Genomic DNA, 57,384 nt, shown 5'->3' on the forward strand with positions numbered 1-57,384 from the left:
GGGATCTCAAGCAGACCGGGGGTGCCATAGGTGGACACCGACTGCGCCTGTGCAAGGCCCGTCGCCAAAACGCAAACCAAAGCCAAAAGGCCCGTTCGCAGGTGTGTAACTGCTCGAATCTTCACGTGCTTTATCGCTTTTTTGGACGACGCCCTAATCGCTTCCCCGCAGAGCGTCTTGCCTCAGTACTACGGAGGGCGCATTTCTTTTGTGTTTGTGGTGAAAATGCAATTTTTTTGCGCCGTGAAAAAAGGCCACGGTTGCGGTCAAAACAACCAAAAGGCGACCCATCACGCCACGGGCCGCATCATCCCAGACCAAATGCCGCTACGCCATCCATACCAAAACGCTTTGTCGCAAACTTTGACCATTGACGCTCATGAATGCAGAGAGTGAAAAGCCGCTGTTGTATGTCAGCCGAAAGCCCGCCAATGATCTCGTTTTAAGGCAAGCAATACCCGAAGAGGCATTGCCAACTTGCTTGCGCGTTGTGAACAGGTTTCGGCTCCGCATGAAGATACTACCCAAAATGCCTCGTCCGAAAGGCTTTTGTTTTCCGCGCAAGATCATCGCCTATGCAGTCTGCGTCCACCATCGTTTTCTACTCAGTGCTGCGGATGTTGAGGATCTGCTCGCGGAACGCAGTGGAAGGTCAGTCGGTAAACGATCCGGCAGTGGGTCAACCGCTTTGGCGGTCAGTTCGCGAATTGCATCAGACGAGACCGGCCAGCCGCAGCCGACCAATGGCATTTGGACGAAATGGTCACTACGATCAACGGTCGGCAATGCTGGCTTTGGCGAGCCTTGGACGCGAACGGAGATACTCTTGATACTCTCGTCTAACCTCGGCGGAGTGCTAAGGCTGCCCGACGCTTTCAGAAGCGGTTGATTTCGCAGTTCGGCGAACCCTGTGTAGTGATCACGGACAAATTGCAAAGCTATTTCAAGCCGATCCGCGATCTTGCGCCGATTGCAGATCACCGAGCACACAAAGCGTTGAATAGCAGCATCGAAGGATCACACAGACCTGCTCGAAAGCGTGAAAAGCGCATGGGACGCTTCAAGTCCCCAAAGCAGGTGTAAAAGTTTTTTGTCGCTCACGACCAGATCAAAACCGTGTTTCAACCCCGCCGCTATCAACTCTCCACCGTCTCAAACCACTTATTCATGGATCAAGGAGGACACTTCCAATTGGATCCGATGCGGGCTGGTCGTACGCGTTCGCTGGCTTCGTCAACACTGCGGGTAATCTTTCAAGAGTGGAGGTTGGTCGCCCCATTTCTGGGCGTCCACTTACGAATACTCTTTTTTGAAATGCGCAAACCCATGCATCCGCGAACGCTCACCGGAAGTCTGCCAGGCAAGTCAAATTCAACTTCTAACGATTATTGTCCAGATGCTTCCGAAGTTCTGCAAGATCAGCCTTGGTGCGTTGCATGATGGCCAGTTGATCAGGCCCGATAAGATGCCCAAAGACCTCGCTAACACGAACAATGGCTTGGTCCCTGAAAGTGCGACCTGCCTCGGTTAGATAAACAAGCTTTCCACGCCCGTCTTCGGGATCAGGGCTAACAGAAATGTAGCCTCGCTCCTGAAGCACCTTGAGGGAATGTGTCATAGTGTTCTTCGTCACCTGCATCGCGGATGCGATACGCACCGGTGGTTTGCCGTCACCGAGACGAGCAAGATGGTTCAATATTGAGAAGTGTGATGGATGAACCCCATCGGGCAAGGTTTTGGCCAGTATCGTGGTCGACAACTGGTTGATGATCCCAATTTCAGTAAAGTACCCGAACACCTCGGTTGCGTTTTCGTTGTCTTTTTTCACAAATCCCCAATCTTGTCTTCTATCGGCCAACGCGGGCTGAAGGCTACTTTTGGACCGTAGCCGATCCTTGCCAGCATTTGAACCGTTCCGCCATCAGGTGCCAAACGCTCATGAGTTGTTTTGTAGTGTGTCGACATTTCAGGATACTCCTGCAAGGCTTGACTCAGAGGCTGGAAGCCTAACCCTTCTGCAGTGCATGCCAGATTGATCCGAAGCCAATCCGCGCCAGCGCCAATCTGGTCGCGACGCATGTTTCCAGGTGTTACCATCCAAAGATGGCCCATTGCAGTTTTGGTGTTTTCCGTAACCGCTTTAAGACCTTCTTGAAACCCGGTTGATGTGGGATCAAGCAATGCTTCACGCGTCATGACCCCGACAAGCGAAAGAGTTTCAAAAAGTGCGCCGCTAAAGTCAATTCCATCTGGGTTGGCATTTACTTCTGCCTTGCCGATCCGCATGAGGTCCACACTTTCCTTGTATGTGTGAGGTGTCTCGATCTCGATCATCAGAGCTTCGGTTGTCAGTTTTCTCCAGAAGGCAATTTGTTCCGGATCAATCGAGCCACCAATTTGCGAGTGATTTCCGACCGACAAAACACGGGATAAGGCCTGAAACCCGACAGTTCGCTCGGTGTCATAGGGTTCCTTGTTGGAACGCCGGTCCTGCACATGTGCAAAAAGTGGGTCGATCACTGGTGCCACCTCTTTGAATTTGATGAATGCAATCGGGCGGTCATCGAGCCCCGTTTGGTCTTCGCCTTCGGGGAACAGGGTTATGTCAAGATCGTATCCGTCTGCTTTGGCAGCCATCCGCATAAGTTCGAGGAAACAACCCAAGCCAATGGTCAGTTGGCGATCATACGGATCGGTGTACGGTAACTGCTTTTCCGTATCGAAGAACAGAGTCACTGCATCATCACCCCGCAACGAAACAATCCAAGGTTGGCGATTGTGGGGATTGGGGGCGAGGATAGCATGTGACAGAGCGTTCATTCTTGGGTCAGAGTAGGTTCCCGCCATCGACCAAGGTGCAAGTGCAGAAGTCGGCGTTCGTGTCGCCGCGAACGCTGTCACGCCGCCTGCCGCCAAAATGACGCCGCCGCCTGCAAGTTTAAGAAAGCTTCTTCGTTTCATAGCGATCTCCTAATGTTCGGCATCGAACTATATAGTACGATATCGAACTTGTCAAATTGACTTAGCCCAGTGTGACGGAGCGCTTGGAGCAAACCAGTGCAAGCTGAAGCATGCGCAGAACGACCAGCGGCCGGACCAAAGCAGACGTTCAGCACGAAATCGAGAGTCTGCGGGCGCGACCCGCTTTGCTGACATTCGCTGCAAATCCAACAACAGGATACTTGCGAACTCACAACATGCAGGGCTTCGCAGGCATTCCGGTGTGACAACCTGAGGTCAGCTTTGGAAGATCAGTAGTTAGAACTCACCACTTCTTTTGGTACAGCAAATCGACGCAACCTTAAGCACATCCCAGTGCGCCAACTGTGTATTTCCGCTGTTTCATAACGCAATGGGCATAACAAATAACTTGAAAAACAGTTTTGGACTTAGAAATGACATGAATTGGTCCAAAAACTTCGATGACTTGAGCGGTAAAGGCCCATGTAGGCCCGCTAAACTGGCGGCAAACCAGAGAATCTCGAGCAACCATCATATGATCAGAGTCACAGACTTCAGCAAACAATACAAAGGCTTCACGGCCGTGAAGAACCTTAGCTTTTCGGTTGAACCCGGCCAAATCCTAGGGTTGGTTGGTTCGAATGGTGCAGGCAAGACGACGACCCTGCGTGCCTTGTGCGGGATTGTCCCTCCGACCTCAGGGCACCTCTTGGTTGCGGGCCATGACATTGTACGCGAGCCAATAAAAGCCAAACAGAATATCGGCTATATTCCTGATGATCCGCGGCTTTTTGACACCATGACGGTCTGGGAGCACCTGGCCTTCACTGCAGCGGCTTACCAACTCGTAGATTTTGAGGAAACCGCCGAAGCGCTTCTTGTGTCCTTCGAGCTTACTCATAAGCGCGATACGCTCGTCCATAACTTGTCTCGCGGTATGCGCCAGAAGGTGGCGATTGCCTGTGCCTTTTTACACGATCCCAAGGTGATCCTGTTCGATGAGCCGCTGACGGGGCTCGATCCGCAGGGGATTCGAGGCATCCAGCAGGCGATCCGCGAACGTGCGCGGTCCGGTGCCGCCATCATCATCAGCTCGCATCTTCTGAGCCTGTTCGAGAACTTGTGCACGCACATAATGGTGTTGAACCTTGGTGAATGCCGCAGGTTCGGCACAATGAGCGACGTGCTGAGCGAGGTCGGCGAGACCGACAGTAACTCGGCCCTGGAAGAGGCGTATTTCAGCATCACCCAAGACAAAGAAATGGCTGAAGTTTAAAGATATGGATTCCGCGCTTTTTCGTCTTCTTTTGATGCGCCTGCGTGGCGGTATTCGCCTGCGTCTGATCCAATTGACAACTTTGCGCGGCCTGCTCTTTTCCGTTGCTTTTTGCGGGATCATTTGGCTGCTGTTGTCCGCAAACGGCTCATCTCTGGAAACGGGGTTCCTGGCTGACGCCGCCTCGGATCGCCAAGCTTTGAACACGCAGATCAGCACTTACATGCCACTCGGTATGCTTGCGATGTCCCTGCTGACGGTCGCACTATCCGTCGGGCCTACGTTTCATTTTTCGCCGGCAGAGATCAATTTTCTTTTCACCGGGCCATTCCGTCGGCGCGACCTGATCATCTACAAATTCGGCGCCTACGTTGCCGGTGCCACTTTAAGTTGTGCGCTCATCACCATCTTTGCACAGGCGCAAACGGGGTCCGCCCTGACTGCGTTTATCGCCTCGCTCCTGACGCTCGTCTTCGTTCAGTTGAACAGCGCCGTCATCGGCATGGCTGGGCAAGCACTGGAAGGCAGCAGGCTTGCACGGTTTCGATGGCCCGCAATTGCGCTGCTTTCCGCCGCTGCAACCGTCACCGTGGTCTACGCCTGGATGACGCCAGAGCGCAGCCTATTCGACCTTCTGTTCGAATTTCGCCACTCGTGGGTCGGTATCATTATCCTGTCACCCTACATTGTGTTTGCCGAACTCTTCGTAGCCCCATCGCATTTTCCGCACCTATTCGTTTGGGCGTCAATCGCGGTCCTCATCAACGCTGCACTGTTGCATCTTGCAATCAAGCTCGACGCGCGCACGACCGATCGTGCCTTAAAGGAAAACGCCCGACAGAGCGACCGATGGGAACGCATAAAACAAGGCGGATCGTTCTGGGCCACTGAACGGACCGAAACACCTTCGATCCGTCGTGCGCCTATTGTAATTGGTTTGGGGCCGATTGCCTGGCGTCAGGCCCTCAACGTTGCTCGCAGTTCATTCAGGGTCGTCGCCGTGTTTGTTGGAATGGCTGCCTGCGTCGGGCCGATCCTTTCCGCGGCCGGTATATCGGTCACAGACTCTCGGGCCGTGTTGTTTTTCTATATCTTTTTTGTGTTTATCCTGCCTAGAACGCTGGTCTGCGACTTTCGCGGTGACCTGACCCGGATGGAAGTCTACAAAACCCTACCCATCACGCCATGGCGCATCTGCGCAGGTCAGCTTGTGACACAGGTGGTTCTGGCCTGTGTCGTTGCTGTGACAATGATCGTCAGCATCGTCGTCTTTCAAGATGGACTCGACATATCCGATGCACTGGCTCTTGCTGCTTTTGTGGTCCCATTGACTGTGCTTCTCTATACCGTAGAGAACACGATACATCTTTTGTTTCCGACCAAACTCCTCCCGATGGGACGGGCAGACTTCGAATTTCTTGGTCGTTCACTTGTCGAGTTCATCGCGAAGTCGATTGCCCTTCTGGCTGCTGTGGCGGCATCGGCTTCCGTGGGACTATTCACATTCACAACGATAAGACCCTCCTTGGTTCTATCGGGGTTGGCCGGCTGGATCACATTGACCTTTTTCGGGCTTTTGGCATTGGTCGCGATGCAATATGCGTTCCGTCGGTTTGCAGTGGCAGAAAACGTTGACTAAGGCGAATACTGGTGACCTCCTGCGCGCCCATCCGATCGGCCATTTGCAGTAGGATTGCACTGCTGGCCGCGCTGATGATGAAGACGTTCCCAGGCGGCGTGGAAATACCGGCAAGCATCATCAAAATTAGTACATCGATTGATGGCATAAGTTTCAGATACAAATCGACCAGCGGCACGATTGAGAAAAACTGACTGCCAAAAAACCTGATATCGGCTGTGACCAGTGGCTCACTCATATGGTCGCGCTCTTCGCCCATTATGGTCTGCATGAGCAGCCTTATCCGACCGATCCAATTTGATTGTTATTGCAACATCGACTCTGTCCCTAAAGCGGACCTGCGTCCATATCCCAATAAGGCTCGTCGCGCCCGATGCGTTCCCCGACGAAATCCAGAAACGCTCGCACTTTCGCCGGCATGTGTTTTCGCTCGGGGAAAACAGCATAAAGTGCTTGTTCAGGCAGGCGATAGTCGGGCAGCACCCTGACCAGACGCCCGCTGGTCAGGTGGGCTCCGGCAATAAAGGTCGGCAGGCGACCGATGCCAAGCCCGTCAAGCAACGCGGTGCACAGAGCCACACTGTTGTTCACCCGCAGACCACCGGATGTCTGAACGCGCACGTCACCCGCGGGACCGGCTAAGCGCCATTCCGAAGGGTCGCGCGAATAGGCGTAGTGAAGGCAGGAATGCGCCAGAAGATCCTCGGGTGTTTCTGGCGTTCCGGACTGCGCAAGATAGTCCGGCGCAGCGACAATCACGCTGTGGATCGGGGCGAGTCTGCGTGCGATCAGTGCCGAGTCCGGCAACGTGCCGGCTCGCAAGGCCACGTCAATGCCCCCTTCGACCAGATCGACAAATTTGTCATCCATCATCAGATCAATTCTGATCCCCGGATATTGCCTGAGGAATGCAGCAATCAGAGGCGCGACATGCAGTTGGCCAAAGGACATGGGTGTACTGAGCCGTAGTAATCCAACCGGTTGCCCCTGCAACGCCGCAACTGCGTCTTCGGCGTCCTGCGCTGCGCCCAGCGCCTGCTCCGCGTGGGCCAGATAGATTTCGCCCGCCTCAGTAAGGGAAATGGACCGCGTCGACCGATGAAAAAGCTGCGTTCCCAGATGGGCCTCAAGCACACCGATCCGCTTGCTGACCGCCGATTTTGTAAGACCCAGATGCCGGGCGGCGGCTGCGAACCCGCCATGGTCCGCCACGGCAACAAAAACGGGGATTGCGCCAATTTCAGTCATGTTTCACGATCCTTTGGGCGAGTTTTTCTCACCTATAAGTTTCAAAATCACACGATTATCATCAAATAGAAAGCCTAATAGGTATCAGCATGTCCTGTTAACGCCGGAGGCTGACATGCCCAAGATGCTTATCAACGGAATTCTGCGTGAAAGACCGCCCGCCTCGGACGGTCGTTTTCACCGCCTGCAAAGCCCATTCACGAGCCACATCAGCGTGCAACCGGGCGCCCCGTTTCCGAACACGCCCGGCCGGTACCACCTGTACCTGTCAAAAGCCTGCCCCTGGTGTCATGGCGTCGATCTGATTCTAACTTTGAAAGGCCTACGCGATGCGTTCAGCATCACATGGATGGACCCGGTCACGTCGGAAAACGGCTGGGTCATCGATCAGACGCTGTTCGACGACCAAAGCGGTGTAGAACGCACCCGCTTCCTTTACGAAGTCTATCAGCGTGCCAAGCCGGATTACACAGGTCCGATCAGCGTGCCTGTGCTGCTGGACAAGACAACAGGCCAGATCGTCAGCACGGAATCGGCCGATATCATGCGTATGCTTCAGGCCGGATTTCCTGATGCCGTCGGTCCCGATCTGCGACCATCGCATCTTTGCGAAGAAATCGACCGGATCGCCGCACAAATTCAGTCACCGATCCGCGAAGGGGTTTATCGCGCCGGGTTTGCCATCAGCCAGATCGCGTATGACGAGGCCGTAACGGCGCTCTTTACCTATCTCGACGCGATTGAAGAAACGCTTGGCCAACACCGGTTCCTGGCCGGAGACGTGCTGACAGAGGTTGACCTTAAGCTGTTTCCGACACTTCTACGGTTTGACCCGGTCTATGTGACGCACTTCAAGACCGACTACAAACGCATCAGCGACTATGTTGCACTGCCCCGCTATCTGACTGACATCATGGCGTTGCCGGGCGTGGCCGACACCGTCGACCTCGCACACATCCGTCAGCACTACTTTCTGAGCCATCGGCACATTAATCCCAGCGGAATTATCCCGATTGGCCCAGCTTCCCTGCGTTCAGTTAATGCTCCGGAAATGAGGGTCGCGTGATGCCAGATATTGTCAGAAGGTCCCCCGTATCCGCGCTGATCATGGCCATCGGTGTCCTGGTGGGTGTAAGTTTCACTTTGTCCAAATTCGTCTCGATGGCGGGAATATCTGCTCTGACCGCGTTGTTCTGGCAGGTTCTGCTGGCAAGCATCGCGCTGTTGGCGTTGTCTCTTCTGTTGAAGACGCGCGTGGCGCTGAACACGCGGCACATCCCCTACTATATCGGCGCCGGAGTTTTCGGCGTCAGCGGCCCCGCTCTGATCGGGTTGCTGGTGCTGGAGCACGTAAGCCTCGGATTCTATTCCGCTCTGGTCACGCTGTCACCGCTGTTTACCTTTGCGATAACGGCACTGATCACGCGCAAGATGCTGCCGTTGCACCGCCTGGTTGGAATTCTGATCGGCCTTGCCGGGGTCAGCCTTGCCACCATGGGTGGGTTTGACCTGTCGGGTGTTGAGCCGGCGTGGATTGCGCTGTCGCTTTTGGGGCCATTGTTTCTGGCCAGCGGCAACGTCTTTCGCAGCTATGCCTATCCACCTGGTGGCGACCCGTTGGGGCTGGCGACCGGAACGCTTCTGTCACAACTGTTGTTGATTATCGCCCCGTTACTGGGACGCGGCAGCACTATCAGCGACGTCTCGGTACCCCCTGCTCTGCTCGGCGCAATCTTCGGCATCGGTTTCATCACCGCGCTCAGCTATGTGCTGACCTTCGAAGTACAGCGGCGCACGGATGGCGTTGGGTTCGCCCAGGTCGGTTACTTTGCCACGCTTTCCGGCATCGCAATCGGTGCAGTTGTCTTTCGGGAACCTCTTGGCCTCGGACTGCTTGGATCCCTCGCAATTCTGTTTCTTGGGCTAGCCGTCACCAACGGCCACCTGAAACTCCCGCCGGTCCTGCACCGACGGTCACAGGTCAACCAGACTTAGACCCACCGATAACTTCCAAACAGAAAAGGAAATCAAAACATGCAGATCACAGCCCCCACCTCCGCAGCCCACGCGCCCCGGATCGCGTCCCTTTACACTGCGGTTGACGCGCTGGACGAAGCTGGCGTTGTTGAGCATGTCACGGAAGACGTTCAATTCCAGCTTGGCAATTTCGAACAGATTGACGGGCGCGCGGCCGTGAAAGCGGCGAACGCTGGTTTCTTTGCCACGATACAGGGTATGCAACATACCATCACTGGCATCTGGTCCAGCGGCAATACTGCGTTCTGCGACGGCACCGTTCACTACACGCGCAAGGATCAAAGCACGCACGACGTGCGCTTTGCTGCACGGTTCAACTTTCGCGAGGACAGGATCGCGGATTACCGGGTGTATGTGGATATCTCGGGTCTTTGATGCCTGCGGTCAGGGCGGCGCGCGTCGCCTGCAGCTCTGGTCGACATCATTGCTGGCCGAGACAGTTCGGCCAGCGATGTTCTTTGTGTTCAGGCTATGGGCTTTGCGAGTCGCGCGCTAAGCATACAACCGGTTGATAAAGTTCAGTATGCCCTTTGCGCCGTAAGCGGGATACTCGGTCCGCATCATCTCTATCGCTTCGTCGGCCGTTTCGCTCTTCAGAGCCACCAGCAAGACGCTCAGATAGGCCGCGCTGTCATCGAACACGCCAGGATGAGCAGGGAGTCCGTGACCGCACAGTACAAGTTCGACGTCTTCAATCCGGGACATTTCATCGATCACATTGATCCAATTGGCGTTATTGCCCAGTGGGAAAAAGTGCGCGTTTGCGAAGGCCAGATCGCCAACGATCAGCGTTTTGGCCTCGGGGATATGCACCACGGAATGAACCTGCGCCTCGGCATCGTCATATTCCAGTATGTTCACACTGACCCCGCCCCAATCGCTGGCACCCAAGGCAACATTTCCTTCGGGTGTCACGAATGTTTCTGGTGCCTCCGGCCCGATTGCCTTTGCCAGATCTTCTATCCTGCCGGAATCGATCCAGCGTTCTTTCATGACGTCGCGAACCTTGGCGGTCGTCACCACCGGCACGTCAGAGAAATTCTTGGCATACCCCGAAAAGTGATCGGGGTGAGGATGCGAAATATGAACCTGCCGGATCGGTTTGCCCAGCGAGTCGACATAGTTCCGGAATTCAGCCGCATGGGATTGGGTGAACTGACAATCCACCAGATAAAGCGCATCGGCGGTTTCAACGATATGTGAGGTCACGAGCGAGGATTGATCGGAAGCCATATAGGTGTGCAAAGTGACTGGCCCGCGCCGCGTGATTTGCACTGTCCCCAGTTCGGCCCTGAAATCCGTGGCATCGGCTGTTGTAGCAACGGCCCTGTTGGCAGCAAATTGTGGCGTTATCAGCCCGGCTGCTGCCGCAGCCCGGATCAGGGAACGCCGCGAAAACGTTGTTGGGTTTTTTGTCATCACATTCACCTTTGAGCTTTTGGACATGGTCGGCGTGCTCAACGATTGTAGGTGTGACCAATTTTGTGTAAATTACACAAAATGAAAGAATTGATTGCAAATAATGCAAGCATAGAACCGACCTCTTACTTACGCGCATTAGGGTATTTCGTGACCGTTGCGGATCGGGGTGGTGTCAGCGCGGCCGCGGATGCGCTGAACTTGTCACCATCCGTAATATCGCGATCCATGAGCAACCTAGAGAAACGGCTCGGCGTCTGCCTGTTTTACCGAACACGGGGCCCATTCCGATTGACGCCAGAAGGTGCCGCTCTTCTGGACCCGGCGACACGCATGCTATCCGCCGCAAGAGAAGCACTTGAGGTCATCGAGGCAGGACGAACTGAACCGTCAGGCTTGCTACGGGTCGGCGTTCATTCCGAGTTTGGCTATGGCTGGTTCCACGAACGGATCGCGGCCTACCGTGCTGATAACCCCAAAGTTTCGCTGGAACTGGTCCACGATGATGCAGTCACGGATTTGGTGCGCGACAGATTGGACATCGCCTTGCGGTTTCGTGCGCCCACGGATGTGCGGCTCTATCAAAAAAAATTGGGTAAATTCGAAATCATCGCCGTGGCCTCGCCCATGATGATCGACCCAAACGATGCAGATGAACCAGCGCGGTTGGCTTCGTTACCTTACATCGGCCGGATGCGCGGGGGGCATCCGGATACATTGTCCGGGAAACACCGCGTTTCCGGTGAAATGTTTGAATTCACGACCCGAGGTATGATCGCCATGGACAACACTCTGGCCACTTTGCATGCGGTCGAGGCTGGTCTGGGAATAGCATTCGTCCTGCGGGAATGCGTGCGTCATGAAATCGAGAACGGAATGCTGGTCCATCTGTTGCCAAGCTACTTTTTTGGCAGCGTCGATCTTTATGCGGTGTTTGGAACATCACCGCCCGCACTGGCAGTGCGCCGTTTGATCGAAGCGTTGATGCGTTGAGACAGCTGACCGGGACCAGACCACACCTGACACTAGCAAAGCAGTTGCAGGCTTTGGCTTCCGAACGCCAAGTCACGACGATCAGAGATCAGCTTTAGTACCCAACCCTAGTCTACTAGCCCGCTTGAGACCGGTTCTAAATTTTCTGATTTGACTGACGGCTATTTTGAAAAGTTCATTTGGAATAAACCCGAGCGCGGAACGTTGTTGTTTTGGATCATGAAAGTCTGAACTGGGTGCGCAAATGAGAAAGATATCAACTCAGCTTTTTAAGGCCAGCCTTGTGCTCAGCTTGTTGTTGCCTCTGCAGCTCGCCGTTCCGATGGACTGGAAGCTATCATTCGTTTCCGTCGCGTGGGCAGATGAGGACGATGACGACGACGGAGACGATGATCGGGATGATGACGGAGATGGCGGAGGCAACGATGGTGCCGGAGGTGGTCAAAGATCCTCAGGGGAAAACCCGCTCGGCAACCTTATCAGACGGTTGACCAACCGACCGCCTGCACCGCAACCCGCGCAGGCCCCTGCCCCTGTCGTACTGCCAACGCGAGCACCTGCAGAAATAGTTGTCGCCGATGCATCGTCCGAAGATCTGGAACAGCTTCTGTCCGAAGGATTTGCAATTACGGCGACAGTAGTCCTAGAAGCCTCTGATCGGGTCCTGACTCGTCTGATTGCACCCGACGGCCAGGATCTGGAAGCCGCGCGTAATCGGGTGCGCGCTCTTCCAACTGGCAGCGCTGCCGATTTCAATCACTATTATCGCTTTGAACAAAGCGAAGCACGCGTGGCATCATCGAGTCCATGTTTGCACGAAAACTGCCCGGCGTGGGAAATGATCCAATGGCCAAGATCGGACGTCGTTCAAACCACCTGTCCCGTGCAAATTCCCGTAGGAATGATTGATACTGGCATTAATGCTGATCACGAAATCATGGCTGGTGCGCGGCTAGAAGTTGTTCAGCTTGCCGATCAAACGCTTGCGCCTTCCAAAGCCATTCATGGCACCGCGGTAGCGTCCCTCATGATCGGCGATCCGAACAGCCGGGTTCCCGGATTGATTCATGGTGCAGAGGTCATAGCGGTAGACGTGTTTGCGCGTAAAGGCTCGGACGAACGCGCGGACGTAGTCTCGTTACTGCGTGGGTTGGATGTTTTGAAGGCCCGCGGCGTGCGTGTAGTCAATCTGTCTCTGACCGGCCCCAACAACAGCCTCTTGGAGGAAATCGTTAATCAGATGGTGGAAGAAGACGGGATCGTCCTGGTCGCAGCGGCGGGCAATGAAGGCCCTTCCGGCGACCCGAGATATCCAGCCGCATTTGACACAGTGCTGGCCGTAACAGCCGTGGATGCTCGGACACGTATCTACCGGAAAGCGCAGCGCGGGCCGCATATCGATCTAACCGCGCCAGGCGTCAACATGCTGTCCGCCACATCCATTCGCGGAGCACGCCTGAAGTCGGGAACCTCTTTTGCCGTTCCTTTTGTCACGGCGGCAGTCGCAATCATGCTGTCGCAAGATGGCGCGTTGTCACCGGATCAGGTTCGGGAGCGTTTGAGAAGTACCGCTCAGGACCTGGGCGCGCCCGGCGCGGATGAAGTCTTTGGCCATGGGCTGCTAAATGCGGCAACCCTGTGCTAGCCTTTCACCTTAGGGCGTCCAGCCGTTTTCAATCAGATCCGCCTCGGCGGCAGGGGCGAGTGACGCCCCTGCCCCCAGCCGATCCAGAAACGGCATCAATCCCTGCATTTCCGCACCGCTTGCCGTGACGAACCCATCGTCGGTACCTGACGCAGACAGCGGTTCTGACATTGTCACTTCCACAACCCAACTGTCAGACGTGATGCAGGCGATGCCGAGGTTGATGCGTTGCGCCGCGCGGTTGATGACCTCAAACTCCCGGCAATATCCGTCTGAAATCGGCAGCGTGGCGAGGATCATAAACTCCTGATCCGTCCCTGCTACCTCTGGCACGCCGGATGGCAAGCTGTTCAACGCAACGGCAAGGTTCGAGCCAGTGTCGACGGGCCCCAAGGTCAGATTCGGCGCTGAAGCCGGCGCAAACAGGTCGGGACCGGTGAAGACGACAAGTGCCAGCGTCGCCGCTACAGCGGTGCTTATCCACACGGCGGGTCGTTTTCGAAAGGGTATGATATCAGCTGTCTTCGGCTCACCCAGAATGACGTTCTTGATCGCCTGGGGCACGGGTTCCTCCATGGGATCGCTGAACGCCTGCAACAGGGCTTCATTTGCGGCCATGAGATTGTCGACATAGACTTGATCCTCGGGGTGATCCGCCAGATGCATGACAACGGCAGCGGCTTCTTCGGGTGAAAGTTCCCCGTCCGCAAAAGCTGCGAGGCGGGAGCGGTCCATTGTAGGTTTTGCACTCATTGCATCGGCCCTTTCGCCATCCCCAACTGCGGCAACAGAGCATCTCTGGCCCGTGACAAACGGCTCATAACCGTGCCAACGGGCACCTCCAGAACATCTGCAGCCTCTTTGTAGCTCAGCCCCTCGACGGCTACGAGGGACAGCACAATGCGCTGTTTCTCAGGCAAGGCCCCCATGGCGCTTCGAGCCATGTCGAGCATCATCCGATCCTCGGGGAGACGCGCGGAACGCCCCTCATCACTCAGACCTGCCAATTCGGGGTCTACAGGCGCTCCGCGCGTCTTGGCGCGCCGACGATCATCGATCCAGAGGGTTTGAATAATTCGGTACATCCAACTGTCCATATGCGTCCCTTCTCGGAACTGATCTGCGTTCTTCAATGCCTTCACACAAGCAGACTGCACCAGATCATCGGCGTCCGGCTGGTTGCCTGCCAGAGACAGCGCAAATCGGCGCAGTTTTGGCACCAGCGCCACCAGATCTTTACGGAACCGGTCCGTCATGCCGTCTCTCCTGTTTCGGGTCATGTCCAATAACAACGGATGGTAGAGACAACTATTCCACGGGACAGAAAAAATCTAAAACGCGCGTCGTTTAAACATGACCCAGCGTGTTCTGAGCGGCCCAAAACAGACTTCTCAAAAAAGTTGGAATAGATCGCAATCAGCTTCGTTGTCCCAACAAGACCACAATCAATCAGGAGCTGAAATCATGTTCGATACCGCAATGGATGTTCCCCCTGTCAACGGACCAATGACGACCACCCGGTTTTCGGTCCGTGTCGGCGAACGCACACTGTCCGCCGACGTTCACATCCCGAGCATGCCCGCGCCCGATACCCCTCCCTTGTTGGCTTTACACGGAATTTCACGGCGTGCTTCAGTGATGGCCAAGGCTTTCGCAAGCCATTGTGAGGCCAAGGGGCAAGTTTTAATCACGCCCCGGTTCTCAAGAAAGCAATGGCCCCATTTCCAGCGCATTGGCAGCTACCGGCCCGACCGATCTCTTCTCGCAATACTCGCCTTGGTTGAGCAAATGGGCGTCGCGAATACAAACAAGGTCGACCTGTTTGGCTATTCCGGCGGCGCACAGCTCGCGCATCGATTTGCGATGCTTTACCCGCAACGCGTGGCCAGCCTGCATATCGCCGCTGCTGGTTGGTATTGTCTGCCGGATTTTACTCAGCCCTTTCCGATGGGTTTGGCCCCGGCGGAAAAGCCTTTGAAGATGAACGTCCCCGCCCTGGCCCACAATCAGTTGCGGAACTACCTGGAACTTAAGCTTCGGGTCTACATAGGTGCCGAGGATCAACACCGTGACGATGCCCTAAGAAAAGGGCATGCCATCGACAATGTGCAAGGCCGTCACCGGCTGGCCCGCGCACGCCACTATTGCAGGGCCTTTCGCGCCGCCGCCGAAGCGCGGGGGATCACCCCCAATCTGTCGCTGACGGAACTTCCCAACTGTCTACACAGCTTCGCCGATTGCGCCAAAGCGGGCCTGACCAAGCTTGTCTGTGAAGCTTAAAACGCATCAAAAACAGGAGATTACCCATGGAAAATCACCACTTCAAGGGCGCCAAATGGTGTTTTGCAACCAGACGTATTGATCAAAGCTTAGCGCATGGATTGCATCAGGACTTTGCACAGGCGCAACCGGGGGATCTGATCCTTGGCCGCGTCACATCCATCGGCAACCACCAACGTATCCAATTGCCTGCGGGACGGCCCTCAACCCTGTATCCCGGTGATCTTGTTGTGCTGCCCTGCGGCGCGCGATACGCGCCCGACCAGTTCGAAGGACTGGCCGAGATCGACGAAAAGGGCAGCGACATGCTTGCGGGCGGCGGCTGTCTTGGGCGCATGGTGCATCGGAACGAGCGCATCAAACCCCCGACCCGAATTCAGCCGCTGGGGCGCATCACGTCAAAGGACGGCGTTGTTCTGAACACCAGTGATTTCGCCCTGCCCGAACGCACCAGACCGGCGCAAATCCCGGTGATCTGTGTGGTTGGGACCGCAATGAACTCGGGCAAAACAACAGCAACGGCAGCCTTGGCCCATGGTCTGACCAAGGCCGGGTGGCACGTGGCCGTGCTGAAAGGCACCGGGACCGGTGCGTTTGGAGACTACAACTCCTTTGTCGATGCAGGCGCGTCCTTTGTGGCCGATTTTACCGACGCAGGCATGGTCACCACCTATCTCGAACCGATACCGCGCATCGTTGCGGGCATTGATACGCTCCTGGGCGAGTCAGAATCCCTTGGCTGCGACATCGCGGTGATGGAGCTTGCAGACGGCATCTTCCAGCGGGAAACAGCTGCCCTGCTGGCCGACGCCTCCGTCCGTGACCGGTTTTCGAAGTACCTTTTTGCCTGTGCCGATCCGGTCGCAGCCGCAGGGGGTGTAGCCGAGCTGGGCCGAAACGGCATTCGCCCCATCGCACTGACAGGGATGCTGTCATGCTCTCCCATGGCGGTGGAAGAAGCCCAGACTGCCACGGGTGTTCAGGTCCTGACCCGCCGTCAGCTTCTTGATCCGGCCTATGCAAACACATTGGCCGCACGCGCCGGGATCGAGCGGGCCCGGCACGCCGCATGACCCCCCCGGGACTGTTTGAGGGTCAACGACGTCGCCTGTTTATCTGGATTCTGTTTGCGACCCTCACACAGGCCACCGCTTTTGCCGCGGTGGCCATCGCAACGCGCACGGCCTTTGTCGCTTTGCACGCCGGATCGGACCTGCCCGCTCTTCCCATTGCAATTGTCGGAAGCGCCGGGATGTGCGGTGCCCTGATGCAACTGGCCTTCCGGACACTCGCGGAACGTTTGGGACAGAACTATGCCAAAGATGTTCGCCTGAGCTTGTTTGATCACGCAAGCCGCAGCGATCAACGCGATCTGGACCAAAAGCGCATGGGCTATCATGTCTTGCGTTTTACCGGGGACCTGTCGGCCATGAAAGACTGGCCGGGTCTTGGGTTGCCGCGGCTTGTTCAGGCCGCAGTCCTCTTGCCGACGGCAACGGCTGTTTTGATCTATCTCGACCAGCGGTTCGTCTGGGTGGCGTTCTGTGCCGTCTTGCCCACGGCATTTTGGGCCGCACTTACGCAGCGAAAGCTTCTGAACGCACACCAACAGCAGCGAAAACTAAGGGCTCAGCTGGCGGCCGATATTTCTGAACGCTTGCCGATTGCTCCAAGGCTTTCGGCACTGGGACGGCGGAAAATTGAGATGAAGTCGCTCGGACGCCGGGCCGAGCGTGTTGCTGATGCGTCCTGTGCGCGTCGAAGTCTCAGCGAAGTCAGAAAGGCCATACCTGAATTCTCAGCTGCAATCGCTGCTAGCCTGATTTTGGTGATCGGCGGAACTGGCGGCATGTCTGCGGGAACTATTGCTGCTGCTTTGGCAGCTCTGGGGCTGATGATCCGACCCTTGCGCAACGCAGTAAATTCCAGCGATCACGCTGCGAAGTTTCGTGTGGCCCATAACAACCTGTTGCGCGCGCTAAACCGTCCGTTAGCCGAACCACGAAGTTCCAAAATGCACCTGCGCAGGGAACCGCTTTCGCTTGAAGTCACGCTTCAGCACGGTTCAGAAATGAAGGTGCTTCCGGGCGAAAGTGCGGTCATATCGAATACCTTGATGGAGCGGATCGAGTTCGTCCTGTTGGGAAACGCGGCGCTCGGAGATTTGTCGCTTAAACTAAACGGCAAGGAGGCTTCGCAATTAACGCCCGGAAGCCTGCGCAGGTCTGTCGGTGTTCTAACAGATCAGCCACTGATCCTCAAAGGAAGCCTCCGCCGTGCGTTAACGCTTGGTTTGAGGCGACGCCCTTCTGATGAGCAGATCACCATGGCTGCCAAGAACGCCAACCTGCAAAACGTCATCAGCGACATAGGAGGGTTAGGGTTCAGCCTTGCAGAGCGTGGAGCGAATTTATCGGCTAAACAGAGGCTGCATATCTCAAGTCTTCGCCTCATTCTTCAGGAGCCGAGCGTAATTCTGGTTCGCAGCGCTCCTTGCAAATCTTTTAAGTCAACGTTGCTTTGGGAAAAAGCAACCAAACTCGCAACTTGTCGCGAGTTCTATGCCAGCTAAGCCCGGGATCTTGTCAGAAGGCGGCAAACCGTCAGTATGGGCTCACTCTGGGTCTCGGTGTTGTTGCAGCACAAGCCCCTGCCCCGCTGCCAGCTAACTACCCAGACGGCCTATAGCCGACATCCAACGGGTGTTAGCCATGCTGTGGTCGCTCACGCGTTGCCGACATTCGCAGCGCCAGCGAGCTTGACATGATGAAGAGCTCTGAAAATGGGAATTCTCTCTAAGTTTGATTTTTAAGAGGCAAGGCGGCTACGCTTCAAGTTGATAGTCTGAAGGAAATTTTTGCCAGAGGAAATCGTTAGATGCCTGTTACTTTACGACTTGCGACGTTCAACATCGAAAACCTTTTCACACGACATGATTATAATGCGTTCCTCCAAGGCCCAAATAGCCGTGAAGCTCGATACTTAGCCCCAATTGCTCAGTTCCTCGCTGAGTACGGAGACGGAGACCTTAATGACTTCCAGGATTTTCGACGGCTAATCCAAACCGCGTCAATTTCACAGGATGATGACAAGCGCCAACACACGGCACTCGCTCTCGCACAGTTGAACGCTGATGTGGTCGCCTTTCAAGAAGTGGACAGTTTTGGCGCGTTAGAGCGTTTTATGTCGGCATACTATGCCAAGCTCGGCGAAAAGACGTATCGGCACATCGTTTTGCACGAAGGCAATGATATGCGAGGCATAGATGTCGCTATTGCTACTCACGCAGATTGGCCGGTATATACACGATCGCACGCCGACCTGACCCCTGCATGGTTAGACGACACAGAGACTGGTGTGGGTCTTCTCGAGGAATTTCCAGAAGCAAAAAAGAAGGCAAGCAAACTGCGGGGCCGTAGGATATTCAGGCGTGACTGCGTCGAAGCGGTTCTTAGCAAAGCACCTGTCACGGTCTTTAATTGCCACTTTAAATCAATGGGAGGCGGAAGAGATGCAAGTATGGGAATGCGTCAGCTGGAAGCCATCGCAGTGCGTGAAATCATAAATCGAAAGTTTGAGACTCCAAGCGAAGCCCTGTGGTGTATCGTTGGAGATCTGAACGACTACAAGCAAGTGATTAAGGTCAGGAAACGTTTCGACGATGAGGGCAGACAGGTCGAAGACATTGAAACGCCAAATGAATCCGGAGTTGACCCGCTACTAAATGATGGATTTGGCGTCAACCTCGTCAATCTTTTGCCAGAGTTGGATAGGTGGACACACTACTACGCAAGCGAGAAGCACAAGACGCAACTTGACTACATCATTGCTTCCCCGGCCCTCGCCGAGAAGATTGTTGGACTTCCTGAAATTGTACGTTCGGGGATGCCGTTCCGAGTCCCAAATTCGGACGATATTCCACGTTTTCCTCGTATTGGTTGGGATAGGCCAAAGGCCTCTGATCACTGCCCGCTGGTAGTGGAGTTTCGGATCTAGAAATTTGCTAAACTAAGATGATCTGATGCGGTCAGTAACGGCTTTTAGCCGACATTTAGCACGGCATCGAAATTCTGCGCGCGCAGCCCGCTTTGCTGACATTCGCCGTAAATACAAAATCTCGACTTCTGCGAATTCACTAGATGCGGGACAGAGCGGACCATCACTTTAGGCCACAAGGGGTGTAAGCCTTGCCACAATGATCAGGACCAACACCCGGCCGCATTTGCTGCTTCTGCAAACTGTTGGAATGTTCTGGGTTCACGATCCAAAGCCCGTTGTAAGCCATCTGAGGTACTGGCGTTTTTCCCATTGAGGATTTCAGCAACAAGCTCTGCGACAAATTTAGCGTCCGCTTCTGGAAACCCCGCGGCAACGAGCGTTGCTTCAAACTCTTCGGGCGTGATCGTTTTGTACGTGATGTCTCGGCCAGTCACAGCCGCAATTACCGCCATGGCTTCGTCCCAGGTAAGCAAGTCCGCGCCCGTGATTTCATATACCTGTCCGGCGTGACCATCCTCCAGAAGGGCCTCAACGGCCACGTCGGCGACGTCTTCCAAATCGACCCAAGGTTCCTTCGCACCAGAATCTGGGGCCGACACCTCACCAGCAAGAACACTGTCGAGAAACCCGCCTTCGCTGAAATTCTGCATGAACCAACTTGGTTGCAGGATCGTCCATTCAAGGGACGAGTCCTTTACCAATTGCTCGCAAGCCTGAGCGCGAGCCTCGTTGCGCTCCGAAAGCATGACGATACAGCGAAGCCCAGCCTCTTCCGCCGCTGTTACAAAGGCTTCAATCACATCGTGGGCGGAGGGCACAGCGAGATCAGGTGAATAAGCGACGAAGGCCGATTTTATTCCCGCCAAAGATGCCTGCCATGTTTCAGGTTTTTCCCAATCAAACGGAATGGCGCTTCGGCGTGTTCCGTATCGAACGGCCAAGCCGCGTGCGTGCAGTCGCTCGGCGACCCTTTTTCCTGTTTTACCAGTGGCGCCGATGACGAGGATTTCATTACTCATGGATATCTCCAGCTGTTCGAGTTGAGTATGTGTCGATCTTCGACGTCAGGTCTTGGTTAGGCCGAAATGGGTCAAGGCGCGTTCAGCGATCAAAGGCCCTGCCGCTTCCTGCACGAAGTGCCCGCCCTCAGGAATTTCCAGAGGGTCCGGGCGGCCCTTGATGAACGTGCGTAGGTGGTTCATCACGTTTGGGCCGAGCATTTCATCCTTCATGCCGATGGCCATGTAACTGTCGCCGTCCCACTTATTGGACCAGAACTGCACCGCCTTCTGCGACGTATCCACGCCGGGCGCATCCATGGTGCGTGCGATCAGGTGGGGAAACTTGCGAACACCGGCTTTGTAGGTTGCGTCCGGGAAAGGTGCCGCGTAAGCTGCTGCATCGGCTGCCGAGATGCTGGGTTCGTTCTTCTGCATGATGAACTCAATCGGCACGTCAGGATCAGAGTCGATGTCCGCCTGCCACACGTCGAAGGCCGGCATATCAACGGGGCCTGCCATGAGCCCGGTGTTCATGACCAAGAGCCGTTTGAACCGCTCCGGCATTTCCATCGGCAGCGTCAATCCAAGTACGCCACCCCAATCCTGCACAACGAGTGTGACGTTGTGCAGATCGAGACGCTCGATCAAAGCCAACATGCAGTTGCGATGGAAATGAAAGGAGTAGACCTCATCATCCACGGGCTTGTCTGACTTTCCGAAGCCTATCCAGTCCGGTGCAATGACCCGCGCCCCGGTGCCCACGAAGACCGGTATCATCTTGCGATAGATGTAACTCCAGCTGGGTTCACCGTGCAGGCAGAGAAACACTTCATGCGCATCGGTGGCGCCTTCGTCGACGTAGTGACCGCGCAGACCTTCATATCCGGGCAGGTCATCGATGTAGTGCGGCTGGAAAGGATACTCCGACAATCCTTCAAAATGAATGTCCGGTGTGCGCAATGCTTCGATCATGGCGATTCCCCAATTTTGGTCAAGTGACCAAAAAATTAGTTAGGTCGCTTGACCAAATAGATCAATCCCCTATTTTTCCAAACGTGACAAAACTGATAACAACGCAAAGAGATCATAGAGAAATCTGAAGTGGATCAGACAATTACAGCTAGCAATCGATCACAAAAAGAAACGCAGATACTGGAGTGCGCGCTCAAGCTCCTGATCGAGACGGGGGACGCGGGCCTTACGATGCGCCGGATCGCCGACTGCGCCGGCATGCGGTTGAGCAATGTGCAATATTACTTCAAGTCCCGTGACGATGTTTTGGTCGCAATGGTCGCGCAATACTTCGACGCATGCGCGGATAACCTGCTCAGACTGACCGAAGAGAGCAAAGCCCGGACAGAACGCGAACGCGTCAGGTTCCTTGTGAATGCTGGCCTTTCGCACGGTCAGGAGATCAGTGACATGTGCCGCGCATTCCGTGAGATTTGGGCGATCTCAAGCCGAAACAATGTGATTGATCAATGTCTGATGCGCTACTACCGCCGTTTTGCCGATCTCATGGCGAACTATGCACTTAGCGACGAATTGGGCACGGCTGATCGTGAAAAAGTGAAGGCCCTCTTGGTTCCTTACTTTGAGGGATACTCTGTGACTGCGCGATCCTTGAACTTAAAAAACGATGTTGTCGTGGACATGGTAACGGACATTGCACTGAGTTTGATGAGGCGTGCCATGCGTCAGTAGCGCATAGTTTCCGTGAATATCGAACTTAGGCAATCGCCATCAGTTCGAGTTTGGTACGCAAATATGTGACCGCTTCGGGCTCATCGCGGACCTCAGAGGCAGCGTAGCATTCTGTGGTAACGTTTTCCGGTCAACGTCGGGTTGTCGTTGTGGGCGGGTATGGCGGACCGGAGGATCAACCATGGAAACCCCAAATTTACCTGCCATTCGTGTTCTTCGCCCAGCTTGGAACCTAGGACGCATCGTCGGCCAGAAGCCACCGCTGAAACCAAAGCATGTCTGGGCAATCCGAGTTCGCCTCGAGCTTGCCGAAAACCATCGCGATCTTGCGCTCTTCAACATGGCAATCGACAGTAAGCTCCGCGGCTGCGATCTGGTGAAGATGAAGGTCGCCGATGTCATGTCATCGGGTCAGATTAAGGAACGGGCTTCGGTCCTCCAAAGCAAGACGCAGAAACCCGTGCGCTTTGAGATATCAGAAGGCACACGTGCCTCTGTTGAGAAGTGGATGGAAGATGAGCTGATGGTCGGTTCGGAGTACCTTTGGCCCGGCCGATTTCATGAACGCCTGCACATCTCGACACGCCAATATGCACGGATTGTCCGCGATTGGGTCACATCGATCGGCCTCGAAGCAAGCGCTTACGGAACCCATTCAATGAGGAGAACCAAGGTCACTCTCGCGGGCGGCCCATTCCAGCCATTCATCGGGTCACGCCGCGCTGCAATGCAACTTCACCGAACCGGACTTTCGCTGCGGGCGCAAAATCCAAGTGCCGTCGAAATTGCGCTCTCGGGACGAAAGCGGCCACTGGTCCAACGACCGCTTTATGGAGCCTCGTTCAGAACCACGGTTGAAGAGAGCACAGCAATGTCAGCACAAAAGGCCACAGGGCGCATGTCCTTTCAAACGCGTCGACGGTCGCAGTTGCGGTTCAAAGTGAACCTAAGAGCTACCGAGGCGTCGAGTTTCAATTGGCACTGGCGCCCAGCACGTTCTACTTAAGACTTTGTGGCAGCAACGAAAAGATGGGCCTATGCAAAGTCGGTGGAAGCAACCGCTCGGCGTGTTGCCTCGACGATCCTGTCGGCCTCGTTGCGCGTGAGGCATAGGGGAGGGGCGAAGCCCAGTATGTCGCCTTGCGGCATGGCTCGTGCGATGACGCCTTCCCCCAAGAGCGCTCCGGCGACTTTTGCGCCGACACCTTTGCCGGGCTCGAAGAACGACCGGGATGCAGGATCACGCGCGAATTCGACGGCGCAGAGCATACCCTCGCCGCGAATTTCAACGACGTTTGGATGGGAACCCAAGGCTTTTTGCATCTCGGCATTCAGATAGGCGCCGGTGCTTCCTGCGTTGCTCACCAGATCCAGCTTGTCGATCAACTGCAGATTGGCAATTCCAGCGGCCGCCCCAATCGGATGGGCCGAGTACGTCCATCCGTGACCAATGGGGCCGTTTTCGTCTGTTCCCTGTTCCAGCACAGACCATACCTTCTCGGACACAATCGAACCGGATAGCGGCGCATAGGCCGAGGTCAGGCCTTTGGCAATGGTGATAATATCAGGCTGCAGCCCATAATGCGTTGAGCCGAACATGCTGCCGAGTCGCCCGAAGCCGGTGACCACTTCATCCGCGATCAGAAGAATATCGTATTTGTTCAAAACCTCCTGAATGGCAGCCCAATACCCATCGGGAGGCGGGACGATCCCGCCGGTTCCAAGAATGGGTTCTCCGATGAACGCAGCAATCGTGTCGGGCCCTTCGGCGAGGATAAGGTCTTCGAGGCGCGTGGCACACCAGTCGGAGAATTCTTGTTCGCTCATACCAGCCTCGGGGCGGCGCAGGTAATACGGTGCTTCGGTATGAATGACCTGAGCCAGCGGCAGGTCGAATTTCTTGTGGAAGAGCTCAAGCCCGGTGAGTGATCCGGTCATCAGGCCTGATCCGTGATACCCCCGCCACCGGCTGATGATCTTCTTCTTTTCGGGGCGGCCAAGAATGTTGTTGTAGTACCAGACAAGCTTTACGTTGGTCTCATTGGCGTCGGAACCACCCAGTCCGAAATATACCTTGGACATGTGATCCGGCGCGCGATCCAGGATCATTTTGGCAAGTGTGATCGACGCCTCGGTGCCATGGCCGACATAGGCGTGATAGTAAGCCAGCTCTTTGGCTTGTTCGGCAATTGCTTCGGCTATTTCCTGTCGTCCATAGCCGACGTTGACGCAATAAAGCCCGGCAAACGCGTCCAGCATACGCTTGCCATCGCGGTCTTCGATATACACACCTTCCCCGCCTGTGATGACACGAGACGGCGTGTCGCCGCGCGCATGGTTGGCCAGATGTGTTGAGGGGTGAAAGAAATTCTCGCGATCACATGCGGCCAGTTGATCATTTGTCAGCATTGTCTTGTTCCTCGCCTTTGTCACGCCCAGTCGCGGCAGACATATTTGATTTCTGTGAAAGCCTCGAGCCCTTGTCTCGCACCTTCGCGCCCTAGCCCGGACTGTTTGACGCCGCCGAAAGGGATCGGCGCGCCGGTAATTTTGGTCCGGTTCACGGCGACCATGCCGAACTGCAAAGCTCGGCTCGTTCGATAAATCCGACGCGGGTCCTGTGTGTGGACATACGCGACCAGCCCGTATTCCGTCGCATTTGCGATCTCGACGGCCTCGTCTTCGGTATCGAAGAGCGCAATCGCTGCCACCGGGCCAAATGTCTCTTCGTGGAATATCTTTGCGTTTGTCGGCACGTCGCTGAGGACAGTGGCCTCAAAGAACAGAGGGCCTTTGTCAGATACCCGACCTCCGAGCAGGCAGTGTGCGCCTTGCGCGACAGCGTCTTCGACCTGTTCGATTTGCTTCGCGACAGCTGCCGCGTTCATCAGTGGGCCGAGGTCTGGATCGTTGACCCCCGCATCCATTGAAAGCGCCGCTGTGGCTTTGACGAAACGCTCGACAAAGGCATCATAGATGGGACGGGCAACAAGGAACCGATTGGCGCCGAGGCAATCCTGACCGGTCGTTGCGAATTTGGCGTTGATGGCTTCGTGGACCGCGACGTCCAGATCGGCATCTTCGAAAACGATGAAGGGAGCATGCCCGCCAAGTTCCAAGACCAGCCGTTTTACGGTTTCTGCCGACCGGGCATAGAGCATCCGCCCAATTTCCGTGCTGCCGGTAAAGGACAGTGCGCGTACACGCGTGTCGTTTAACCACGGCTCAACCACTGCCGCAGGGTTTCCGGTCACCACATTGAAGACGCCTTCCGGAAATCCCGCACGATCAGCGAGCTCGGCGAGGGCCAGCGCGGAAAAAGGCGTTTCCTTCGAAGGATGGACAAGCACGCTGCAACCCGCAGCTATGGCCGCTGCCGCTTTTCTCGTGATCATCGCACAAGGGAAATTCCACGGTGTGACCAGTGCCGCGACACCAACCGGTTCGCGCCAAAGTTCGACCTCGGCCGTATTCAGATGCGACGTGACACCCTCGATATTGGGTCTGCGGGTTTCCTCTGCGTAGAATTCCACAAAAGATGCAGCATAGTCGATTTCGCCGCGCGCCTCCGAGATTGGCTTGCCCTGCTCGGCAGTCATGATTTGCGCGAGGTCCTCTCGGTTGGCCACAATCAGATCATGCCATTTTCGCAGCACCTCCGCCCGGTCCTGCGGCAGCGACTTTGCCCAGGACGTAAATGCACGATGCGCCACATCGACCGCACCTGCGCTGTCTTCGCCGTCAATCGCGGCGACATGACCCAGCACATGTCCCGTGGCCGGATCGGAGACGCCAAATTCTTCTCGGCGGCGTCCGGCAATCCACTGATTTCCGACATAGGCGAAATGCTTGAGCAGCGAAGCATCTGACAGATTAATCGTTGGAACGTGAGAAAGGTCAGTTTCTGCAAGCATAGGTGCAACTCCTGGACAAAGGCTGCATCCTTGATAGCGCGAGAGGCCGGAGAGGGTGTTTCTGATTGTGGGGCTTTAGGCAGACGAATTCTCTTAAATCAACCTGGGTAAAGCGTCACTTTTTCTGCGCGCCATCGAGGACGGTAAACGGGGGTGCGCTGGCCTTGACTGTTGATGTGACGATGTAGGTGAAGTATCGCGCCAGCCCGAGATCGGCGTGCAGAAGCTCGTCTATGAAGCGTTGATACGTATCCACGTCTCGAGTCACGACTTGCAGGATATAATCAAATCCACCGCCCAATGCCCAGCAGGCGGTGACCTCATCGCGCTGGAAAACCGTGTCTTCGAAGGCGCGAAAATCCTGCGCCCTGTGTCGTTCCAATTCAACAGTAACGAATATTGTGACGCTGGGTCCGAGCGCCGAAAGCTCGATATCTGCGCGGTAGCCCCGGATCAGCCCTGAATTCTCCAATCGTTTCAAACGCTCCCAACAGGGTGTCGGAGAGAGGTTCACGCGCTTGGCGAGCTCGGTTTTAGATATCCGGCCCTCGCGACTTAGGATGCGAAGGATTTCAAGGTCCCGATTATCAAGTTGAATGCTCATATGAAACCAATCCGCAATTGGAATGTGCTTGTCAATTGTATTGATATTATTCAGGATAATATCATGACAAAATGGCCGATACAAAGAGAAGACCTGGTGCGCCCAGCCTACCGCTCGCTTGCGAGAAAGCTGGTTGAGGCGATTGAGAGCGGTGATTTGCCCGCCGGAACGCAACTTCCGACCCATCGGGCGCTGTCCTACGAGCTAGAGCTGAGTGTTCAGACAGTCAGTCGTGCTTATGACGAATTGGGCCGGCTGGGCTTTATCAGCGGAGAGGTCGGACGCGGCAGCTTTGTGCGCGGGCGCGACGGCGATGCTCAGGTGCCATGGAATCGCACGTCGAGTGGTTTTAACATTATTGACCTCTCGATGCTCGCCCCTGTCACCGGTGACATCCACGCACAGTGTATGGCGCAGACACTGAGCGAACTGTCCAGGGACCTGCCGCAAAGCACGCTCGTTTCGTTTCGACCGCGCTCTACTTTGGAGCGGCATGTGACAGAAGCTGCGCGTTGGATCACAGCAGGAGGGGTGCCGGTAGACCCTGAGCGAATTATTCCGACAAACGGCAATACAGCGGCCATGAGCGTCGCGTTGCAAACGGCCGCCTTGCCGGGTGAGTTGGTTGTGACCGAGACGCTGGGGCATCATACCCTAAAATCGCTGACCTCAACGCTGGGTTTGCGCCTGCAGGGTCTGTCCATTGACTCAGAGGGTATTGTGCCCGAGGCATTCGAAGCTGCCTGCAGGAACGATGCTGTCAAAGCGTTGTTTCTAATGCCATCCGGGCTCGGCCCGACATGTGCCTTCGCGGGCACCGAACGCAGGCAGGCCTTGTGTGACATTGCGAAAAAGTACGGTGTTTGGATTATCGAAAGCGATGCCTGGGGTCCGATCAACCCGGCAAGATCCCCGGCATTTGCCGAACTGGCGCCGGATCAAACGTTCTACTTTACCGGGGTGACGAAATGCCTGCTGCCCGGGTTACGGCTTGGCTGGCTGGTGGTTCCGGAAACGATGATATCGGCCGCACGGAACCGTCATCTTGTAACGAACTGGATGGCGACACCCCTTATGGCCGAGATTGCCACGCGCTGGATCGTAGATGGGACGGCGCAAGCGCTTTTGAAGTGGCAAAGGAAGAACCTCGACCGCAGAAACGCAATCGTGAGATCAAAGTTCGGTCCACTTGATTTTGCTTCTTCGCCGTATGGAATGCATGTCTGGCTTCCGCTGCCGGAGCCATGGAAAGCGCAGGATTTTGTCGAACATGCGCGCAACGAAGGTGTCGCGGTTGCAGCCTCCTCGAATTTTCGGACCGGAGAAGAGGCCGCACCGGAAGCTGTCCGCATATGTGTCGGAATCGGGACAGAGCAAGAGCTTGCAAAAGGATTGAGCATAATTGCTCGTTTGGCAGGCAATTCGCCGGAACCGGCACTTCTGGCAATTTGAGACTGCACGGAAACGCTGGATAAAATTGTCATGATTTAATAAAAAAATTGACATGATTTGATTTTCCACAAAAGCATTGGCGGCGTCAGGGCCGGATGATGTGTCATGCGCCCTCGAAGTTACAAACGGCCGATCAGGGCCAACCTGAGACGCGCCAATGAAACAGGGAGTCAAACATGACAATTAAGAAAATTGCTGCAGCAGCGTCTGCACTTGCAATGCTGGTCGGAGCGACCTCGGCCAGTGCCGACAATTGGCGCTATGCCATGGAAGAGGCGCTGACGGATCCTCAGGGCATGTATGCATTGAAATTCAAAGAGGTGATCGAAGCCAATTCCGATCATACCGTTCAGATCTTCCCCATCGGCTCGCTTGGGGAATCCGCTGATGCCATGGAACAGGCACAGGCCGGGTTGCTTCAGTTCATTGATCAGTCGCCGGGCTTTACAGGCGCAATGATCCCGGAAGCCGAAGCATTTCTGGTGCCCTATGTTCAGCCGACAGATCCCCAGGAAGTGCGAAAGTTCTTCAAAGAGGGCGTCGCGGTCAACGAGATGTTCCACGACAGCTATCGCGAACAGGGCCTGGAGCTTTTGGCCATGTTCCCCGAGGGCGAAATGGTCGTGACCACCATGGAAGAATTCCGCACTCCTGAAGATATGGAGGGCATGAAAATTCGCACCATGACGTCGCCATTGCTGCTGGAGACATACAAAGCCTTTGGAGCGTCGCCGATTGCCATGCCTTGGGGCGAACTGATCGGGGCCCTGAAAACCAACATGGTTGACGGACAGGAAAATCCCACGGTCTGGATCGAAGCCTATGATCTGGACAACCTCACCAAGGTCATGACCTATACCGGCCACGGACAATACACGACTGCCGTCATGGCAAATGCCGAATTCTATGACGGGCTGAGCGACGAGGACAAAGCCCTTGTTCAAAAAGCATCGCAGGAAGCTTTGGATTATATCCTCGATGTGGCGGTCGAACTGGACGCTATCGGCTTGAAAAAAATCCAGGAATCCAACCCCGACTATAAGATCGTGCGCCTGACGGACGAAGAGCGCGAAGCGTTCAAAGAGCGGGCCAAATTGGTGGAAGCTGCATTTATCGAGCGGGCAGGACCGCGTGGTGAGGCCATCCTTGAACAGATGAAAAAAGATCTGGAAGCGGCGCGGCAATAGGCTGCACCAGAGGAACCAAATCACTCACGGTGCGTTGCACTGCGGGCCCTTTCCAAAATTCTGGGGCCCGCAGGCCGTCTGAAAAATCAAAGTGATGCGCCGGGTCGGCTGGCAGTGGGGAGAGAAGATGAACAATACGCCAGATAAAAAAGGCGGCGTGACGGGTCTGATCGACAGTTTGGACAACGGCATAGCCGCGCTGGAACGAGTGATCATGGCCATCGGCGTGATCCTGATGGCCGTGAATACCATTGCCAATGTCATCAGCCGGTTTCTGTTCAATCACTCAATCATCTTCGCAGAAGAACTAAACAGTATTTTCATTTTGTTGGTGACGTTTGCCGGGCTTGGATACGCCGCCCGACATGGGCGCCATATTCGGATGTCGGCCATTTCCGATGCTATGCCGCAGCGTGTCCGGAAAATTCTGATGATTGTCATCACGGGGGTCACTTCGATCCTGCTGCTGCTTCTGGCTTGGTATGCGGTGCAATACATCGTCAGTATTCAATCGAAGGGGCGCGTTTATCCTGCGCTTGGATTCCCCGTTTACCTCAGCTTTCTTTGGGTACCTGTCGGGCTGCTCGTCTCGGGCATTCAGTACGCGTTAACCTGCGTTCAAAATCTGAAAGAGCCGGAAATTTATCTGTCCACGGATCTGCGCGAAGCGGATGCACAGGAACTGGAATTGGAGCTTTAATATGGCCCTGGTAATGTTTTCCGTAATGGTCGTGCTGCTTCTGCTGGGCTTTCCGATGATGGTTCCGCTGATCGCTGGCGCGTTTATTGGCGTAGTTCAATTGTTCGGTTCCATCGAAAAGACCGAATTTCTGGTTCAACAGATGCTTGGGGGAATCCGACCCGCGTCTTTGATTGCCGTGCCTATGTTCATATTGGCGGCGGACATCATGACACGAGGTCAGTCAGCGGGTCGCTTGATCGATATGGTCATGGCCTTTGTCCGCCACATTCGAGGGGGTCTGGCGGTCAGCACTGCGACGGCCTGCGCCTTGTTTGGCGCTGTGTCGGGTTCCACCCAGGCAACCGTTGTCGCCGTGGGAACACCCCTGCGGCCCCGAATGCTCAAAGGCGGTTACAAGGATTCGTTCATCCTCGCCCTCATTGTGAATTCAAGCGACATCGCATTTCTGATCCCGCCTAGCATCGGGATGATCATTTATGGTGTGGTGGCAAAAGCATCCATTCCTGAATTGTTCATCGCGGGTCTTGGGCCGGGCATTCTGATCCTGATTATGTTTTCGATCTACAGTGTCATCTATGCCAAGCTGAACGATGTCCCGACCGAGCCGAAAGCGTCGTGGAGCGAACGGTTGGTCGCGATCCGCGGTGCCCTGTGGCCACTGGGGTTTCCGCTGCTGATCATTGGCGGGATTTTCTTCGGTATTTTCAGCCCGACAGAGGCGGCTGCAATCAGCGTGGCCTATGCGCTGTTCCTGGAAGTGGTGATTTTCAGAACCATGAAAATCACGGACCTCTATCAAACGGCCCTATCGACAGGCATGGTGACCGCTGTGGTCTTTATCCTTGTCGGTGCCGGGGCTGCATTCGCCTGGGTTTTGTCCTTCGCGCAAATCCCGCAGCAGCTATTGGGGGCACTTGGAATTGACCAGATGGGTCAGATCGGTGTGCTGTTCACAATTGCGATCGCATTCTTCATCGGCTGCATGTTCGTGGACCCGATCGTGGTGATCTTGATCTTTGTTCCAATCTTTGCACCTGTTGTCGCGCAAACCGGGCTTGATCCGATCCTCGTTGGCACATTAATCACATTGCAGGCTGCCATCGGGTCAGCCACGCCACCCTTTGGATGCGATATCTTCACCGCGGTGGCGGTTTTCAAGCGGCCCTATCTTGAGGTTATCCGCGGAACGCCACCTTTTGTGTTCATGCTTCTTACCGTCTCGGTTCTTTTGATCTTCTTCCCGCAACTGGCGCTTTTCCTGCGCGACGTGGCCTTTGGTAAATAGGGGATTGGCGCATGTTTACATCAATACTGGCGGCATTTGACGGGTCCGAAGGCGCAGTCGCGGCGCTTCAAAAAGCGGCGGAGCTGGCGAAACTTTCGGGCGCGGAACTTACGATTTTGACCCTCTACCGGCACCATTCGGTGCTCGAGGGGTCAATGTATGTCACAGACGTAGAACAACCCGATAACATTGACGAAATCATGCGTGAACGTTCCAAGGAAATCGCGGAAAATGGCGCATCAATCGCCCGGGAGGCGGGCTGCGAGCACATCCGGGCGTTCGTAAAAAGCGGGCCGGTCGCGCGAACGATCATTGGCTTCGCGCAAGAGCATAAGAATGACCTGATCGTCATGGGAAGCCGTGGTTTGGGGTCAATCGAAGGGTATTTGCTGGGAAGCGTTTCGCACAAGGTGACAAGCTTGGCACAATGCCCAGTACTTGTTGTGTGAGGTAGAAATGGAATTGTCCATAAAGTCTTCGGTTTCAACCGTTGCATCCCATCTCGACGCCCGCCCCGTTTCAAAGCGTATCGGATTGGTCGCCCTGGCTACGGATCATACGACCGAAGTGGACTTTGCGCGGATGCTGCAAGGCCAGGATGTTGGTGTCTATGTGAATCGTATCACGTTCGACAACCCGACCACTCACGACAGCCTTATGCGCACCGGTCCGCGTCTTGCAGCGGCGGCCGCCGACATTCTGCCGGGTGAGGCGCTGGATGTTCTGGTCTATGGATGCACCGCCGCCTCTGTGGTTTTGGGCAACGACAAGGTGGCCGAACACATGAACAAGGCCAAGCCCGGCGCGCCATGCGTGACCCCAAGTTCCGCCGCCTTCGATGCTTTCGATGCTCTGGGAGTTAGGAAGGTCAGTGTTCTGACCCCCTACACGCAGGATGTAACGGATTCCCTTGCTGCCTATTTCTCGCAACGCAGCGCAACCGTCGTGAACGCCGCCTGTTTCGGGCTGACTGACGATCGCGAAATGGCGCGTATATCCAAAGAAAGCATTGTCGAGGGCGGGGTTGCTGCCTGCGCCGATGATGCCGATGCGCTTTTCATTTCCTGCACCGCCGTTCGGGCCGCCGGATGTGTCGAGGAATTGGAGCAGCGGCTGAGCAAGCCGGTTGTGACGTCCAATCAGGCGATGGTTTGGCGGTGCATGAAGCATCTGGGGACACCCACCGACGTGCCCCATGGCGGCTTGCTGTTTAAGACGTAACATGCTCGGAATAAGCAATGAAATCTGAAATCACTCTTCAGGACAGCCATGCGGCGCGGCAGCGCATTTCTGGCCATGTCCGGACCACTCCGATTGCCGCCTCACCTAGCCTGAGCGCGACAACCGGTGGCACCATAGAACTCAAATTAGAGCAGCTGCAAAAAACCGGCAGTTTCAAACTTCGCGGCGCGACCAACGCTGTGTTGTCGCTGACCGAAGCGGAACGTGCGCACGGCGTAGTCGGTGTCTCCACCGGCAATCACGGTCGCGGTCTGGCATACGCGGCAAAACAGGCAGGCGTCCGGTGCATCATCTGCATGTCGGAGCTTGTGCCGCAAAACAAGGTGGACGGGATCAAGGCGGAAGGGGCCGAGGTGCGTATCGTCGGGCGATCGCAGGATGATGCCCAGCTGGAAGTCGACAAACTCGTTGCCGAAGGCATGGTTACATTGCCGCCGTTTGACCACCCTCAGATCATCGCAGGGCAAAGTACACTGGCGCTTGAGATGCTTGAACAGTCGCCAGATCCCGATACCGTACTGGTCCCCTTATCCGGCGGTGGGCTGATTTCTGGGGTAGGCATGGTCATCAAAGCGCTGAGTCCATCGACCCGCGTGATCGGTATTTCGATGGAGCGTGGTGCCGCCATGTATGAAAGCCAACAGGTGGGCAAGCCCATTATGGTCCCCGAGCTTCCAACCCTCGCGGACAGCCTCGGCGGTGGGGTCGGGCTGGACAACGAATACACTTTCGCAATGACCCGCGACTTTGTCGACGAGATCCTTCTGGTCTGCGAGGCCGAGATCGCCGCAGCCATCCGCCACGCCTATTGGCAAGAACGTCAGGTCATCGAAGGCTCGGGTAGTGTGGGGATTGCCGCACTGATGTCGGGAAAAATCAAAGATCCCGGCAAATGCATCGTCGTCATTTCGGGGCAGAATATCGATATGAACCTGCATCATCGGATCATTTCCGGTGAAGATGTGGATGTGGCACAGGAGAGTTGAGTTGCCAGAAATCAAAATACTGACCGAGGCCGACCTTCGCACGCTTGTTCCACTGGACATCGACGCGGTTAACTGTGTTGAACAAGGATTTGCCGTGCTGGCCGGAGGCAGCGTCGTGATGCCCCCGATCATGACGTTGATGGTACCGGACCATAATGGCGAGGTCTGTGTGAAGTCCGCCTATGTTCCCGGCATCGACAGTTTTGCTATGAAGATGAGCCCAGGATTTTTCGACAACCCCAAATTGGGCCTGCCAAGTACATCCGGGTTGATGGTGTTGTTTTCTTCCAAGACGGGTATTCTCGAAGCTCTGCTGCTGGATAACGGCTACCTCACGGATGTCCGCACCGCCGCCGCCGGAGCCGTGGCCGCGCGTCACTTGGCAAAAGCAGACGCAAGCACGGTCTGTGTCATCGGAGCCGGAGTTCAGGCGAGGTTGCAGTTAAAGGCCCTTTCTCTCGTGCGACCAATCGCAAGCGCGGTGATCTGGGCGCGAGACAATGCAAAGGCCGATGCTCTGGCGACCGAACTGCGGGATGAGATGGGGATCGACGTAAGTGCGAAGGAGGACGTCGCTGCTGCAGTATCCTCGGCGGATATCGTCGTGACCACCACGCCCGCTTCCACGCCTCTAGTCATGTCGGACTGGTTGCGACCGGGGCAGTTGGTCATCGCGATGGGGTCGGATCAGGAACACAAGGTCGAGCTGGAACCGGGCTGTCTGGCCCGCGCGGACCTGTACGTACCGGACAGTCAGTCGCAATGCGCCGTCAAAGGTGAATTGCGCAGCGCCCTTAGTGTAGGTGTTGTTCCTCCCGAAATGCAATTTGCCGAGTTGGGAGAGGTCGTCGTTGGCAATCTGTCTGGTCGGCGGTCAGAAAGCGATATTATCATAGCCGATCTGACAGGCACTGGCGTGCAGGACACCGCCATCGCCACGCTCGCAAGGCAACGCGCCGAGGCCAAAGGCGCGGGCACTACATTCAACAGCTGAAGAAAAACACCATGAACGCACCCATTCTCCATTTCACGCCCGATGAATTCGCAAGCCGCCTGTCCAAGACCCGAACCGCAATGGTGGCTGCCGGGCTGGATGTGCTCATAATATCGGATCCGTCCAATATGGCGTGGCTGACAGGTTATGACGGCTGGTCCTTTTATGTGCATCAGGCTGTGGTCGTGGGCACCGATTTCGACCCGATTTGGTTCGGACGCGGACAAGATGCGGCTGGCGCGCGGCGCACAACATGGCTGCCCGAGGCCGATATCATTGGTTACCCGGACCACTATGTCCAATCCACTGAGCGTCATCCGATGGATTATCTCGCGGCGCGTTTGACCGAGCGCGGTCAGGGCGCAAAGCGTGTCGGCGTCGAGATGGACAACTACTGGTTCTCGGCCAAAGCCTACGCTGCACTGACCAACGGTATGCCGGACGCTTCGTTTTCCGATGCAACAGCACTGGTGAACTGGCAACGCGCCGTAAAGTCCGAGACCGAACTTGACTATATGCGTGTCGCAGGGCGGTTTGTCGAAAAGATGCACAAACGCATCTTCGAAGTGGTTGAGCCGGGACTTCCAAAGTCGTCGCTCGTGGCCGAGATTTACGATGCCGGTTTGCGCTATGACGACCAGATTGGTGCTGGGGGCGACTATCCCGCGCTTGTCCCGCTTTTGCCGTCTGGAGCGGACGCCGCCGCGCCGCACCTGACCTGGGATGACAAGCCCATGAAGTCCGGCGAGGGGACATTTTTCGAAATCGCGGGCGTGTATCGTAGGTACCATTGCCCGCTATCGAGAACAGTTTTTCTTGGTCAGCCGCCGAAAGCATTTCTTGAAGCCGAGAAAGCGGTTCAAGAGGGGATGGAAGCCGGTCTTGAAGTGGCCCGCGCGGGCAATCTCTGCGAGGATATCGCCAAGGCCTTTTTTGCGGTTCTTGCCAGCCACGGCATCGAGAAGGACAACAGAACGGGCTATCCGATCGGGCTATCGTATCCCCCGGACTGGGGCGAAAGGACTATGAGCCTGCGGGCGGGTGACAAAACGGTTCTGGAACCAAACATGACGTTCCACTTTATGACGGGCCTTTGGATGGACGAATGGGGCTTTGAGATTACCGAAAGCATTGTCATTCGAGACGGCGAACCCGAATTGCTCGCCAAAGTTCCACGCAAACTGATGATCAAACCATGACCGCAACCAATCCGATTTCAAGCACAGTTCCCTTCGATCAGGACGGGGAGTTTCATGGCTTTCTGTCTCTTCCGCACAGCCGCGAGGACAGCGCATGGGGCCTTATACAAATTCCGATTTCGGTGTTTCGAAACGGAGACGGCCCGACCGCGTTGCTCACAGGCGCCAACCACGGAGACGAATACGAAGGGCCAATCGCGCTTCAATCGCTTGCGCATGATCTGAGCGCAGAAGACGTTCGTGGTAGGGTGATCATCGTACCTTACATGAACTACCCGGCATTCCGGGCCGCGCAGCGTATCTCGCCGGTAGACGGGCTGAATTTAAATCGAATCTTTCCCGGTAAGCCAAATGGTACGGTGACAGAGAAGATTGCAGATTACTTCCTGAGCCAGCTCATCCCCTTGGCAGATATCGTTCTGGACTATCATTCGGGTGGTAAGTCGCTGGACTTCATTCCATTTGCCGCTGCGCACGTGCTGGATAACAAAACCCAAGAGGCGGCTTGCATAGCCGCGATGGAGGCGTTCGGCGCCCCTTACTCGATGACGCTAAAAGAAATCGACTCCGCTGGCATGTACGACACGGCGGTCGAGGAGGCAGGGAAGATTTTTGTCTCCACCGAGCTTGGAGGTGGCGGTTCCGCCACAGCACGCTCAGCCGGCGTCGCACGCAGGGGTGCAGAAAACATCCTGAGGCACGCTGGGATCTTGAAAGGAGAGCCGATTGGCACTGGCACCACTCGCATCGACACCACCGGCGGCGATTGCTTTCACTTTTCGCCCTGCGACGGAATGCTTGAGATGTTGTTCGACCTCGCGGATGACGTGGCCGAGGGCGACACCATCGCAAGGATCTGGCCCTTGGATGGGTCAGGGCAAAAGCCTTCAAAGGTGATTTCAAATGAGACTGGGATTCTGGCAGCACGACATTTCCCCGGCCTGATCAAGCAGGGCGATTGTCTGGCTGTTGTGGCCGTCACTCCGTAACGCTTGGCAGTGCTCTGTTCGTTTTGTTTGCGCGAAAAAACGTCTAATTCAGGAAAATGAAGTTAGTGCGGGACGTATGAAATCAAACCCTCCCGAACGCATTTAGACCGGTTTTACTGAACGCGCGCGACTAAGTGGCATAGGGCTCACCCCGTAGTGAGCTGTGTGCAAGACCCTACATTCGCTGCGTGCTGACGAGTGATCAAGTTGGGCTCCAAGCGGACCTTCGGGCAGGGGGAAGGCCGTCAAGGGCGTGCCGAAAGCCGAAGAGGCCAAGCTGGAAGCAGCTGGCGCCGAGGTATCGGCTTGGCGATTATGCGGAGGGGCCGGGCCAGTTGGTCTAGCCTTTTTGTTGTGTGACAGCCTTGGTGATCCGCTGCTCATTCCAAGTTCCTGATTGCGGTTGTGAGGCCCGAAAGCCACTCAAACCGGGGTAAGTTTCGGACTAAGCCATTTTGCTAAGTCCGTTCTTAAGCGCCATGGTCATCCCTTCGGCTTCCATATGAAGTCGAAGCCGTTGGTTGTATCCGCCGGGAGCGTTGAGCGCCTCGATCAGAGTTTCGCATTCAATTGCCGTCAGGTTCGATGCCACCAACTCTCGGAGGAAGGCTTCGCCCTGACTTTTGTCCGACACGCGATCCCCCAGCCAGTCGGCAGCATCGCCGATCATGCGCGCGACCGGAGATAGAACAGCCTGCGCGCTCAGGTAGGCCGCCATTTCACCGGAGTCGCGCACAGGATAGATGCTGTTCCGAGCACCGAAGAGATCAGTTACGATTTCAGTGTCGCCGTACATCATTACGGGCGTGCCGCCCTCGGCAATACCGGGAAAGGGCATCATTATCGCAGTTGCGCGCGCTGGTCGGATCAAGGCGTCCGCTTCCTCAAGCGACGCACCAGCCATGAAAGTGACCGCGACTTGTCCTTCCCGGAACGTCAAGGCGCCGAGGACATCTGCCGCAACCTCGGCCATTAATGCAAGAAACAGAACGTCGCTTGCGTCGACGACGCCTTGGTTGTCCGCAATCCGAACGTTCTCATAGGCTTCGGCGAGAGACGAGGAATGATGAGCGCTGCGTTCGGAAACTGTGATTTCGTGCCCATCTTGGACGATGCCTTCCACAGCCGCACGGGCGATCGTTCCGCACCCGATCACGCCAATTCGCATGTTGCCTCTCCTTCCGATCTTGATCCGAAGCAGACCTTGGCACATATCGCAGCATTCGTCACTTCGGCTCCATTCCGGACGTCGGTGCCGTTGCAGCACATCCCCTGCCCTGCCGTCAGCTGATCGCGTAGACGGCCCAAACCCGCCTTTCACCAACCGATCAATACGCTGTGATTGCTAGCCCGCTTTTCAGACATTCGCCGCAGGCGCGAGATCACGTGTTATGCGAACTGGAATTCTGCGGGACCACGCGCCATTTCGCTGCAAAAGGCTTCAAAGTCCGGTGAAGACGTATCAAGACCGCCGTGCCCTGCACCTGGGGTGGAAACCGGTCATTCGCTGTAGTCGAAAAAACTCTCTTTGATTGTGACAGGTTTCGGGTTCCGAGCAGAAATTGAAATAAACTACAGGGCTATGGGAAGCTGAAGCGTAACGCTTGCTCCTTTTTCGACTTTGTTGATCGCGGCCACTCCTCCGTGGCGCTTCGCTACAGCTGAGACAATCGACAACCCTAAACCGCTACCTTCGGAATACTCCAACTGCGAAAATCGACTGAAAACGGCTTCGCTTTGTTCGGGTGCAAGGCCGGTTCCGTCATCGGATACGGTAAGCTTTACGTTCTCGCCATCAGCGCGAAGCGCGACTGAAATTTGGCTCAACTTAGTCCCACCGTGCTTAACCGCGTTGTCCAGCAGGTTTTTGATGGCCTCAGTTAGAAAAACCTGATCTCCTGAAACCGTAATTGTCGAGTCCGGCATCGTAACATCAAACTCGATCCCTTTTGCGAGGATCTGTACACCCATTTCAGCACAGGCTTCTTCCACAACCGCACGGAAATCGATCTTGTCCATCTGATCCTGATGCGTAGGTTGCCGCAGTCGTTCCAGTGACAATAGCTGTTCCGCCACTGTAGCCGAATTCTTAGCCGCTGCCACCAACTCGATTATCCGTTTGTCTTTGTCCTCATCTGTTTTTGCATCACGCAATGTCTCGGCCATGGACTGGACCGCTGCCGCCGGATTTCGCAGCTGATGCGCGGCTTCTGAGATAAACACCTGATGGGCGTTGATGCTGTGTTCGACCTGTCCAAACAGCCGGTTCAGGGTCTGAACAATGCCATAAACTTCGACCGGGACCGGGCGTTTGATTTCGCTCAGGTCGTCAGGTGAGCGTAGGTCGATCGCATCCTGCAAATCCAGCAAGGGCCGCAACCCGCGTGCGACCCCAAACCACACGACAAAAGCAAGGGTGGCCAGCAGGATACCCATCAGGCTCGCTGCGCGGATCGACAGTTCGTTGGCAAAGGCGTTGCGGTCCGCAACGCGTTGCCAAGCTGTTACCGTCGCATCGCCCACCAGGTTGCCCAGTGTGACGCGCTCGGTCATTTTCAGTACGCGCACCGGCTCATCCCGATAAATCGCCTCGAAAAACCGCGGCTGGTACGCGTCCTGTTCAGACGGTTTTGCAGCGGCCGGAGGATATGCATACCCTGTGACGTAAATGCCACCGGGTCCGGTCACGTGATAAAAAATCTCTCCGCCCGATGCGTCGCGGATCAAGCTGCGTGTGGTGGGCGACAGGGCATCGCCTTCTGAGACTGCAACATCGCGCGAAATGGCCAGACCGGCAGATAACAGGCTGTCGTCAAAAAGCTCCTGCGCCGTCTGCTGGGCGACCGTGTAGCGCCAGTATCCAAGCAAGATTGCGAGCAGAACCAATGGCGTCAGGATCAGAATAAAAAGCCTAAGCCTGAGTGAGCCGTGCCGGATCACTTTTGCACCTCAAGCAGATATCCAAGGCCACGCGCGGTCTTGATCCGGATGCCAAAATTCTGAAGGCGCTTGCGCAGTCGTGACACATGCGGCTCGACGGCTGAATCGTCAACATCAGCGCCCACGCCATAGACGTAGTCGGTCAACTGGCTTTTGGGGACGATCCGGCCGCGTCGTTCCAGCAGGCATTCAAGAACGGCCATTTCCCGGCGCGGCACATCAAGCACTTGGCCCTTTGCGCTGACCTGCCGGGCTGTGCGGTCGAACTCGAGGTCTCCGATGGTTTCGTGTGCGCCGTAGTCCAGCTGTTTGCGGCGCGACAGGGCGCGTATGCGGGCCTCAAGCTCGTCCATTTCGAAGGGCTTCACCAAGTAGTCGTCAGCGCCCATATCCAGACCTGCAACTCGGTCGCCGGTTTCGGAGCGCGCAGTCAGCAGGATGACAGGCGCACTGTCGCCGCGATGGCGCAGCGACCGCAAGATCTCAAGACCTGACCGACCCGGCAGGTTGATGTCCAGAACGATCAGGTCTGCACCTTCCTGTTCCAGATACAGATCGGCGGCATCGCCATCTGTCAGTACGTCGGCGGCATGGCCCCGATCCCGCAGGCGGTAGGCAATGGCGTTGGCAAGGGTTTCATTGTCCTCGACGATGACAATCCGCATTCGGGCTCCTGCAAGTTTCGCGCAAGGTTGGCATTCCATGATTGCCAGATGGGAGGGGGAATCAACCCCACAGTTCTATTTGCGATCACGGTGGCGCGAACCTCGCCGACGTGGTTGTCTGGTCAACAGGGAGGAACCAATGGCCATTTCCAACTTCACTCGTCGCGCCGTCGTGGGGCTGATCGCCGCCGCCGGTATCGCCGCACCTGCCGCTGCCGAGGTCGATTTCTCGGGCAAAACCATCGAATGGGTCATTCCATTCTCGGAAACCGGCGGGTCGGCCAAATGGGCCAACTTCTTCGCGCCGCTTTTGTCCGAGGCTCTGCCGGGTCAGCCAACCGTGGTGGTCAAGTTCATGCCCGGTGCCGGTTCGACCAAAGGCGCGAACTGGTTTCAGGAGCAGAGCCATGAAGACGGCACGCTGCTGTTTGGCACGTCCGGTTCAACCCAGTTCCCGTACCTTCTTAGCGACCCACGCGTGCGGTATGAGTATAACGACTGGATTCCGGTCATGGCGTCGGGCACCGGAGGCGTTGCTTACCTGAACGCCGAGGACGGAGCCAAGTTTGACGGGTCTGCCAATGCGCTGAAGGACACCAGTTTCATCTATGGCTCGCAAGGTGCGACCCGTCTTGATCTTGTGCCGCTGCTGGCCTGGCAGATGCTGGGCATGAATGTGGAACCGGTCTTTGGTATTAAGGGCCGTGGCGACGGTCGTCTGATGTTCGAACGTGGCGAGGCCAACATCGACTATCAGACGTCGTCCGGTTATCTGGGCGGGTCGGCCCCGTTGGTCGAGGCCGGTCAGGCGGTTCCCATGATGACATGGGGTGCGTTGGACGCCGATGGCAATATCGTGCGCGACCCGACCTTCCCGGACATCCCGACCTTTAAAGAGGTCTGCGAGGCCACCGATGGCTGCGAAACCAGCGGTGAGGCATGGGATGCTTGGAAAGCGTTCTTTGTTGCGGGTTTCCCGGTGCAAAAGCTGGCCTTCCTGCCGGGTGATACGCCACAAGAGGTCGTTGATGCCTACACCGCAGCTTTTCAGGCGGTGACTGAGCGTGGAGACTTTGCGGATATCTCCTCAAAACGCGTGGGCAAGTATCCTGTGTTCGTGGGTGACGGCTCCAAGGCGGCATTACAAACAGCGACAAGCGTTGATGAAAATGCCAAGCAATTCGTCCTGAACTGGCTGAAAGAGGCCTATGGCGTCGAGCTGAACTAAGCCGACATGCCGCGGCGCGTGCCCAACACCGGGCACGCGCATTTCCACACAAGAGACAAATTATGAAAGGCGGCCGCTATGGAGGTTTTCGCCACCGCTCTTCCTGCGCTTGGTGACGCGTGGGGTCTGATCCTGCAACCTATCGTTCTGGGCTATCTTGTACTAGGCGTCGTCATGGGGCTGGCTGTGGGCGTCTTTCCGGGGCTTGGAGGCATTGCAGGCCTGTCGCTGTTGCTGCCTTTCATGTTTGGTATGGACCCTATCCTGGGTCTGGCGCTGATGATCGGAATGGTTGCGGTGGTGCCGACCTCGGACACCTTCGCCTCGGTCCTGATGGGTATTCCCGGCAGCTCCGCCTCGCAGGCCACCGTGTTGGACGGCTTCCCTATGGCCAAAAAGGGTGAGGCGGCACGGGCCTTGTCGGCGGCCTTTTCCTCGTCCCTGTTCGGAGGGCTGGTTGGCGCGACCTTCCTGACCATGTTCATCCTGATCGCGCGACCCATCGTTCTGGCATTCGGCCTGCCCGAGATGCTGATGATCACTATTCTCGGCCTGTCGATGGTCGCTATTCTGGCCGGACGTATCCCGCTGAAAGGCGTTGCCGCCGCCGGTTTGGGCCTGATGGTAGGTACTATTGGTGAGGCGGATGCGGGCGGTTCGCTGCGCATGGCGACCTATGACATTCCTTATCTGACCGACGGACTGAAGCTGGTCATCGTCGGTTTGGGCATTTTTGCCGTGCCCGAGATCGTCTCGCTTTTGCGGCAGGATCGGTCGATTGCCAAAGGGGCCTCTCTGGGAGCGGGTTGGCTGGACGGTGTCAAAGACTGGTTCGCCAATATCTGGCTGTCGGTCCGCTGTTCAATCATTGGCGTCGTTGTCGGCGTTATTCCAGGTCTCGGCGGTTCGGTCGTAGACTGGATCGCCTATGGCCATTCTGTCCAATCCACCAAGGACAAGAGTAACTTCGGTAAAGGCGAAGTGCGCGGGGTCATCGGCCCGGAAAGCTCTAACAACGCCAAGGAAGGTGGCGGGCTGGTGCCGACCCTCCTGTTCGGCATTCCTGGTTCCGGCTCGATGGCGATCTTCATCGGCGCGGTGGCGCTGCTGGGGTCGGGTGATATCGAGGTCGGTCCGAGCATGCTCAAAGACAATCTCGACATCACTTATTCGATCGTCTGGCTGCTGGCGTTGGCCAACGTGGTCGGCACCATTCTGTGCATCGCAGCCTCGGGCGGGATCGCCAAGCTGACGACTATCCGCTTTACCTATCTGGCGCCGTTCCTGTTCATGCTGATCAGCTTTGCCGCATTCCAGTCCGGTCAGAACTTCGAAGACCTTTTGGCCCTGTTCGTGATTGGTCTGATCGGCATCTTCCTGCGCCGTTTCGACTGGTCTCGTCCGGCCTTCCTGATCGGTTTCGTTCTGTCGAACCCGGTCGAGAAGTTCACCAATCAGGCCTTTCAGATCGCCTCTTTCCGCTTCCGCAAGAGCTTTGGAGAGGGGATGGAATATGTCTTCAGCCCTATCGTCATCGTGCTGATCGTGGTCACGGTTGTTTCGGTCATTCTGGGTATTCGGCAGGCCAAGATGATCATGGCCGAGGGTGATGTTCAGGCCGGAACCAAACGCGCTCCGCTGATCTTCCTGCTGGTGATCATGGCCTATCTGATCGTCGCTTTGGTCAACGCCAACATGATCCCCGACTACAACATGACCGACAAGATCATCCCGCTGGTGATCGGCAGCGTCTCGCTGTTCTGTTGCGTGATCCTTCTGATCCAGATGATGCGACGTCCCGAGGGCGACTCGATCTTTGCGGACAAGGAAATCGCTGGTGAGGACGCCAGCGCACCCCACGGTCTGTGGTCCACACTGGCATGGTTTGCCAGCCTGATCGCAGCAACCTGGGTAGTGGGTTTCATCCTCGCGCTGCTGGGTTTCCTGATCGCCTTTTTCCGCATCCGGGCCGGGGCTAGTTGGCAAATGACGCTGATCCTTACTGCCTGCGGCATCGGTTTCATGTGCCTGATGGCTGGCGCACTGAACCGCGATTTCCCGCCGGGTCTGTTGCAGGACATGGTCAGCCTGCCCTGGCCGTTGAAGTGAGGAACCAAGAATGACTCAAACCGCAATCCCTTACATCTTCATGCGCGGCGGCACCTCGAAGGGTCCGTATTTCCGCCGCTCGGATTTGCCCGAGGATCTGGACACGCTGGCCGAGGTGCTGATCGCGGCACTTGGTTCCGGGCAGTCGCTGAACATCGATGGCATCGGCGGCGGCGCGGCGGTGACCACCAAGGTTGCCATGCTGTCGGTCAGCGAGGATGACTGGGCCGATATCGACTATTTCTTCGCGCAAGTCTCGGTCGAGGATAAGTTGGTCGATTTCAAACCCACTTGCGGCAATATCCTGTCTGGCGTTGCACCTGCTGCCATCGAGATGGGCCTGTTCAAACCGCAGGGTGATGAAACTGAAGTTCGCATTCGGGCCGTCAACACTGGGGCTCGGGTCGTGGCCAAGGTGAATACACCCGGGGGCGAATTGACCTATGAGGGTGATGCGGAGATCGCCGGCGTTCCTGGTCATTCCGCGCCGGTGCAATTAAGTTTCATGGGCGTGGTGGGCTCTGCCACCGGGGCGTTCCTGCCCACGGGCAACCTGCGCGATAGAGTTCAGGGCATCGAACTGACCTGCATGGATGTTGCAATGCCAATGGTCATTGCCCGCGCTGCAGACTTCGGGTTGACAGGCTATGAAAGCGCTGAAGAGTTGGACGCCGACGGCGATTTTTTTGACCGAATGGAGGCTGTTCGGATTGAGGCCGGGGAACAGATGGGCATGGGTGATGTTTCCAAGTCAGTGACCCCTAAATTCGGCCTCGTCGCGCCTGCCAGAGAGGGTGGAACGCTTGCGGTGCGGTATTTCATGCCTTGGAAAACGCACCCGACCATGGCCGTCACGGGGGCGCAATGCATGGCGTCTTGCGCTTTGACGCCCGGAACCGTTGCGGACGGTTTGCTGGATCGCCCCACAATAAGTCCGGCTGAGGTCGTACTGGAACACGCCTCGGGCAAAATCGACGTGCTGGTGGACTTCTCAACCACCGACGGGTTTTCCGTAAACGCCGCAGGTCTCGTTAGGACTGCGCGCAAGTTGGCGGACGGGCATGTTTATGTGCCTAAGTCTGTTTGGAACGGGAGTTGATCAAGTGCAATCCAAACGGTATACTACGGTATACATATTGGGAGGACACGATGGACGACTACTCGGAATGCCTCGATATCGCGCGACAGGAACTTAAGCTGGCGAAAGCGGCCTTGAGGCGAAAAATGGCAGAGTACCCAACACCAATTGCTGGGTGCGACGAGCAGTTCAACTATCTGCTGGACCAAAGCGAAAGGGTTCGAAATGCGCTGGCAGCGCTCGAAGCGCCGTATTTTATTCCTACCCCAAGAAAACTGAACACCGCGCAAGGTATTGAAAGCCGATGAAAGTACATATTCTGGATGACTGGTTTGATACGCTGCGTGACCTGACGTGTTTTGAGAAACTCACCGGGCATGAGGTTACGGTTTGGACGGATCATGTCGAAGACACTGACGCTTTGGCCGAGCGGTTGCAGGACGCAGAGGTGCTTGTCTTGTTCCGCGAACGCACCAAAGTCACTCGCGCCCTGCTGAAGAAACTACCGAACCTGAAACTAATCAGTCAGCGCAGCGTTTACCCTCATGTCGACGTTGAGGCCTGCACAGATCACGGCGTGCTGCTGTGTTCGAATATGCATAGCGGGACACCGTCTTATGCCGCAGCCGAACTGACTTGGGCGTTAATCATGGCTGGGATGCGCGACTTGCCCTCACAAATGGCCTCGGTCAAAGCAGGGCGCTGGCAGGCTGGCGTCGGCAAAACGCTGCGTGGTCGTCAGTTGGGGCTCTATGGCTACGGCCGTATCGCCCGTGCGGTTTCGGGTTACGCCGAGACGTTTGGCATGAATGTGGTCTGGTGGTCGTCCGAGGAAGGCCGGGCGCGCGCGCAGGCGGATGGCGTGCAGGTCGCGCCCAGCCGTGAAGCATTCTTTGCCGGCAGCGATATCGTCTCAGTCCATGTGCGCTTGAAACCGGACACGCGCGGGATCATCACCGCATCGGATTTCGCGCAGATGCAGCCGAGGGCGCTGTTTGTGAATACCTCGCGGGCCGGGCTGATCGCTCCGGGTACTTTGCTTGAGGCGCTGAACGCAGGTCGCCCCGGCAAAGCGGCGATTGATGTGTTCGATACCGAGCCACTGACCGACCCGACCGATCCGTTGCTGGCGCATCCAAACCTGATTGCGACTCCGCATATCGGCTTCGTGACCGAGGATGAGTTCGATCTGCAATTCGCGGATATATTCGATCAGGTGAACGCCTATGCCGACGGTGCTCCGATCCACATGATCAACCCCGGGGTTTGGACCAGCGCAGAATAAGATTTGCGGCGATGGGCGCGCCGATGATCACCAATACGATCCTTGTCAGATTGTGGGTGATTACAAAGCCCAAATCCGCGCCCGAGACGATGGACAGCACTGAGCCTCCCCAACTGAACGGGTCCACCGTTATGTTCAGGAAACGGAGGACTAAGAATGGCAGACAAGAGACCGAAGCCCGAAGAGATTGTCTCGAAGTTGCGACAGGTTGAAGTTCTGATGGGGCAAGGCATGTCCTGTCTTGATGCGATCAGACAGATCGGCGTTGTGGAACAAACCTATTACCACTGGCGTAAGAAATGAGCCGTTGAAGGCGCCATTGGTTCAAGCCCAAAGGCGAATGCAATGGGTGTAGATCAGTTGAAAGAACTGAAGCGGCTTCAGAATTGGAGCCAATCAAGCAAACGTTCCGGGGGATCTTTTGTCAGGCGGAACAACGAGCGGTTGAGATGCGCGGTTTCAGATCTGACGTTGGACAAACTGATCCTCAAGGAGGCGGCCAAGGGAAACTACTGAGCCCCACTCGTCGTCGCTCCTGCATCAGCCATGTACGCACACAGTTGAACCTTTCTGAGAGACGCGCCTGCCGCGTGCTTGGACAACACCGGTCCGCGCAACGGCGTGTCCCACAAGGTCGCGCAGACGAAGACCGATTGGTGGCCGACATGATCGAGGTGACCCGTCAATACGGCCGATATGGCTATCGCAGGATCGCTGCACTGCTGAGAGAGGCTGGATGGTCTGTCAGCGATGGGCGAATAGAAGGGCTTTGGCGACGAGAGGGGCTGAAAGTGCCAGTGAAACAACCGAAGAAAGCACGGCTCTGGCTAAACCCTCTCGGGACATTGCTTCGCAATGCCCTGCCGGGCAGTGGATGGCTCGTATGTTCGGCTGAGGCCGGAGTATCGCAATCATGTTTGGAGCTATGACTTCGCTCATCGTCGAACCGACGATGGCAAAGCTTTTCGGACGCTGAACATCCTTGATGAGCACAGCCGGCAGTGCCTGGCGATTAGAGTGAAGCGCAAGCTGAACTCGGTCGATGTGATCGATACCCTGATGGTATTGTCATCCGCAGCGAGAAAGAGAACGATGCGCACAAGTTCCTCGACAGTCCGGGCCCTTTTTATCGGTGACTTGGCGAGCATCGCCTCGAGGTCTTTGCTGTCCAATTGCTTCAAAAGCTCGGTCTCGATCGGACCTGGTGCGATGCAGTTAGCCCGGATACTCCGAACAAGCAAAGTTCTTCTGACAAGACCCTCTGGATTTATTACTAGAAAACCATAAGGAATCAATTGTTTAAAGGTCTGACGATAATCGGTTTAGGGCTTGCCGCCAACGCCCCAATTCTCTTTATCAGGCACCTGATATTCAACCGTTTCAAAACTGTCATAGCTGCATACCCTCGCAACAATGATTACGAAGAGCGCCATGAGGATTGCTCTGGCAGTTGGGGTTTGGAGAAAGTATTTCATTATTCTATTTTAATTTTGCATGATTGAGCTATCAAAAAAGCCAATCCTCGAAACAAGTATCCGCATTGCTCTTGCTCAAAGGTTCCTTTTAGTTGGTCTTTTCGACGAGTGATTTGATTACGGAGGCTAATTTCCCGCCAGTTGCGTGCCACGATGGTAGAGACATTGATTTTAGCTCTGACCGCCTTCCTAAACGCGCTCGCGTGACTTGGTTTTCGAGAAGCAAACGCAGGTTTGCCCCAAAGGCCAGAGCATCTTCGGGTGACGACAGAATCCCCGCGTCACCGACCGTTTCAGGGACAGCGCCCACATCGCAGGAAACGATTGGAAGCCCGAACATCATCGCTTCGCTCAGGACCATGCCATAGCCCTCGTATCGGGTTGCGAGCGCGAAAAGGGTCGCTGAGTTGAACAAATCGTTCAACGAGGCTTGGTCCAGCTCTCCGGCGAAGGTCACGCGCTCGGTCAGACCGAGGACCTTTGACTGCGAGTAGAGCTCAATCGCTGTGCTTTGGTCATGTTCCTTACCAACGATAATAGCCTGCCATTCCAAGTCCTTGATTGTTGCTAGTGCGCTTAACAGCGTGTCATGCCCTTTGCGGCGGGCCAACAGACCAACCGACAAAATCAAAGGAGGGTGCTTGGGCTGTTTACGGACAACCGGACGGTCAAAACCCGGCGGGGCAATGGTTATCAAATCCGGGTTTGCGTCGAATTGGCTGACCAGCACACGCGCAGTTTCTGGGCTGGGAACGACAATATGGGCAGCGTGTCGGAGCGCTGCGGCTTCGTTTTTGAGCAGAAATTCGGCCCGTTCTGTCTGCAAACCGGTTTCCAGGCCAAGGGGGTGGTGGATCATGGCTATGATTGGGGCTCTCACCCGCTCCAAACCCTCTGGATCGATGGCACCGAATACCAACCCATCAAGAATAATCGGGCGTGTTTCGGGTACAGCACGCAGGGCGCTCAACGCCGCTGACATATCGTCCTGCGTAGGGTTGGGGAAGCTGCCCGGCAATTGCAGATATTCAGTTTTGCAACCAATTTCGTTCAGCACCCTCAATACTGTGGCTTCATAAATGAAACCGCCCGTACGCTGGTCTTTGTCACCTGGGATTGCAAAAACAGCCTCTGTCATACAACCTGCTCGCTCGCGTAAACGCGTAGAACTCGCTTTTCGCACCATGAAACCCCTGCATATGCGGTGACCGCTACAAGGCACAGAAGGACAACGCAGGACCATAGCATATTGTAATCAGACGTACTCGCGGTCAGGGCCATCAACACACCTATGCCGCGCCCGGTCGCCAACCACTCTGCAGTTGTGACAGCCAATAGCGCAGCCGGTACTGCCATGCGGGCAGACGCGAATAACGCGGGCAACATGGCGGGGATCTGGGCGGATCGCAGAAGCTTCAAACGGCTGGCACCATAGCTTTCAAAAAGATCCACGATTTGCATCGGGGTCTGTCGCACGCCCTGCAGGCAAGCGACGAGCGTGGGGAAAAAAACCATCACGGCGACAATTACAACCGTCCCGGTCAAGCCGCGCCCAAATGCCAGAACCAGCAATGGCGCAGTTGTGATGATCGGCACGGCGCGCAAAGTGATGGCCGTTGGCATAGTCGCCCGCGCCACACACGGCCAAAGCGTCAACGCGATTGCCAGTCCAGCGCCAAGTACCAAGCCAGCGAGATAGCCGGGGATCGCATAAGCCAGGGTTTCGCCAAGCGCAGTCAGCAAGGTGTTCAGGTTCGTGGTGTTGGAAACGAAGTTCCAAATATCTGCTGGCCGCTTGGCGAAGAACGAATTCAGGTTGAACAAATCCATCAATCCCTGCCACAGAACCAAAACCAGGGCGGACAAAAAAACGATACCGAGTATTCGAGTAGTCAGCGCGCGCTTTTGACCAACTCTGGGCGTCGATAGAAGGATTGTCGGTGCATGTGGCGTCAGTTTGCTTTTGAGCAGGCCAACGCATGCGTACCCGAGCATAGCCAGTGATGCGGAAATAGCCGCCAGCGCCCAGGTAGCATCCGTTTGAAGACCGCGCATGGCCCTCAAGGTCAAAACACCCAATCCTCGCTCGGCACCTGTGAACTCTCCAATCATCGCACCCAGAAAGGCAGCTGGTGCCGCGATCTGCAATCCCACAAACAGATAAGGCAAACTGGCTCTGAATCGCACAACGAATAGAGTCGATAGACGGCCCCGGCCGTAAACAGTCATCAAATCTGTCCAGCTTTGCGAGATCGCCCGAAGACCCACGACCAAGGCCAGGAATGTGGTGTAGTAAACAGCCAATGCCGCCAGCGCGATTTGGGGTCCAGCTCCGGGCCCGAACAAGACCCGTAAAATCGGGCCGCTCGCAATCAGCGGAATGCAGAACACTAGCAGGGCGAGCGCTGAGACTACCCATTCTGACTTCGGAACCAAAATCACAAAACAGGCCAAGGCCACCGCCGCAAGGTTCCCCCAAAAGAACCCGAGCACGGCATTCATTGACGTTTCGGTCGCAGCCCGGAAAAGCAGGCCAGAGTGACCAGTGATGTATGCCAAGATATCGGTTGGTCCGCTGATCAGAACGCTGTTTGGCTGAACGCGCGCCAAGCCTTCCCAAACAAGAAGTGCAAATAAAACACCCAGCATTGTTCGTCCCAACGCCACCTACTCAGACTCCTCCAAGGCGGCCAGAACTTGCGTTGCAAAAGCGCGAAACTCAGGTGAAGTTGTGGCGGACACTGTGCTTTCTCGATGAATATCTACCTGTATATCTGCCAAGATACGTGCAGGCCGAGGTGACAGCACGATCACACGATCCGATAGTAAAACGGCCTCTTCCACGGAATGCGTAACAAGAAGTGTTGTTGTTTGGAGCTCTCGCCACAATGGTGGGAGGTCGCGATTCAATCGACGCCGCGTGATCGCATCGACGGCCCCAAAAGGTTCATCCAACAGCAGGACTTCCGGCTCTGAAATCAAGCTGCGCGCTATCGCAGCGCGTTGGCGCATACCACCTGAAAGCTCCGCAGGCCGATGATCGGCAAACCCGTCCAGCCCAACAAGATCAATCAGGTCATCCACGCGATCCGCCGGTTTGCGAGCGAGTTCCGCACCCAAGGCGATGTTGGATCGTACGGTTCGCCACGGAAGCAACGAGGCGTCTTGAAACGCCATCGCAAGCCCCCCGCGGCGGGCGACTTGCTTAGGTGTTTCCTGGCCAATTGCGATTTGTCCCGTATCGGGCGTCTCCAACCCGGCAATCATTCGCAGGATGGTGGATTTCCCGCAGCCAGACGGGCCAACCAAAGCCGTTGTCCGCCCGGATTGAAAGTCAATCGAAAGCTCAGACAATGCCTCTGTGCGATCAAAACTCTTTCGGATGCTGGAGCAGGAAATTCCGGCCATGGTCACGCGTCAACCTTCGGGTCAGCCATACACCTCTTCCAGCAGCGATCTGTCCCAGAGGTCAGGAGTGACAGTTCGGTCTAACAGCGCGAGTGTTTCGACATTGGCCGCCACAGTCTCCTCGGTGAACCACCCGAACCCGAACTCGGCCGTCAAGTCCGAGAACATTAACGGTACTTGCCGCGCGGCCTGCAGTTTTTGCGCGGCAAGGTCCAGCCCTGCATCAGGGAACATCTCCAGCGTCAATTCAGCGGCAGCGTCGGTATCTTTGTGATAATCATTCCAACCCATGACTTCGCCTTTCAGCAAAGACACAAGCTCTGCTCGCTTCTCAGCAAGAGAGGCTTCAGTGGCAATATATGTTTGAGAATGAACTGAATAACCGTAGTCGGCCATGAGCATTGTTGTGTTGTCGACGCCCTGTACGGTCATGGCGACAGGCAAATCTGTTTCCCAGCACAGCAAGCAATCTACCTGGCCGCTGACCAGGGGAGCCGGGTCATATTGGGTCGGAACGATTTCGATTAGATCAATGTCTATCCCGTTCAACGTACACAAGGCTTGCAAGACAGGCGTATTCGCCACGGCCATGCCGATCTTCTTGCCAATCAGGTCCGCAGGTTCATTCACCGGGTTGGCCGCAAGCGATGCAATCGCGAATGGATTCTTTTGCATAGCGACGGCGATGATTTTGAAAGACGCACCTTGCGTCACAGCGGCGGCGGTGTAATCCGCGGCAGATATGCCAACCAATGCAGTTCCCGAAACCACCGGCGGTTCAACTGGCGCGTTTGGGCCGCCTTGCAAAAGCGAAACATCCAAACCCTGTTCGGACCAATACCCTTTGTTTTTCGCAATGTAGCTTCCGCCAAACTGCACGGAATGCAGCCAGGACAACTGGAAGTTCACAGGTTGTAAATTGGCCGCTAACGCAGGCAACCCGGACGCGGAGGCGGCAAAACCGGCTGCTCCGGTCTGAAGAAAAAAACGGCGCGTAAGGTGGGCTGGCTGTGTCATGTTGAATTTCTTTTCCCTGTTGTTGGATGTGGTTCTGAAGGTTTTGGCCACAGCAAAATTGCGGCGGCGGGAAGCGCGGCGATCAAGATGACGGCACCGTAAGTAACGCCCGAAGCAATACCCGCGCTGGATGACGCCCCGATTAATGGAAATAAGGCAGCAGCGGCCCCTTCTCTCCAACCCCAACCTCCGATCGACATCGGGATCAGCATGGCGGTCAAGACCAGGGGAACGACGGTCACCAAGCCCCCTGGCGGAATGATAACCCCCACGGACCGTGCTGATGCATAAAATCCCAGTATCAGACATGCAGAACTGACTAAGCCGACAAAAACAAAGGCCGTTTGGCGCTGTAGCCTGATCAAAAAAATAATGAGCCTCCCAATCGATGGAAGGGCAAGAGATACAAGGCTCAAAACTATGAGAGCGAACAGCATGACAGCAAGAACTGTCATGCTCAGCATGGGATGATCGAAACCTGCGGGCCATATCAGTGCAGCACTTACGCCCAGGAACAGAATGGTCATGATCGCGATTTGCCCCAGCAGGCGTTCAGCCACAACCGATTGAGCCGAACGCTTGAGTCCTGCTTTCTTCCGCGCCCGAACCGCGCGTGTCACGTCCCCCGGAACGCCACCGGGAAGAACCAAATTCACCAGTTGCGCTATGTAGTATTCGCGCAGGGCAAAAGGGTAATCAAAACGAATATCCAAAGCACGGGCCGTAATTTGCCATCGATACGCCATCGAAAGCGTTGCGCAGGTTGTCGCAAAGATCGACAGCCCGAGCCATTCTGGGCGAAGCATCCGCAGATGGTCTGCGACCCGCGCCGCATCCGTCCACCAAAGCAACGCGATAATCACGGTGATCGATACGCCAAACCTGATCAAATATCGGTTCATTGCGCCACCATTGCCGTCGAAACCTCGTCCGAGAAAGCCGCTATGAAGTCATCTCGAAAACTGTCCATTCGGCGTACCGGTGCGTCGGATGCAGGGATAAGCCCATCTGTCCAACGCCAATGGTCGATATGGTCCAAGACTTGCGGGGGTCCGATCATATGAACGGCGACATCTTCACTGTCACTGCCTGATACAAAGCCGGCGGCCTGATGATCCCCTGCTACAATGATCAATGGTGCTTTGTCGGCAAGTTGAAGTATATGAGAAAACACCACCTGCAAAACGTAGTCTACCGATCTGCGATACGCATCGCGCACGGCATCTCGGTCTTTCCACAGCACCTCGGGTGTCGGTCCCCGCGCGGCCATCTCGCTAAAGATGGTGCCATCCCCCACATCCTGCCACGGGACGATGTCGGCGATGGGCGTCCAGGGGGCGTGGGAGGAGATCAGCGCGATCTGAACAAAATCCGATCTCGGGTCGGGCGGCAAGAGCTTCGGATACGTAGCCAAGGTGAATTGGTCGGGCATCGTTACCCAGCGAAAACTCTCGCCCGCATAGGGGATCTGAGCCTCGTCAAAGACAAGGTCGAATCCCATCACCCGGCTTTCGGGCCAATCCTTGGTGATTGCAGGCATGATCGCGGTTGTCCGATACCCCGCGTCTTGCGCGATGTGAAACAGCCACTTTCGTCCACTGTCGATCATCGCCTGATAGCGCCCGTTATCCGCAGTCCACAACCCAGATCCCAAGGCCCCATGCGCTAACCAGCTTTGACCGCCTTTCGTTGGCGAGGTCAGCCAACCGCTTTTCATAGCGAGTCCCGAACCGGCGATACCCGTCTCGGCCGCTTGTAGCGTTGCAAGATGCGTTGGCGCATACAGCGGGTTGTCGAAACTCGCGCGTCCGTAGCTTTCAATCCAGATCAGGATCACGTCTCGCCCATCAAGCTGGTTCAATAATCCGGACTGATTGGCATAGATATCTGAGCTTGCGGCCTTGCGAAACTCGGCCAAATCCTTGGTTGTTCTTTGGATTTGCGCAACGCGATTTACTGCTAGTCGAGAGGTCCATGTGGTCCCCGGTGGGCTGTTTGCAAATGTCCAGTACTTGAGGTGATGGCCCGCGTCAGCGACGGCCCATGCGGTACAGCCGACACCAATCAAAACTGCCGCAAAGCCTGCCTTCGGGTTTCGTCCCAGTGTCGCCCAAGCGGCAAGGCCACGGAACAGCACAACGTAGGACAGCGCCAGCAGTAAAACGGCAGAGGTAAAAGCAAAGACAAATACAATCGAACCAAGACTGTCACGGGCGAACGAGAACCCCGACGCGATTAAGGAGATGTCGACAACCGGATTAAACGGTCGGCCATAGGCGCTGAACATCACGAAGTCGACAAGCTTCAACACAATGACAGCTAGCAAAGACAGCGCAACCGCGTGTATGAGGATCAGACGACGGCCCAACACGACGATCAAAAGCAGGAATAAGGGCAACTCCAGCGGCCAGCGCGCCAACGCCCCCCAACCAAAGGCGTTGGGATGGTTCGGCAGGGCGAGAACGGCAAAAACAGCCAGAGCACCCAGGGCGAAGATAATAGCTTGCTTCATTCAGCGCGCCTAAGAAGCCACTTAATGTCCACGAAGAAAGACCATGAAAGTAGTATGGCGGCCGTAAACGATATCGGCAAAACTGCGATTGCTGGCGTTAACGGAAAGAGGAGCGTGACCAGCGCACCAATTTGAACCACGCAAATAGCCTTTCGACGGAACGCCTCGGGTAAGTCCAACCGCAATGCGGGCAGGAACAATCCTGCGGCACAGAACGCATAGCGCATGAAACCCAGAACCAGAATTTCCGGACCCGTTGTTTCCGACACGAACAGCCACACAGAGAGAACAGCGCCGAGCAAGGCGTCCGTTTCCATGTCAAACCTCGCCCCAAAGCGCGAGGTCAGCCCCGACCGCCGCGCCAACCAGCCGTCTACGCCATCCAATGCGAATGCGACTGTTGCCACCACAAACACCAGCCAAGGGTTAGCGTTCTGTGCCACCAGGGTTCCAGTCAAAAACGCAACCATTGCAACCCGGGCAAGGGTTACAAGATTGCACAGGCCCAGCACTTCGTGCGGGTAGGTTTGTCGCAGGCTGGTCAACAACAGCCCGAAGGCCGCTCCAAAAACAGCCATTGGGGTTAGTGCCGAACCAAATGCCATCAGTGAACAAACTGCCAGTGCTACAGCAATTACCGCGCTGGCCAAGCACAGGTTGGCAACGGGCGGTTCCACCTCAACAGGCCGTGTCGCGTTGTAAAAGTCACCGCCAAACATGCGTGTCACCCAATTGATCTATAGAGCAAATTAGCACGCTAACCGCTTTCTGGTAGGCCTACGGGCAAACAACCGCTCAATCTGATTTCCCAAGCCTAACCACGCCAGTCACAGGCAAGTGATCTGATGCACGCATCAGTACCTCTGATCTTAATGCCTGAACCTCTGAAACCGTGCCGGGCAAATCCGTCAAGATTCTGTCCAGCGGTACGAAAGGTGCGCGGCTTGGAAAGCTGGCTCGGGCAGGTCCCTTAAAGGCTGTTCCGACGATCCGCCGATGAAACATCAAACCACCCCAGGGCCGCCATTCATTGAAATCGCCCAGCATGAGTGTTTGCATAGTTGGGCGACGGTGCAGGTACTGCCCGATGATGCGCATTTGGATAACGCGAAGCGGTTGTGACAAAGACAGATGCATCGTCACGATGCGCAACGGAAAACCGTCAACCAGGGTTTCGAGCGCTAAGGCCCCCCGATGGCAATGGCCCGGCAGATCAATCACATCCGCATGGGTGCGCTTAAACCTGTCGCTTAGAAACAGGATGCTTCCCAGAAATCCATCGCTCTGACTGCTCCAGCGTATTGTGGGGGCCTCTTGCGTGTAGGTTAGCCCCGTAAGTTCGGCGATTTTTTGCACGTCAACAATTCGAGCGTGCGGTCGACATTCCTCATCTGCTTCCTGCAAGGCCAAAACGTCTAATCTCAGCGGAACCAACTCTGCCTCGATCGCGCCGACCACGCGGGCTGGATCGAACTGCCCATCTGATCCTTTGGCGCGATGAATGTTCCATGTCGCGCAGCGAATTGTCGAGGTGTTCATGTTTTTTCCGGCTCCTGCGCGTTTGCAAACTATATTGATCCAAAACTTAGACACAACTCGGAGGCTACCAAACCATGACTTTTGCACGCGCGAGATCCGTTTCGGGCATATTAGGCACTACAACTCGAAAGATTGTAACCTCCGCTGCATTCAGCGCATCCACAGTAGCAGCGTACGCCGATATGGCGCGGTATGAGCTCGATCCAACACACACGGCTATCTACTTCACAATAGACCACATCGGTTACGCAAAAACCCTTGGCGTGTTCACAGATGTCACCGGCAGCTTCATGTACGATACTGAGACACAAGAGTTGCGTGATGTTGAGGTTACAATTCAGGCGGCATCCGTAAACACGTTCAACGATGCACGGGACGGTCACGTTCGAAATCAAGATTTCCTTGATGTATCGACATATCCCGAAATCACGTTTGTTGCGAATGGCGGCACACCTTCGAGTGCTAACAGTGGAACTGTGACCGGAGAGTTGACGGTTCTGGATCAAACTCTTCCTGTAACGCTGAACGTGACGCTCAACAAAGCCGCAGAATATCCATTCGGCCATAAACGCGAGGTTTTGGGACTATCGCTGGATACCTCTATTTTGCGGAGTGAATTCGGAATGGATTACGGCGTCGCAAACGGGCTTGTCGGCGACGAAGTATCGATCAATATCGAAACGGAAGCAATCAAGGAAGACGGTTGATTTCGGTACATGACTGTTGCGTTGGCCAACAAATCGATCCTATCGACGGCATACTGCCTGGCTTCGATGACGGCCCATACCTACCGTTGATCGAACCCATCAACCCGTTGATCGAACGCATCAATCGCTGCGGCGCGACCCGCCAAAGCGGACCTTACAAAGTCTAGCTCGAGCCCAAAACGGACGTGCGCTGAATTCAAGCAGAAATGAACCTCGCGGCTTGCAGAAAAAAGGGTTGTGAGTTTCCTTCTTTAGTTCGCAGTATCCCAAATCGTACCAAGGTGGGAGGATTTACTATGAAAACAGCGGTTGTGACTGGCGCCGCGGGAGGGATGGGGCAGGCCATCTGCCGCCAATTGCAGACAAACGGGTTGCATGTGATTGGCCTGGACCTCAAAGAAGAGCGTCTGAACGAACTGGCATCAGAATTTAGTTCGGACTTCACACCTATTTCCGTTGATTTAACTGATCCTTTGGCCGTGGCTCAAACGTTTGAGCGCATTAGGACAGCCCATGGCGGTCTGGATGCTTTGGTAAACAACGCTGGCACCTGCTTCATGTCTGACTTCCCGCACATTCCGCCCGAAGAACTCGAACAGCAGATGACAATCAACTTCAACTCTGCGTTTCACTGTTGCCAGCAGGCGGTTCAGCTGATGTTGCA

General features: G+C 55.8%; 52 protein-coding genes and 4 pseudogenes (1 of these 56 only partly in view). 32 read left to right on the forward strand and 24 right to left on the reverse strand.

The window, feature by feature from the left end; genetic code table 11:
* Positions 1-511 precede the first annotated feature (511 nt).
* Positions 512-1,146: pseudogene (locus J7416_RS16195) on the forward strand (IS6 family transposase); the annotation flags it as partial.
* A 232-nt stretch (positions 1,147-1,378) separates the two neighbouring features.
* Here the strand turns inward: J7416_RS16195 and J7416_RS16200 are convergent.
* Together J7416_RS16200 and J7416_RS16205 are read right to left on the reverse strand one after the other, a co-directional pair.
* A complete protein-coding gene (locus J7416_RS16200; protein WP_209226271.1) occupies positions 1,379-1,828 on the reverse strand; it encodes a MarR family transcriptional regulator in 450 nt (149 codons plus the stop codon).
* Entirely contained in the window at positions 1,825-2,961 is a 1,137-nt protein-coding gene (locus J7416_RS16205; protein ID WP_209226274.1) for a twin-arginine translocation pathway signal protein, read from the reverse strand. Before J7416_RS16205 ends, J7416_RS16200 begins: the two co-directional genes overlap by 4 nt.
* A gap of 439 nt (positions 2,962-3,400) precedes the next feature.
* Here J7416_RS16205 and J7416_RS16210 point away from each other — a divergent pair, with 439 nt between their 5' ends.
* Both J7416_RS16210 and J7416_RS16215 read left to right on the forward strand, forming a co-directional pair.
* Entirely contained in the window at positions 3,401-4,237 is an 837-nt protein-coding gene (locus J7416_RS16210) for an ABC transporter ATP-binding protein (RefSeq protein ID WP_209226276.1), read from the forward strand.
* Between the two features lie 4 nt (positions 4,238-4,241).
* Positions 4,242-5,876, forward strand: a complete 1,635-nt coding sequence (locus J7416_RS16215; RefSeq protein WP_209226277.1) for a putative ABC exporter domain-containing protein — start codon at positions 4,242-4,244, stop codon at positions 5,874-5,876.
* On the opposite strand, the gene J7416_RS16220 is transcribed toward J7416_RS16215, so the two are convergent.
* Positions 5,791-6,147, reverse strand: a complete 357-nt coding sequence (locus J7416_RS16220; protein WP_209226278.1) for a hypothetical protein — start codon at positions 6,145-6,147, stop codon at positions 5,791-5,793. The two genes, J7416_RS16215 and J7416_RS16220, sit on opposite strands and share 86 nt — an antisense overlap.
* Positions 6,148-6,203: 56 nt before the next feature.
* Positions 6,204-7,124 (reverse strand): LysR family transcriptional regulator, encoded by a 921-nt coding sequence (locus tag J7416_RS16225; RefSeq protein WP_209226279.1) that lies wholly within the window; start codon positions 7,122-7,124, stop codon positions 6,204-6,206.
* Between the two features lie 115 nt (positions 7,125-7,239).
* Here J7416_RS16225 and J7416_RS16230 point away from each other — a divergent pair, with 115 nt between their 5' ends.
* From J7416_RS16230 to J7416_RS16240, 3 genes are read left to right on the forward strand one after another with little or no spacing between them, the layout of a single operon-like run.
* Complete coding sequence (locus J7416_RS16230; protein ID WP_209226281.1) at positions 7,240-8,190, forward strand: glutathione S-transferase C-terminal domain-containing protein; 951 nt, start codon at positions 7,240-7,242, stop codon at positions 8,188-8,190.
* Complete coding sequence (locus tag J7416_RS16235; RefSeq protein ID WP_209226282.1) at positions 8,190-9,119, forward strand: DMT family transporter; 930 nt, start codon at positions 8,190-8,192, stop codon at positions 9,117-9,119. Before J7416_RS16230 ends, J7416_RS16235 begins: the two co-directional genes overlap by 1 nt.
* A gap of 39 nt (positions 9,120-9,158) precedes the next feature.
* The gene (locus tag J7416_RS16240) at positions 9,159-9,536 is read left to right on the forward strand and encodes a nuclear transport factor 2 family protein (protein ID WP_209226283.1); all 378 of its coding nucleotides are present in this window, start codon (positions 9,159-9,161) and stop codon (positions 9,534-9,536) included.
* Between the two features lie 117 nt (positions 9,537-9,653).
* Here the strand turns inward: J7416_RS16240 and J7416_RS16245 are convergent, their stop codons facing one another.
* Positions 9,654-10,580, reverse strand: a complete 927-nt coding sequence (locus J7416_RS16245; protein WP_209226285.1) for an MBL fold metallo-hydrolase — start codon at positions 10,578-10,580, stop codon at positions 9,654-9,656.
* Positions 10,581-10,661: 81 nt separating this feature from the next.
* Between J7416_RS16245 and J7416_RS16250 the strand changes: the two genes are divergently transcribed.
* Complete coding sequence (locus J7416_RS16250) at positions 10,662-11,573, forward strand: LysR family transcriptional regulator (RefSeq protein ID WP_247744338.1); 912 nt, start codon at positions 10,662-10,664, stop codon at positions 11,571-11,573.
* Between the two features lie 244 nt (positions 11,574-11,817).
* Positions 11,818-13,218 carry a S8 family serine peptidase gene (locus tag J7416_RS16255; protein ID WP_209226288.1) on the forward strand — a complete coding sequence of 467 codons (1,401 nt, stop codon included), beginning with the start codon at positions 11,818-11,820 and terminating at the stop codon, positions 13,216-13,218.
* A gap of 9 nt (positions 13,219-13,227) precedes the next feature.
* On the opposite strand, the gene J7416_RS16260 is transcribed toward J7416_RS16255, so the two are convergent.
* Together J7416_RS16260 and J7416_RS16265 are read right to left on the reverse strand one after the other, a co-directional pair.
* Positions 13,228-13,971: a zf-HC2 domain-containing protein gene (locus J7416_RS16260; protein ID WP_209226290.1), complete on the reverse strand. Its 744-nt coding sequence runs from the start codon at positions 13,969-13,971 to the stop codon at positions 13,228-13,230.
* Positions 13,968-14,474, reverse strand: coding sequence for an RNA polymerase sigma factor (locus J7416_RS16265; protein ID WP_209226291.1), 507 nt, complete (start codon positions 14,472-14,474; stop codon positions 13,968-13,970). The genes J7416_RS16260 and J7416_RS16265 overlap by 4 nt, the downstream gene beginning before the upstream one ends.
* 97 nt (positions 14,475-14,571) lie before the next feature.
* On the opposite strand from J7416_RS16265, the gene J7416_RS16270 reads away from it, so the two are divergent.
* The 4 genes from J7416_RS16270 (at position 14,572) to J7416_RS16285 (ending at position 19,494) form a co-directional block, all read left to right on the forward strand.
* Positions 14,572-15,498 (forward strand): alpha/beta hydrolase, encoded by a 927-nt coding sequence (locus J7416_RS16270; RefSeq protein WP_209226293.1) that lies wholly within the window; start codon positions 14,572-14,574, stop codon positions 15,496-15,498.
* Between the two features lie 26 nt (positions 15,499-15,524).
* Complete coding sequence (locus J7416_RS16275) at positions 15,525-16,571, forward strand: DUF1611 domain-containing protein (RefSeq protein ID WP_209226295.1); 1,047 nt, start codon at positions 15,525-15,527, stop codon at positions 16,569-16,571.
* Positions 16,568-18,070: an ABC transporter ATP-binding protein gene (locus tag J7416_RS16280; RefSeq protein WP_209226296.1), complete on the forward strand. Its 1,503-nt coding sequence runs from the start codon at positions 16,568-16,570 to the stop codon at positions 18,068-18,070. Before J7416_RS16275 ends, J7416_RS16280 begins: the two co-directional genes overlap by 4 nt.
* A 305-nt stretch (positions 18,071-18,375) precedes the next feature.
* Complete coding sequence (locus J7416_RS16285) at positions 18,376-19,494, forward strand: hypothetical protein (RefSeq protein ID WP_209226298.1); 1,119 nt, start codon at positions 18,376-18,378, stop codon at positions 19,492-19,494.
* 203 nt (positions 19,495-19,697) lie between these two features.
* Here the strand turns inward: J7416_RS16285 and J7416_RS16290 are convergent, their stop codons facing one another.
* Together J7416_RS16290 and J7416_RS16295 are read right to left on the reverse strand one after the other, a co-directional pair.
* Positions 19,698-20,516, reverse strand: coding sequence for an NAD(P)H-binding protein (locus J7416_RS16290; protein WP_209226299.1), 819 nt, complete (start codon positions 20,514-20,516; stop codon positions 19,698-19,700).
* A 45-nt stretch (positions 20,517-20,561) separates the two neighbouring features.
* Positions 20,562-21,470, reverse strand: a complete 909-nt coding sequence (locus tag J7416_RS16295; RefSeq protein WP_209226300.1) for a haloalkane dehalogenase — start codon at positions 21,468-21,470, stop codon at positions 20,562-20,564.
* A gap of 129 nt (positions 21,471-21,599) precedes the next feature.
* On the opposite strand from J7416_RS16295, the gene J7416_RS16300 reads away from it, so the two are divergent.
* Both J7416_RS16300 and J7416_RS16305 read left to right on the forward strand, forming a co-directional pair.
* Positions 21,600-22,202: a TetR/AcrR family transcriptional regulator gene (locus J7416_RS16300; RefSeq protein ID WP_209226301.1), complete on the forward strand. Its 603-nt coding sequence runs from the start codon at positions 21,600-21,602 to the stop codon at positions 22,200-22,202.
* Between the two features lie 181 nt (positions 22,203-22,383).
* Positions 22,384-22,881 (forward strand): annotated as a pseudogene (locus J7416_RS16305) (tyrosine-type recombinase/integrase); the annotation flags it as partial.
* A 356-nt stretch (positions 22,882-23,237) separates the two neighbouring features.
* Here J7416_RS16305 and J7416_RS16310 read toward each other — a convergent pair.
* From J7416_RS16310 to J7416_RS16320, 3 genes are all read right to left on the reverse strand, one after another.
* On the reverse strand, positions 23,238-24,611 hold the full coding sequence (locus J7416_RS16310) for an aspartate aminotransferase family protein (RefSeq protein ID WP_209226302.1): 1,374 nt from the start codon (positions 24,609-24,611) through the stop codon (positions 23,238-23,240).
* A 20-nt stretch (positions 24,612-24,631) separates the two neighbouring features.
* Complete coding sequence (locus J7416_RS16315) at positions 24,632-26,116, reverse strand: NAD-dependent succinate-semialdehyde dehydrogenase (protein WP_209226304.1); 1,485 nt, start codon at positions 26,114-26,116, stop codon at positions 24,632-24,634.
* A 115-nt stretch (positions 26,117-26,231) separates the two neighbouring features.
* Complete coding sequence (locus J7416_RS16320) at positions 26,232-26,714, reverse strand: Lrp/AsnC family transcriptional regulator (RefSeq protein WP_348540289.1); 483 nt, start codon at positions 26,712-26,714, stop codon at positions 26,232-26,234.
* 69 nt (positions 26,715-26,783) lie between these two features.
* Between J7416_RS16320 and J7416_RS16325 the strand changes: the two genes are divergently transcribed.
* From J7416_RS16325 to doeB, 10 genes are all read left to right on the forward strand, one after another.
* Positions 26,784-28,172, forward strand: a complete 1,389-nt coding sequence (locus J7416_RS16325; RefSeq protein WP_209226307.1) for a PLP-dependent aminotransferase family protein — start codon at positions 26,784-26,786, stop codon at positions 28,170-28,172.
* A 176-nt stretch (positions 28,173-28,348) separates the two neighbouring features.
* The gene (gene dctP / locus J7416_RS16330; protein WP_209226308.1) at positions 28,349-29,359 is read left to right on the forward strand and encodes a TRAP transporter substrate-binding protein DctP; all 1,011 of its coding nucleotides are present in this window, start codon (positions 28,349-28,351) and stop codon (positions 29,357-29,359) included.
* A 94-nt stretch (positions 29,360-29,453) separates the two neighbouring features.
* A complete protein-coding gene (locus tag J7416_RS16335; RefSeq protein ID WP_247744351.1) occupies positions 29,454-30,059 on the forward strand; it encodes a TRAP transporter small permease in 606 nt (201 codons plus the stop codon).
* A 1-nt stretch (position 30,060) separates the two neighbouring features.
* On the forward strand, positions 30,061-31,347 hold the full coding sequence (locus tag J7416_RS16340; RefSeq protein WP_209226309.1) for a TRAP transporter large permease: 1,287 nt from the start codon (positions 30,061-30,063) through the stop codon (positions 31,345-31,347).
* 11 nt (positions 31,348-31,358) lie between these two features.
* The gene (locus J7416_RS16345; RefSeq protein ID WP_209226310.1) at positions 31,359-31,796 is read left to right on the forward strand and encodes a universal stress protein; all 438 of its coding nucleotides are present in this window, start codon (positions 31,359-31,361) and stop codon (positions 31,794-31,796) included.
* 7 nt (positions 31,797-31,803) lie between these two features.
* Positions 31,804-32,568, forward strand: a complete 765-nt coding sequence (gene eutA, locus J7416_RS16350) for an ectoine utilization protein EutA (protein WP_209226312.1) — start codon at positions 31,804-31,806, stop codon at positions 32,566-32,568.
* Between the two features lie 17 nt (positions 32,569-32,585).
* Complete coding sequence (gene eutB, locus J7416_RS16355; RefSeq protein ID WP_209226313.1) at positions 32,586-33,575, forward strand: hydroxyectoine utilization dehydratase EutB; 990 nt, start codon at positions 32,586-32,588, stop codon at positions 33,573-33,575.
* A 1-nt stretch (position 33,576) separates the two neighbouring features.
* Positions 33,577-34,569 carry an ectoine utilization protein EutC gene (eutC, locus tag J7416_RS16360; RefSeq protein ID WP_209226314.1) on the forward strand — a complete coding sequence of 331 codons (993 nt, stop codon included), beginning with the start codon at positions 33,577-33,579 and terminating at the stop codon, positions 34,567-34,569.
* Between the two features lie 11 nt (positions 34,570-34,580).
* Positions 34,581-35,768 carry an ectoine hydrolase DoeA gene (gene doeA / locus J7416_RS16365; RefSeq protein ID WP_209226316.1) on the forward strand — a complete coding sequence of 396 codons (1,188 nt, stop codon included), beginning with the start codon at positions 34,581-34,583 and terminating at the stop codon, positions 35,766-35,768.
* Complete coding sequence (doeB, locus tag J7416_RS16370; RefSeq protein WP_209226317.1) at positions 35,765-36,757, forward strand: N(2)-acetyl-L-2,4-diaminobutanoate deacetylase DoeB; 993 nt, start codon at positions 35,765-35,767, stop codon at positions 36,755-36,757. The genes doeA and doeB overlap by 4 nt, the downstream gene beginning before the upstream one ends.
* Positions 36,758-37,202: 445 nt before the next feature.
* On the opposite strand, the gene J7416_RS16375 is transcribed toward doeB, so the two are convergent.
* The 3 genes from J7416_RS16375 to J7416_RS16385 form a co-directional block, all read right to left on the reverse strand.
* A complete protein-coding gene (locus tag J7416_RS16375; RefSeq protein ID WP_209226319.1) occupies positions 37,203-37,925 on the reverse strand; it encodes an NAD(P)-binding domain-containing protein in 723 nt (240 codons plus the stop codon).
* A gap of 404 nt (positions 37,926-38,329) precedes the next feature.
* Positions 38,330-39,697: a sensor histidine kinase gene (locus J7416_RS16380; protein WP_348540283.1), complete on the reverse strand. Its 1,368-nt coding sequence runs from the start codon at positions 39,695-39,697 to the stop codon at positions 38,330-38,332.
* Positions 39,694-40,362 (reverse strand): response regulator transcription factor, encoded by a 669-nt coding sequence (locus J7416_RS16385; RefSeq protein WP_209226320.1) that lies wholly within the window; start codon positions 40,360-40,362, stop codon positions 39,694-39,696. Before J7416_RS16385 ends, J7416_RS16380 begins: the two co-directional genes overlap by 4 nt.
* Before the next feature lie 139 nt (positions 40,363-40,501).
* Between J7416_RS16385 and J7416_RS16390 the strand changes: the two genes are divergently transcribed.
* The 5 genes from J7416_RS16390 (at position 40,502) to J7416_RS16410 (ending at position 46,062) form a co-directional block, all read left to right on the forward strand.
* Positions 40,502-41,590: a tricarboxylate transporter gene (locus J7416_RS16390; RefSeq protein WP_209226321.1), complete on the forward strand. Its 1,089-nt coding sequence runs from the start codon at positions 40,502-40,504 to the stop codon at positions 41,588-41,590.
* A 78-nt stretch (positions 41,591-41,668) separates the two neighbouring features.
* Positions 41,669-43,699: a tripartite tricarboxylate transporter permease gene (locus J7416_RS16395; protein ID WP_209226322.1), complete on the forward strand. Its 2,031-nt coding sequence runs from the start codon at positions 41,669-41,671 to the stop codon at positions 43,697-43,699.
* A 10-nt stretch (positions 43,700-43,709) separates the two neighbouring features.
* Entirely contained in the window at positions 43,710-44,798 is a 1,089-nt protein-coding gene (locus tag J7416_RS16400) for a 4-oxalomesaconate tautomerase (RefSeq protein ID WP_209226323.1), read from the forward strand.
* Positions 44,799-44,848: 50 nt separating this feature from the next.
* Positions 44,849-45,085, forward strand: coding sequence for a hypothetical protein (locus J7416_RS16405; protein ID WP_209226325.1), 237 nt, complete (start codon positions 44,849-44,851; stop codon positions 45,083-45,085).
* A complete protein-coding gene (locus tag J7416_RS16410; protein WP_209226326.1) occupies positions 45,082-46,062 on the forward strand; it encodes a D-2-hydroxyacid dehydrogenase family protein in 981 nt (326 codons plus the stop codon). The genes J7416_RS16405 and J7416_RS16410 overlap by 4 nt, the downstream gene beginning before the upstream one ends.
* Here the strand turns inward: J7416_RS16410 and J7416_RS22690 are convergent.
* Positions 46,031-46,165: pseudogene (locus J7416_RS22690) on the reverse strand (AbrB family transcriptional regulator); the annotation flags it as partial. The gene J7416_RS16410 and the pseudogene J7416_RS22690 overlap by 32 nt on opposite strands.
* A gap of 53 nt (positions 46,166-46,218) precedes the next feature.
* Between J7416_RS22690 and J7416_RS16415 the strand changes: the two are divergent.
* Positions 46,219-47,115, forward strand: a pseudogene (locus J7416_RS16415) (IS3 family transposase); the annotation flags it as partial.
* 510 nt (positions 47,116-47,625) lie between these two features.
* On the opposite strand, the gene J7416_RS16425 reads toward J7416_RS16415, so the two are convergent.
* The 8 genes from J7416_RS16425 to J7416_RS16460 form a co-directional block, all read right to left on the reverse strand.
* The gene (locus tag J7416_RS16425; RefSeq protein ID WP_209226327.1) at positions 47,626-48,675 is read right to left on the reverse strand and encodes a glycosyltransferase family 4 protein; all 1,050 of its coding nucleotides are present in this window, start codon (positions 48,673-48,675) and stop codon (positions 47,626-47,628) included.
* Positions 48,672-50,186 carry an ABC transporter permease subunit gene (locus J7416_RS16430; protein WP_209226328.1) on the reverse strand — a complete coding sequence of 505 codons (1,515 nt, stop codon included), beginning with the start codon at positions 50,184-50,186 and terminating at the stop codon, positions 48,672-48,674. Before J7416_RS16430 ends, J7416_RS16425 begins: the two co-directional genes overlap by 4 nt.
* An 18-nt stretch (positions 50,187-50,204) precedes the next feature.
* A complete protein-coding gene (locus J7416_RS16435; protein WP_209226330.1) occupies positions 50,205-50,945 on the reverse strand; it encodes an ABC transporter ATP-binding protein in 741 nt (246 codons plus the stop codon).
* A gap of 21 nt (positions 50,946-50,966) precedes the next feature.
* Entirely contained in the window at positions 50,967-51,962 is a 996-nt protein-coding gene (locus J7416_RS16440; protein ID WP_209226331.1) for an ABC transporter substrate-binding protein, read from the reverse strand.
* The gene (locus J7416_RS16445; protein WP_209226332.1) at positions 51,959-52,864 is read right to left on the reverse strand and encodes a lysylphosphatidylglycerol synthase transmembrane domain-containing protein; all 906 of its coding nucleotides are present in this window, start codon (positions 52,862-52,864) and stop codon (positions 51,959-51,961) included. Before J7416_RS16445 ends, J7416_RS16440 begins: the two co-directional genes overlap by 4 nt.
* On the reverse strand, positions 52,861-54,474 hold the full coding sequence (locus J7416_RS16450) for a sulfatase-like hydrolase/transferase (RefSeq protein WP_209226334.1): 1,614 nt from the start codon (positions 54,472-54,474) through the stop codon (positions 52,861-52,863). The genes J7416_RS16445 and J7416_RS16450 overlap by 4 nt, the downstream gene beginning before the upstream one ends.
* Complete coding sequence (locus tag J7416_RS16455; protein WP_247744339.1) at positions 54,471-55,193, reverse strand: CDP-alcohol phosphatidyltransferase family protein; 723 nt, start codon at positions 55,191-55,193, stop codon at positions 54,471-54,473. The genes J7416_RS16450 and J7416_RS16455 overlap by 4 nt, the downstream gene beginning before the upstream one ends.
* A 76-nt stretch (positions 55,194-55,269) precedes the next feature.
* A complete protein-coding gene (locus J7416_RS16460) occupies positions 55,270-56,013 on the reverse strand; it encodes an endonuclease/exonuclease/phosphatase family protein (protein ID WP_209226335.1) in 744 nt (247 codons plus the stop codon).
* Positions 56,014-56,087: 74 nt separating this feature from the next.
* On the opposite strand from J7416_RS16460, the gene J7416_RS16465 reads away from it, so the two are divergent.
* Both J7416_RS16465 and J7416_RS16470 read left to right on the forward strand, forming a co-directional pair.
* Positions 56,088-56,720, forward strand: a complete 633-nt coding sequence (locus J7416_RS16465; RefSeq protein WP_209226336.1) for a YceI family protein — start codon at positions 56,088-56,090, stop codon at positions 56,718-56,720.
* 296 nt (positions 56,721-57,016) lie between these two features.
* Positions 57,017-57,384, forward strand: the 5' portion of a protein-coding gene (locus J7416_RS16470) for an SDR family oxidoreductase (RefSeq protein WP_209226337.1). 361 nt of this gene lie beyond the right edge of the window; 368 of the gene's 729 nt are visible here — the first part of the coding sequence; its start codon is at positions 57,017-57,019; its stop codon lies off the right edge, out of view.

The sequence above is a fragment of the Ruegeria sp. R14_0 genome, assembly GCF_017743975.1.
GTDB lineage: Bacteria > Pseudomonadota > Alphaproteobacteria > Rhodobacterales > Rhodobacteraceae > Ruegeria.

Bases quoted from the DNA above. Each gene is read 5' to 3' on its own strand.
- J7416_RS16240 (WP_209226283.1), top strand. From the start codon at position 9,159: ATGCAGATCACAGCCCCCACCTCCGCAGCCCACGCGCCCCGGATCGCG.
- J7416_RS16465 (WP_209226336.1), top strand. From the start codon at position 56,088: ATGACTTTTGCACGCGCGAGATCCGTTTCGGGCATATTAGGCACTACA.
- J7416_RS16325 (WP_209226307.1), top strand. From the start codon at position 26,784: ATGACAAAATGGCCGATACAAAGAGAAGACCTGGTGCGCCCAGCCTAC.
- J7416_RS16385 (WP_209226320.1), bottom strand. From the start codon at position 40,362: ATGCGGATTGTCATCGTCGAGGACAATGAAACCCTTGCCAACGCCATT.
- J7416_RS16215 (WP_209226277.1), top strand. From the start codon at position 4,242: ATGGATTCCGCGCTTTTTCGTCTTCTTTTGATGCGCCTGCGTGGCGGT.
- J7416_RS16270 (WP_209226293.1), top strand. From the start codon at position 14,572: ATGACCCAGCGTGTTCTGAGCGGCCCAAAACAGACTTCTCAAAAAAGT.
- J7416_RS16400 (WP_209226323.1), top strand. From the start codon at position 43,710: ATGACTCAAACCGCAATCCCTTACATCTTCATGCGCGGCGGCACCTCG.
- J7416_RS16235 (WP_209226282.1), top strand. From the start codon at position 8,190: ATGCCAGATATTGTCAGAAGGTCCCCCGTATCCGCGCTGATCATGGCC.
- J7416_RS16390 (WP_209226321.1), top strand. From the start codon at position 40,502: ATGGCCATTTCCAACTTCACTCGTCGCGCCGTCGTGGGGCTGATCGCC.
- J7416_RS16205 (WP_209226274.1), bottom strand. From the start codon at position 2,961: ATGAAACGAAGAAGCTTTCTTAAACTTGCAGGCGGCGGCGTCATTTTG.
- J7416_RS16440 (WP_209226331.1), bottom strand. From the start codon at position 51,962: ATGACACAGCCAGCCCACCTTACGCGCCGTTTTTTTCTTCAGACCGGA.
- doeA (WP_209226316.1), top strand. From the start codon at position 34,581: ATGAACGCACCCATTCTCCATTTCACGCCCGATGAATTCGCAAGCCGC.
- J7416_RS16290 (WP_209226299.1), bottom strand. From the start codon at position 20,516: ATGAGTAATGAAATCCTCGTCATCGGCGCCACTGGTAAAACAGGAAAA.
- J7416_RS16285 (WP_209226298.1), top strand. From the start codon at position 18,376: ATGCCTGTTACTTTACGACTTGCGACGTTCAACATCGAAAACCTTTTC.
- J7416_RS16265 (WP_209226291.1), bottom strand. From the start codon at position 14,474: ATGACGGACCGGTTCCGTAAAGATCTGGTGGCGCTGGTGCCAAAACTG.
- J7416_RS16340 (WP_209226309.1), top strand. From the start codon at position 30,061: ATGGCCCTGGTAATGTTTTCCGTAATGGTCGTGCTGCTTCTGCTGGGC.
- eutA (WP_209226312.1), top strand. From the start codon at position 31,804: ATGGAATTGTCCATAAAGTCTTCGGTTTCAACCGTTGCATCCCATCTC.
- J7416_RS16225 (WP_209226279.1), bottom strand. From the start codon at position 7,124: ATGACTGAAATTGGCGCAATCCCCGTTTTTGTTGCCGTGGCGGACCAT.
- J7416_RS16450 (WP_209226334.1), bottom strand. From the start codon at position 54,474: ATGAAGCAAGCTATTATCTTCGCCCTGGGTGCTCTGGCTGTTTTTGCC.
- J7416_RS16455 (WP_247744339.1), bottom strand. From the start codon at position 55,193: ATGTTTGGCGGTGACTTTTACAACGCGACACGGCCTGTTGAGGTGGAA.
- J7416_RS16315 (WP_209226304.1), bottom strand. From the start codon at position 26,116: ATGCTTGCAGAAACTGACCTTTCTCACGTTCCAACGATTAATCTGTCA.
- eutB (WP_209226313.1), top strand. From the start codon at position 32,586: ATGAAATCTGAAATCACTCTTCAGGACAGCCATGCGGCGCGGCAGCGC.
- J7416_RS16410 (WP_209226326.1), top strand. From the start codon at position 45,082: ATGAAAGTACATATTCTGGATGACTGGTTTGATACGCTGCGTGACCTG.
- J7416_RS16435 (WP_209226330.1), bottom strand. From the start codon at position 50,945: ATGGCCGGAATTTCCTGCTCCAGCATCCGAAAGAGTTTTGATCGCACA.
- J7416_RS16245 (WP_209226285.1), bottom strand. From the start codon at position 10,580: ATGACAAAAAACCCAACAACGTTTTCGCGGCGTTCCCTGATCCGGGCT.
- J7416_RS16295 (WP_209226300.1), bottom strand. From the start codon at position 21,470: ATGATCGAAGCATTGCGCACACCGGACATTCATTTTGAAGGATTGTCG.
- J7416_RS16255 (WP_209226288.1), top strand. From the start codon at position 11,818: ATGAGAAAGATATCAACTCAGCTTTTTAAGGCCAGCCTTGTGCTCAGC.
- J7416_RS16375 (WP_209226319.1), bottom strand. From the start codon at position 37,925: ATGCGAATTGGCGTGATCGGGTGCGGAACGATCGCCCGTGCGGCTGTG.
- J7416_RS16345 (WP_209226310.1), top strand. From the start codon at position 31,359: ATGTTTACATCAATACTGGCGGCATTTGACGGGTCCGAAGGCGCAGTC.
- J7416_RS16460 (WP_209226335.1), bottom strand. From the start codon at position 56,013: ATGAACACCTCGACAATTCGCTGCGCGACATGGAACATTCATCGCGCC.
- J7416_RS16210 (WP_209226276.1), top strand. From the start codon at position 3,401: ATGAATTGGTCCAAAAACTTCGATGACTTGAGCGGTAAAGGCCCATGT.
- dctP (WP_209226308.1), top strand. From the start codon at position 28,349: ATGACAATTAAGAAAATTGCTGCAGCAGCGTCTGCACTTGCAATGCTG.
- J7416_RS16275 (WP_209226295.1), top strand. From the start codon at position 15,525: ATGGAAAATCACCACTTCAAGGGCGCCAAATGGTGTTTTGCAACCAGA.
- J7416_RS16430 (WP_209226328.1), bottom strand. From the start codon at position 50,186: ATGCTGGGTGTTTTATTTGCACTTCTTGTTTGGGAAGGCTTGGCGCGC.
- J7416_RS16445 (WP_209226332.1), bottom strand. From the start codon at position 52,864: ATGAACCGATATTTGATCAGGTTTGGCGTATCGATCACCGTGATTATC.
- J7416_RS16310 (WP_209226302.1), bottom strand. From the start codon at position 24,611: ATGCTGACAAATGATCAACTGGCCGCATGTGATCGCGAGAATTTCTTT.
- J7416_RS16395 (WP_209226322.1), top strand. From the start codon at position 41,669: ATGGAGGTTTTCGCCACCGCTCTTCCTGCGCTTGGTGACGCGTGGGGT.
- J7416_RS16335 (WP_247744351.1), top strand. From the start codon at position 29,454: ATGCGCCGGGTCGGCTGGCAGTGGGGAGAGAAGATGAACAATACGCCA.
- J7416_RS16425 (WP_209226327.1), bottom strand. From the start codon at position 48,675: ATGACAGAGGCTGTTTTTGCAATCCCAGGTGACAAAGACCAGCGTACG.
- J7416_RS16260 (WP_209226290.1), bottom strand. From the start codon at position 13,971: ATGAGTGCAAAACCTACAATGGACCGCTCCCGCCTCGCAGCTTTTGCG.
- J7416_RS16250 (WP_247744338.1), top strand. From the start codon at position 10,662: ATGAAAGAATTGATTGCAAATAATGCAAGCATAGAACCGACCTCTTAC.
- doeB (WP_209226317.1), top strand. From the start codon at position 35,765: ATGACCGCAACCAATCCGATTTCAAGCACAGTTCCCTTCGATCAGGAC.
- J7416_RS16280 (WP_209226296.1), top strand. From the start codon at position 16,568: ATGACCCCCCCGGGACTGTTTGAGGGTCAACGACGTCGCCTGTTTATC.
- J7416_RS16230 (WP_209226281.1), top strand. From the start codon at position 7,240: ATGCCCAAGATGCTTATCAACGGAATTCTGCGTGAAAGACCGCCCGCC.
- J7416_RS16405 (WP_209226325.1), top strand. From the start codon at position 44,849: ATGGACGACTACTCGGAATGCCTCGATATCGCGCGACAGGAACTTAAG.
- J7416_RS16220 (WP_209226278.1), bottom strand. From the start codon at position 6,147: ATGCAGACCATAATGGGCGAAGAGCGCGACCATATGAGTGAGCCACTG.